The sequence below is a fragment of the Erwinia sp. GW821-FHT03D09 genome (assembly GCF_059420805.1).
This window is the reverse complement of record NZ_JBWKUK010000006.1, coordinates 23,771-81,441: the sequence shown is the minus strand read 5'-3', so window position 1 is coordinate 81,441 and position 57,671 is coordinate 23,771. Positions and strand designations below refer to the sequence as shown.

Genomic DNA, 57,671 nt, shown 5'->3' with positions numbered 1-57,671 from the left:
TACCTTTCAGATCCTCGAACGTTTTGATCGTCGTATTATCATCGCGCACAATCAGCGCCGCTTTCGAAGAGAGGTACGGCGTGGAGAAATCATATTTCGCCTGGCGCTCTGGGGTGATCGATACCTGATTGATCACCGCCTCATAGCGTTTGGCGTCCAGGCCGGCGATCAGGCCGTCCCATTTTCCCTCAACGAATTCAGCTTTCACCTTCAGGCGCTTCGCCACTTCGCGGCCAATATCAACGTCAAAACCGGTTAACGCGCCCGAAGCATCATGGAAGGTAAATGGAGGATAGGTGCCTTCGGTAGCGATTTTAAAGACGCCAGCCGACTGGATTTTTGCCAGATCGGTTTCCGCCAGCGCTGCGCCAGAAAAACCGATTTGTACCATGCCTGCCAGCAGCAGCGTTGCGATAGTTTTCATAGTCATAACTCCTGAATGGGTTGGGTGATGCTGTCTTAAGTTCAAATTTCCCATGAATCGGGCAGGGTTTCGGTCAGGGTGGAGATAAAGGCTTTGGTCCGGGCTTTTTGCGCTCGGGTAAAAATGTCCTGTGAGGTGCCGGTTTCAACAATTTCACCTGCTTCCAGGAATACCACCTGCTGGGCAATATTGGCCGCCAGCCGCAGGTCATGAGTGGCCATAAGCATGGTCATCCCTTCTTTGGCCAGCTGTCGTAATACCGCCACCACTTCAAGAGAGAGTTCCGGGTCCAGCGCGGAAGTCGGCTCGTCGCACAGCAGCACTTTCGGTGAGGGGGCCAGCGCGCGGGCAATTGCCACGCGCTGCTGCTGGCCACCGGAAAGATTGGCCGGCCAGGCATCGCGCTTGTGCAGCAGCCCCACTTTGGCGAGCAGCTCTTCGGCTCGCTCACGCGCCTGTTTGGCCGGCTGTTTATGCACGGTAATCAGCCCTTCGGTAATGTTTTCAATCACACGCAGATGGGGGAACAGCTGAAAGCTTTGAAATACCATGCCGGTCTGCTGGCAGATGCGATAAACATCTTTTCTGCTGGCGCGTCCGCTGCCGTTAAATACGACTTTTTCATTTCCGAGCGTTAACTCCCCGGCCTGAGGAACCTCCAGCAGATTAACGCAGCGCAGTAGCGTACTTTTCCCACTGCCCGACGGACCAATTAACGCCGTCACGCTGCCTTCTTTTATCGTCAGGTTAATATTTTTTAATACGGGGTTGTCGTCGAATTTTTTTTCAATTCCGGACAGCGTTATCATTATCTTTCTCCTTCACTGCGCCTGTATTTTCCAGTTTTTTCTCCAGACGGGTCTGTAGAGAAGAGAGCACTGAACTGATAATTAAATAAACGATCGCTGCTTCGGTATATAATATTAACGGCTGATAGGTTACTGCCGCAATTCGCTGTGCGGCAAGGAACAGTTCAGGCACGGTAATCACCGAAGCCAGAGACGTATCCTTGACCAGTGAAATAAAAGTGTTCGACAGCGGTGGGACGGCAATGCGTGCAGCCTGAGGAATAATCACCCGGCGCAGTGCCTGTGCCCAGTTCATGCCGATCGAGTGCGCCGCCTCCCACTGGCCTTTCGGCACGGAAAGCAGCGTGGCGCGTATCACCTCTGACGTATAGGCGCCAATATTCATCGTAAAGCCAATTATCGCTGCGGGAAACGCGTCCAGCGTAATACCGGCGCTGGGCAGGGCATAAAAAATCAGGAACAGCTGCACCAGTAGAGGCGTACCGCGAATAAGCCAAACGTATAAGCGAACAATCTTTTTTAACGGCTCTGGTCCATATAAACGGGCCAGTGAAGCAATAAAGCCAAGGGATAATCCAAGAATAAATGAAATTAAGGTTAATGGGATGGTAAATGTCAGTCCGGCATAAAGCATCGGCCAGAATGAATCGATTGCTAAATTAAGCCATGCGGGCACGTGACACCTTCTCTTAATAAGTTATTATTATTGATCTGAACTTATGGCGAGAGACTATCACGAACTAAAAAAACGACTATATATCGTGATTTGCTATTATATATTCGATAAGAATATATAAATTTATATAAAGCTATGCAGGATTTCGCATAAGAAAGTATGGTTGATTTTTAAGGCTTATTTACGGTTTAACCAGACGTATTAGAGGGAAGACAGTGAGAGCGAGACTTATTGGGATGAGGCCAGTCTGAGGTAACCGGACGTCATGCGGCAGGGAAGCCGCGTGCCGAGGCCCGTAGTGAGCGTCTTTTGCCGTGCCGATGTGCTCAGACTGGCCTCGTTCCAGACACCAACTATCAGGTAACGGAATGAGATCGCTCTGCGCGTAGCCAGCGGTTACCGGCAGTGGAGCCGATTAACCGCGATAAACACAGCCGGCGGTGCAGGTTTCTTTCACCATTACCGCGCTCAGCAGCGGCAGTACCGGCTTCATCTGCTGCCAGATCCAGGCCGCCAGCACTTCACTGGTCGGATTTTCGAGGCCAGGAATATCGTTCAGGTTGTAATGGTCCAGTCGATCGTAAACCGGTTTAAAAGCCGCTTTGATCTCGGAAAAGTCCATTACCCAGCCAGTATGTGCATCCACCTCGCCGGTGATCTCCAGGCGCACCATAAAAGAGTGCCCGTGCAGCCGGCCGCATTTATGCCCGGCAGGTACATTTGGCAGATGGTGTGCGGCTTCGAATTGAAAATCTTTAAACAGCGTGGTCGCCATGGTTACAGTCTCAGTCTTGATGGTGAAAACCGCCGCAGGATACCGGAAAACAGCTTTTTTCGCACCCGTTTCCAGGTAACAACGCTCGGTCAAAGTGTAAACCAAATGCCTGTGGTTTTAACTTTCTGATAAATATAAATATTATCAACCTGTTTTGCCAATAAGCCTTACCTGAAAAACCATTTAGTCATTTTGGTTATTAATTATTGCCAACCCTTATTTAAGGGTTAGTCTGCTTGCCCTTACCCTGTCAGTAATCAGATCTCCGACACTGGAATTATCGACGCAATGACGACTCAGGCACCTTTAAATATGCTTCCATTGAATCCCGATCAGCTTGCCCGCTTACAGGCAGCAACCGGGGATTATACCCCTACCCAGCTTGCGTGGCTGTCCGGTTACTTCTGGGGCATGGTTAATCAGGCTCCGGGGGCGGTGGTCGCAGCAGCACCGGCTCAGGTTGAGGTGCCAACTATCACTATCCTTTCTGCTTCGCAGACCGGCAACGCCCGCCGTCTGTCAGAGCAGCTGCGTGATGACCTGCTTGCCGCGAAGCTTAATGTCAACCTGGTCAATGCCGGTGACTTTAAGTTTAAGCAGATTGCCCAGGAGAAACTGCTGGTGGTGGTGACCTCCACGCAGGGTGAGGGTGAACCGCCGGAAGAGGGCGTGGCGCTGCATAAATTCCTGATGTCGAAGAAAGCGCCTAAAATGGACGGCAGCGCATTTGCGGTGTTTGGCCTTGGCGATACCTCTTATGAATTCTTCAGCCAGGCGGGGAAAGATTTCGACAATCGGCTGGCCGAGCTGGGTGCAACACGCCTGCTGGATCGCGTGGATGCCGACGTTGAGTACGCCGCAGCGGCCGAAGCCTGGCGTAAACAGCTGGTGGAAGTTTTACAGGCGCGCGTTCCGAAAGAAACCCCTGCCGCTGCGGTCGCAACGGCAGCAGGCAGCGTCAACGAGATCCACAGCAGCCCTTACACCAAAGAAGCGCCGCTGACTGCCAGCTTCGCGGTAAATCAGAAAGTCACCGGGCGCGATTCTGATAAAGATGTGCGTCACATCGAAATCGATTTGGGTGACTCAGGGCTGCGCTATCAGCCCGGCGATGCGCTGGGCGTGTGGTTTGAGAACGATCCCGCGCTGGTGAAAGAGCTGCTGGAGTTGCTGTGGCTGAAGGGCGATGAGCCGGTGAGCGTTCACGGAGAAACCCTGCCGCTGTCGGAAGCGCTGCAAAAACATTATGAACTGACGGTGAATACCCCACAGATCGTCGAACAGTATGCCAGACTTTCTCATAATGAAGCGCTGCTGGCGCAGATTACCGACAAAGCCAGCCTGCAGCAGTATGCGCAGAACACGCCGATCGTCGATATGGCCCGCTTCGCGCCGACTGAATTAAACGCTGAACAGCTGACCGGGCTGCTGCGTCCGCTGACGCCGCGCCTCTATTCAATTGCTTCTTCTCAGGCTGAGAACGAAACGGAAGTGCATATCACCGTTGGCGTGGTGCGCTATGAAATTGAAGGCCGTGCCCGCGCCGGCGGCGCCTCCAGCTATCTGGGCGACCGCCTGGCGGAAGACGATGAAATCCGCGTGTTTATCGAGCACAACGACAATTTCCGCCTGCCTGCCAACCCGGAAACGCCGGTGATTATGATTGGCCCGGGCACCGGTATTGCGCCTTTCCGCGCCTTTATGCAGCAGCGTGACAGCGAAGGCGCTGGCGGAAAAAACTGGCTGTTCTTTGGTAACCCGCACTTTACCGAAGACTTCCTGTATCAGGTGGAGTGGCAGCGCTACGTCAAAGACGGCCTGCTGACCAATATTGATTTAGCCTGGTCCCGTGACCAGAAACATAAAATATACGTACAAGATAAAATCCGCGCGAAAGGGGCGGAAGTGTGGAACTGGATTCAGGAAGGCGCACACATTTATGTCTGCGGCGATGCCAATCGCATGGCTAAAGACGTTGAGCAAGCATTACTGGAAGTGGTGGCCGAATACGGTGGCATGGACATCGAAACGGCAGATGAATTCTTAAGCGATCTGCGCATTGAGCGCCGCTATCAGCGAGATGTGTACTAATGAGCAATGAAAGATACCCGGGTCCGCTGGTCGTCGAAGGTAAACTGGTTGACGCCGAGCGGATGAAAAAACAGAGCAACTTCCTGCGTGGGAGTATTGCTGCTGACCTGCACGATGGCCTGACCGGCGGCTTTAACGGCGACAACTTCCTGATGATCCGTTTCCACGGGATGTATCAGCAGGATGACCGCGATATTCGCGCCGAACGCGTTGAGCAGAAGCTGGACGCGCGCCATGCGATGATGCTGCGCTGCCGTCTGCCGGGCGGCATCATGACGCCGCAGCAGTGGCTGGCCATTGATAAATTCGCCACGAATAACACCATTTATGGCAGCATTCGTCTGACTAACCGCCAGACTTTCCAGTTCCACGGCATTCTGAAGAGCAACGTGAAGCCCGCTCACCAGATGCTGCATGAAGTGGGGCTGGACGCACTGGCCACCGCCAATGACGTTAACCGTAACGTGCTGTGTAGCTCTAACCCGATTGAGTCTGAACTGCATCAGGAAGCGTATGAATGGGCGAAGAAGCTGTCCGAGCACCTGCTGCCGCAGACTCGTGCCTATGCGGAGATCTGGCTGGATCAGGAGAAGGTGGCCACCACCGATGTTGAGCCGATCCTGGGTGAAACCTACCTGCCACGTAAGTTTAAAACGACCGTGGTCGTGCCGCCGCACAATGACGTGGATCTGCACGCCAACGATCTGAACTTCATTGCGATTGCTGAAAACGGCAAGCTGATCGGCTTTAACCTGCTGGTGGGGGGCGGCCTGTCCATCGATCACGGTAACAAAGCCACCTATGCGCGTACCGCCAGCGAGTTTGGTTATTTCCCGGTGGATAAAATCCTCGATGTCGCGGCAGCGGTCGTAACAACCCAGCGTGACTGGGGCAACCGTACCGATCGTAAAAATGCCAAAACTAAATATACGCTGGAGCGCGTGGGGCCGGACGTCTTCAAAGCCGAGGTTGAGCGCCGTGCAGGCGTCACTTTCGAGCCAATCCGCCCGTATGAATTTACCACCCGTGGCGATCGCTTCGGCTGGGTAAAAGGTATCGATAACAAATGGCACCTGACGCTGTTTGTGGAAAACGGCCGCCTGCTGGATTATCCGGGCCGCCCGCTGAAGACTGGCCTGGTGGAGATAGCTAAGATTCACCAAGGCGATTTCCGCTTAACCGCTAACCAGAATCTGATTGTGGCCGGTGTGCCGGAATCGGAAAAAGAGAAAATCGAGCAGATTGCGAAGCAGCATGGCCTGATGGAGAACGTCAGCCACCAGCGCGAAAACTCAATGGCCTGCGTGGCGTTCCCGACCTGCCCACTGGCGATGGCGGAGGCCGAGCGTTTCCTGCCGGAGTTTGTCACCCGCGTGGAGGGGATCATGACCTCCCACGGCGTGGGCGATGAGCATATCGTGCTGCGCGTTACCGGCTGCCCGAACGGCTGCGGCCGTGCGCTGCTGGCGGAGATCGGCCTGGTAGGCAAGGCGCCGGGGCGCTATAACCTGCATCTGGGCGGTAACCGCGTGGGAACGCGTATTCCGCGCATGTATCGCGAGAACATTAATGAAACGGAAATCCTGGCTACGCTTGATGAGCTGATCGGCCGCTGGTCGAAAGAGCGCGAAGCGGACGAAGGCTTCGGTGACTTTACGATCCGTACCGGCATCGTCAGACCGGTGCTCGATCCGGCTCGTGATTTCTGGGAATAATGATGGAGGTGTAAGGTGGCGGTACTCGATCTCTCCGAACTGAATGCACTACCGAAGGTTGAGCACGTGATGGCGCTCGCCGAGATCAATAACCGGCTGGATAAGCTTTCAGCCGAAGATCGGGTGAGCTGGGGGCTGGAGAATTTACCGGGTGAAGCGGTGCTGACCTCCAGCTTCGGCATTCAGGCGGCGGTGAGCCTGCATCTGGTCACCCGGCAGAAGGCGGATATCCCGGTGATCCTGACCGATACCGGCTACCTGTTCCCGGAAACCTATCAGTTTATTGATAAACTGACCGGGCAGCTGGATCTCAATCTTAAAGTCTTCCGCGCTGAACACAGCGCAGCCTGGCAGGAAGCACGCTACGGCAAGCTGTGGGAGCAGGGCGTGGAGGGAATTGAACGCTACAACCAGATTAATAAGGTTGAGCCGATGAACCGTGCGCTGGAAAGCCTGAATGCACAAACCTGGTTTGCCGGCCTGCGCCGCGATCAGTCCGGCAGCCGGGCGCATCTGCCGGTGCTGGCGATCAAGAAAGGTGTATTCAAACTGCTGCCGATTATCGACTGGGATAACCGCCAGGTTTATCAGTACCTGCAGCAGAACGGCCTGGACTACCATCCGCTTTGGGAGCAGGGCTACCTCTCCGTTGGTGATACCCATACCACCCGTAAATGGGAATCGGGTATGGCTGAGGAAGAGACGCGCTTCTTTGGTTTGAAGCGCGAGTGCGGCCTGCACGAGTAACGCGTTGGCCGGCCCTCACCGCTTAGCAGGATTACTGCTATCCGGCTGCTATTCAGAAACGATGCCGTATACAGAGACTGCATCTTACAGGCCGCTCGGCTTGGCAAGGTGCAGTTTTTTTATGCGCGCCGCCTGCCCGAGAGCAGCAGCATAAATACCGGTACCCCCAGCAGCGCGGTGAGAATACCTACCGGCAGCTCTCGTGGAGCAAACAGCGTGCGCGCCAGCGTATCCGCCAACACCGTAAAAATTGCCCCGCACAGTATGGCAACCGTCAGCAGGCTGCGGTGACGATAACCGATCAGCATGCGTGCAATATGCGGAACCGTTAGTCCGATAAATCCGATAGCCCCGCAGCAGGAAACAATCACCGCCGTCAGCAGGGCGAGCAGGCCGTACATCAGCAGCTTAACGGCTGCCACATTCACGCCCAGCGACTGTGCCGTATCCGGGCCGAGGGTCAGGACGTCCAGGTCCACCGCACGCCAGTAGCAAAGCATAAAAACCGGAACCAGTACTGTGCCGCACAGCGCCACCTGCAGCCAGTCGGCCTGAGCGAAGGATCCTAGCAGCCAGAACATCACTCCCCGGGTGGTGTCCGCATCGGTTTTCCACAGGGTGAGCAGCGAGGTCAGCGCCGAAAGCAGCTGCGTGACCGCCACTCCGGTTAACACGAAATAGCTCGATGGCCCGGAAAGAGCGCGCCGCGCCAGCACCAGCACCAGCGCAAAAGCGAACATGGCACCGCAGAAGGCACCTGCCGGAACCGCCGCCCAGCCAATGCTCCACCCGGCGACTATCACCAGTACGGCCCCGGCTCCTGCTCCAGAGGAAATCCCAAGAACCCATGGATCGGCCAGCGCGTTGCGCGTCAGCGACTGTAAAACCGTACCGGCAAGAGCCAGCGCTGCTCCGGCGAGAGCGGCCAGCAGGGCTCTCGGTAGCCGCAGAGACCAGACAATCCGTTGATGTAGCGTACCGTCTTCGCCAGCGTGCCAGTATCCGGCCAGGATCGATTTCACTACCTCTTCGGCACTGAAGGTGACCGGCCCCTGCATAATCGCGAAGCCTATCGCCAGCAGCAGGCAGGCGGTGAGGGAAGCAAGGCGCAGGGCGGGCGACTTCGGCGAGGATGCAATCATCTTACTTCCAGCCGGCAATCACATAATCATCCAGGAACTGCCATACCGGCCCCTGCTCGCTGAAGCCCGCCTGCTGCAGCATAGCCAGCTGCCAGTTGAGCGTGGTCGGTAGCGGAACCGGGCGACCGGCAAATACCCTGCTGCGCTCAGCCTCCAGTTCCTGCAGCGGGGCGTACTTCAGCGTATCGTTAAACCAGGTATCCCAGTCCTGTGCACCCTGTTTCCACGCACACTGCTGGGTATGCCGATCGTGCTGTTCAGCCAGCGCTCTCTGGCGGGGGTGGGCGGCATCAAACCGCTGATGGTCGGCATTCATAAAGATACCGCCGCTGTCCAGCTGCTCGGCAATCTGGCGGAACAGCACAACCTGCTGTTCCGGCATCAGCCAGTGGATAGCGGTGCTGGACACCACGGCCTGAGGTTTGTCCTTAAGGAAGGCAAAGCAGTCCGTTGAGGCAATATCCGCCCGTACAAACTCAATGCGCTGCTGATGTTCGCTCAGCGCCTCTTTTGCCAGGGCCAGCAGCAGAGGATCGAGATCGACCGCCGTGACGCGGATACGGTCAAAGCGGTTGAGCAGTCGCATGCTGAAGGATCCCGGCCCGCAGCCGATATCCATAACGTGGAAGCCGTCGCCGTACATCATGGCAAGCACCTCCAGCACGGCGTCAAAACGTGCTTCGCGGTGGGCGATATAGGCGCTTTGCTGGATATCCCAGTTGTTCAGTAATTCATGAGCCGGAAACGTCATGTTTGTTTTTCCTGAGAGTTAAAGATTTCATCTGTGAGACAACTCTTTTGAGAGCCAGAACAGTGCGTGCTGAGGGATCCATATCGTAACCCGGTAAAATAATGTACTGCCGCAGCCGTACCGCCTTTATACCGGCGGTAAGGGGGTGAGTTTCCAGAAAGGCGATTTTCTCAGCAGCGCTGTCGCCCGGCCCACCGCGGCGCAAATCGCCCAGCACCAGAATATCGGGGTCCCGTTCGGCGATAACCTCCCACGACATCGCGGGCCACAGCTCGTGGCTGTCGGCGAAGATATTTACGCTACCGATAGTACGGGTTAGCAGCCCGGGAGCGCCGTAGCCGCCGGCCATATAGGGCGTGGCCAGCCCGGAATACCACCAGGCGATACGCCTGGTGGGGATCTGTCGGGCTATTGTGGTCTGCCGATCGAGTTCCTGCTGCAACTGGTGGATCAAACTTTCAGCGCGGGGATAAACCCGGTAGATGCGGGCGATATTGCCCACTTCGGTGAAGATATCGGCAAAGGTCAGCGGCGTTTGCGTTTGGCTCTGCAGGCCGTGGCAGACGCTTTCGCTTAGCCAGGTGGCTATCCCCCAGCGCTTCAGACGCTCGCGGCCTGGGGTTTCCGGGCTGTTAAACCAGTAGAAGCTGCCGGAGTAGATAAAATCCGGCTGTGCGGCCAGCAGCGCTTCTCCCGACCAGGGGGCGTTGTCAAACTTTGCGTCCAGTCTGGCGGCCAGCGTCCAGGGGGAAGGCGCACTGTCCTGCTGCGGACGGTAGCCCACCACGCCAACAATGCCGGAAGCCAGCCCGAGGGCGAGCATATTTTCCAGCGACGAGTGCATATAGACGAGCGCCCTTTGAGGCGAGCGGTCAAAGCGCCACGGCTGACCACAGTTGGTCAGCGTCAGCGGTTGGGTATTACCGGCGGCGCTGGCCGCCAGAAATCCGAGAGAAAATAGCAGGGCTTTGAACATCAGAAGCGCATATTAACGAAGGCTTCCCAACTGCGGCCGGGGGCAATCAGCTGTTGGGTAGCATAGGTACGCTGCCAGCTGTAGATGCGATCGGTCAGGTTGCGCACGCGGCTACCCACGGTAATCCCCGGCAGCAGCTCATAGTCCGCGCTGAGATCGACGGTGATATAGTCCGCCATTTTGGTCTGGTTAGTATCGTCGTTATAGCTGCTGCCAACATAGTGCAGCTGCGTGCCGAGGCCGAGATGCTGTACCGGCTCGTAGCGGCCGGACAGGTTCGCCGTCCACTCCGGTACGTAGCGCGGGGTATTACCCGAGTAGTCCTGGCTGCCCGAGCGGTAAGCGTCAAAGCGGGCGTGCGTCCAGGCGATATTACCGGCCAGCGTGACGCTTTCCTGTGGCTGCAGCACGCCGCTTAGCTCAATCCCTTTCGAGGTTTGCTTGCCGACGGCATTCCAGACCTCCGACTGCAGCGGATCCTGCTGGAAAAGGTTCTTTTTCTGCAAATGATAGACCGCCAGTTTCACCTCGCCGCGATTATCCCACCAGCTGCCTTTTACCCCGGTTTCATACTGCTGCACTTTGGTCAGCGGCAGCGAGGTCTGCGACGGGCTGATAAAAAACATATCGTTGCCGGGTTCGCTGCCGGTTGAGTAGTTGGCATACAGCGTAAGATTATCGGTGACGGCCCACGTTGGCCCCACGCCGACGTTAATAAAGCTGTAGCTGTGGTCGATGGTCTGATTAAGCTGTTGGTAGTTCCACGTTGAATTCAATTTGTTGTAGCGTGCCTGCGCCAGCAGCGCAACGCTTTCGCTTACTGCCAGCCGATCCTCGATGAAGAACGCGTAGTTGTTCTGCGTGATATGACGAACGGCGGAGCGCCCCGGCGCATTACTGCTGCTGAAGGCGGTTTTCGGCGGGTCAATCAGCGGAACGCTATCCTCACCGCCAAAGCCATTAGAGTAGTACTGGAACTCGCGCTTGCTGATATCCACACCCGCGATGATGCGGTTATCTAGCGAGCCGAGGGGGCTATCCCAACTGACCGTGGTGCGGTTGCCGGTCAGCCGATCGTCGTGAGCAACATCACCGAAGGAGTCGCGGGTGATATAGCCGGGGTGAGAGGCATCAGGATAATAGCGCTCCGCGTTATGCCATTCGCGGAAACCCTTGTAGTAATAGAATTTGTTCTCGAAGGAGATCTCGGGCGTCGCAAACCAGGACTGAGTGGCCTGAAATGAGGTGGCCTGACCGCGGATCCACGCATCCTGCAGGTTGTTGTAGTTAGTGAAGCGCTGGCTTTTATCTACCTTGCCATCGATAACCGGTGTACCGAAGTAGGGGTTATGCGTATCGCTCAGCATACGGTCGAAATTAAACGTCAGCATGGTGTTATCGGTGGGCGTCAGGAGCAGCGATGTTGTTACGCGCTGCGGTCGCTGGCGCTCACCTTCAACCTGGCTACCGGTGCTGGACGCGCTGACGTCCACGCGCCCGGCGGCGAGGTTATCCATCAGCGTGCCGCCGGCACCCAGATGGGCGCGGTGGCTGGCAAAGCTGGACCAGGCATAATCCAACTCAACGGGCTGCGGGCTGAAGGAGGCGCGGCGGGGGATCAAATTGATACTGCCTCCTGCAGAACTGAGGCCGTTAATCACCGAGCCGGTTCCGTACAGCACATCAATACTCTCATAGTGTGTAGGATCGCTGCCCTGGATGGTGCTGCCCGGTACTGCTACACCGTCATACAGCCACGAAACGGGGGTAAAGCCGCGCAGGGAGACGCTATTTGACAGGGTTGGCGAGGTCGTACCGGAGATACCCGGCGCGGTTTCGACAATTTCCGTCAGCGTACGTTTGCCTTTGGCGGTAATCGTTTTCTGGCTGAAGGTTTCGGTATGGCGCGGCGTCTCTTTATCGCTTAATCCCAGCCTGGAACCGCTCCCGGCGGAGAGAAGGGGGGAATCGGAGGCGGCAGGATAGCCGCTGTTTTTATTGCTGGTGACGACAAGTGTATCCCCGGAGGCTGCGGCGAACGCAGTCGATGCCAGGCCGGCCGCAATGGCCGCTGGTAAAAAATGGATAATAGCTTTCATGGTTGATAACGATCGATTTATGATTTAATTGATATGTTATATCATAACAATTGTAAGTTAATATATCAAAGATTAAAAACGAAGGAGCGAGGCAATAGAGGGGAGTGGGTTAACGGCCAGCGACAGCTAACCCACTGGGCGCTCAGATACCATTCAGCGCGAAGAATGCGTCGGCGGAGCGGGTGATATTCACTTTCGTCACTTCATAGCTGGCTACAGCCTGGAATGGATCTTCCGCCAGAATGGCATCCAGCCGCGCCCGATCGATATTCTTCACCATGATCATCCCGCCGGTGCGTGGATCTTTGCGCCCTGCGCTGATAAACACGCCTTCGGCAAAGTACCGATTAATCCACGCCACGTGAGGTTCCAGTATGGCTTCAACGTCTTCCATTGGGCGGGTATAGCTGAGAAAGACAATATACATTACGGCTCCAGCAGGGTCAGGGATTGGCCAGCTCGCGGATCAGCGGCAGCAGCACGGCCACGGTACTGTGGGTTCGGCTGGTGATGCGGCCCGGAAGCCAGCGGTCGATATAGGCAAGATTATCACGTTGCGCCTGGTTACGAAGCTCCATTGGAAAATGCCGTTTCAGCACCGCGGGTATTTTGGCTGACGGGCCGTCGCTGGTACTGACCGTCATCAGCGGAAAACCGGCGCGGTCGAAGGGGCTGCCGTTAGCATTTTTTTCTTTTTTACCGACGGCATAAATTCCGCTGCGCCTGGCCAGCGTTAGCGCCCGGTCACGCGTCTGGCGCATCACTGCCTGCGGCGTGTTATTCCCGCTGCTGAAAGTCAGATGATTGCCGACGATCAGGCTGTTGAGGTTAATCACCAACAGGGTATTTTGTTTCTCTTCCGGCTTCATTCGCGCCAGGTAATCCTCGCTACCGCGCTGACCGATTTCTTCTCCACTGAGCGCGACAAAGCGCAGGCTGTAGTGCAGGTGCTCCTTGCTCAAACGCTCCGCCAGTTCCAGCATTACGCCCAGGCCGGAGGCGTTATTGTCCGCCGCCTGCGCGCTCAGCCCGCCGAGGTTTTTCTGCACGTCGGCATCGCTCTGCGGCGATGTGCTGTCGCTGTGGGCAATTATCAGGATCTGCTGTGGGACTTCGCCTTCGCGGGCGGCAATCACCGAGGTTGCATTGATATTGCGCCACGTGTCCTTGCCGTCCTGATGGTGCCAGGGATAGCGGGTATTAAACCGGCGCGTATCGCTTTTGTAGCCCAGCTGGTTGAACTGTTGTTGCAGGTAGTCGGCTGTAAGCATCTCAGCCGGGTTGCCCGCCATACGCCCGGGAAAATAGGTGGCAATATGGCGCAGCTGCTGTTCGGCAATGCTGCCCACTTCTCCCGTTGTTGCGCCTGCCGGCAAACTTATCCCGCAGCCGATTAACGCTGCCAGCGCCCCCAGACGCAGTAAGGTGAACATTCGAAATTCCTTAGTCATAATCCCGAGTAAAATCGAGCGAAAAATTTTGCCCCGCTAGTATGAAATTGTGACGCAGGTTGCACAATTTCATTCGCTCTGAAATTTTTGAAATATCATTTGTTAAGCACATTTTGTTCGTAGCTTTACCAGTGCGTTATTCCATTAGGTAACTACTCATTCCAATTAGTAATTTCATAAGCCTTAATGCGGGGACGTATAGTCCTGTTAACTTTATGTGATAAGCGACAGGGTTTACGTGGATTACCTTCCTCTATTTGCTGATATCAGACACAAACCGGTGCTGGTAGTGGGCGGCGGCGATGTGGCCGCGCGCAAAATCGAACTGCTGCGGCGCGCCGGTGCGCGGGTACTGGTGGTATCACGCGAACTCTGCGACGAACTGGCCGAACTGGAAACACGGGGCGAAATCGAATGGCTGGCGAAGGCCTACGATGCCAGCCAGCTTGACCACGTATTTTTTGTGGTCGCCGCCACCGACGATAGCGACCTCAACGGCCAGGTGTTTCAGGACGCCACCGATCGTTTCCTGCTGGCGAACGTGGTGGATGACCAGCCGAAATGTTCCTTTATTTTCCCTTCCATCGTCGATCGCTCGCCGCTGGTGGTGGCTATTTCGTCCGGCGGAACTGCGCCGGTACTGGCGCGCCTGCTGCGTGAAAAAATTGAAACCCTGCTGCCTGCCACGCTGGGCCAGATGGCAGAAATTGCCGGTCAGTGGCGCGGAAAGGTCAAAGCCCGCTTCAGTAAAATGTCCGATCGCCGCCGCTTTTGGGAGAAAGCCTTTAACGGGCTGTTTGCCAGCCAGGTGGGTTCGGGCAACGTTGACGGCGCTCGCCGCACGCTGGATAAGCAGCTGGATGAACCGGAAGCCGCGCAGGGAGAGATTATCCTTGTGGGTGCGGGGCCGGGCGACAGCGGTCTGCTGACGCTGCGCGGGCTGCAGGTGATGCAGCTTGCCGATGTAGTGCTGTATGACTATCTGGTCAGCGATGAAATTCTGGATTTAGTTCGCCGGGATGCCGACCGCATCTGCGTCGGCAAGCGTGCCAACGCCCACAGCGTGCCGCAGGAAGAAACCAATCGTCTGCTTGTGGAGCTGGCCAAACAGGGTAAACGCGTGGTGCGCCTGAAAGGTGGCGATCCGTTTATCTTCGGTCGTGGAGGCGAAGAACTTCAGGCGGCAGTGGAAGCGGGGATTCCCTTCCAGGTGGTGCCGGGCGTGACCGCAGCCGCAGGCGCAACCGCCTATGCCGGGATACCGCTGACTCATCGCGATCATGCCCAAAGCGTACTGTTTGTCACCGGACAGTGCCGCGCAGATAGCAGCGGTACCGACTGGCCGTCGCTGGCGCGTGCGCGGCAGACGCTGGCAATTTATATGGGATCGGCAAACGCAGGCGACATCGCCAGCCAGCTTATCGTCCACGGGCGCGACCCCAAAACTCCGGCGGCGGTGATTGGCCGCGGCACCCGGCAGGATCAAAAGGTGCTGACCGGCACGCTGGATCAGCTGCACGAACTGGCACGCAACGCCCCAACCCCGGCGCTGTTGGTGATTGGCGAAGTGGTCAATCTGCATCAGCAGCTGGCGTGGTATCAACATTCTGCGCAGCAGGACGGACGCGAGTCCGCCGTTGTGAATTTGGCTTGAGGAAAAGTTATGGATCAAAAACGTCTGACTCATCTGCGTCAACTGGAGGCGGAGAGTATCCATATTATCCGCGAAGTGGCGGCAGAGTTCGCCAATCCGGTGATGATGTACTCCATCGGTAAAGACTCATCGGTGATGCTGCACCTGGCGCGTAAGGCCTTCTACCCGGGAACGCTGCCGTTCCCTCTGCTGCATGTTGATACCGGTTGGAAATTCCGCGAAATGTACGAATTCCGCGACCGTACGGTAAAAAACATCGGCGCCGAGCTGCTGGTCCACCGTAACCCGGAAGGCGTGGCAATGGGCATCAGCCCGTTTGTCCACGGCAGCGCCAAGCATACCGATATTATGAAAACCGAAGGGCTGAAGCAGGCGTTGAACAAATACGGTTTTGATGCGGCCTTTGGCGGCGCACGTCGTGACGAGGAGAAATCCCGCGCGAAAGAGCGTATCTACTCCTTCCGCGACCGCTTCCACCGCTGGGACCCGAAAAACCAGCGCCCGGAGCTGTGGCACAACTACAACGGCCAGATTAACAAAGGCGAAAGCATTCGCGTGTTCCCGCTCTCTAACTGGACCGAGCTGGATATCTGGCAGTATATCTTTCTGGAAAATATCGAAATTGTTCCGCTATATCTGGCTGCTGAGCGCCCGGTTCTGGAGCGTGATGGTATGCTGATGATGATTGATGACGAGCGAATTAACCTGCAGCCCGGCGAGAAGATCGAGCAACGCATGGTGCGCTTCCGCACTCTCGGCTGCTGGCCGCTGACCGGCGCGGTAGAGTCCGAAGCGCAGACCCTGCCGGAGATTATTGAGGAGATGCTGGTGTCCACCACCAGCGAGCGTCAGGGGCGGGTGATTGACCGCGATCAGTCTGGCTCGATGGAGCTGAAGAAACGCCAGGGTTATTTCTAAGGAGCCGCCATGAATACCATTATTGCACAACAGATCGCCGATCAGGGCGGGGTGGAAGCCTGGCTGCACGCTCAGCAGCATAAAAGCCTGCTGCGTTTTCTGACCTGCGGCAGCGTTGACGACGGCAAAAGTACGCTGATTGGCCGCCTGCTGCACGATACCCGACAGATTTATGAAGACCAGCTCTCCACGCTGCACAACGACAGCAAGCGTCACGGTACCCAGGGTGAGAAGCTGGACCTTGCGCTGCTGGTGGATGGCCTGCAGGCCGAGCGCGAGCAGGGCATTACCATCGATGTCGCCTACCGCTATTTCTCTACCGAGAAGCGTAAATTCATTATCGCCGATACCCCGGGGCACGAGCAGTATACCCGTAATATGGCGACCGGTGCGTCAACCTGCGATCTGGCGATTTTGCTGATCGATGCCCGTAAAGGTGTGCTCGATCAAACCCGCCGTCACAGCTTTATCTCCACCCTGCTGGGCATTAAACATCTGGTGGTGGCGATCAATAAAATGGATCTGGTGGATTACAGCCAGCAGACCTTTGAAGAGATCAAACAGAACTACCTGGACTTTGCCGAACAGCTGCCGGGCGATCTGGATATCCGTTTTGTGCCGCTTTCCGCGCTGGAAGGTGAGAACGTGGCGGCACCGAGCGCGGCGATGAACTGGTACAGCGGCCCGACGCTGCTTGACGTGCTGGAAACCGTTGAGGTGCAGCGCGTAGTGGAGCAGCAGCCGATGCGTTTCCCGGTGCAGTATGTTAACCGCCCGAACCTCGACTTCCGCGGCTACGCCGGTACGCTGGCGTCTGGCGTGGTGCAGGTGGGCCAGCGGGTGAAAGTCCTGCCGTCTGGCGTGGAGTCTGCGATTGCCCGTATCGTCACCTTTGATGGCGACCTGCAGCAGGCCGGCGCGGGTGAAACAATTACCCTGGTGCTGAAAGATGAAATCGACATAAGCCGTGGCGATCTGCTGGTGGCCGTTGATGCCGATCTCAAGCCGGTACAGGGCGCGTCGGTCAACGTGGTGTGGATGGCCGAGCAGCCGCTGGTGCCGGGACAGAGCTTTGACGTGAAAATCGCCGGTAAGAAGACCCGCGCGCGCGTAGAGAAAATTCAGTATCAGGTTGAGATCAATACCCTGACTCGTCACGAGGCGCAGGAGCTGCCGCTGAACGGGATTGGCCTGGTGGATCTGACCTTCGATGAGCCAATGGTGCTTGACCCTTATCAGCAAAACCCGGTAACCGGTGGGATGATCTTTATCGATCGCCTGAGCAACGTCACCGTTGGGGCCGGTATGATCCTTGAAGCGCTGGCGGAAACGCAGCAAGTCGCAGGTAACTACAGCGCCTTTGAGCTGGAGCTGAACGCGCTGGTGCGCCGTCACTTCCCGCACTGGAATGCGCGCGATCTGCTGGGCGGTAACTGATATGGCCCTGCATGATGAGAATGTCGTCTGGCACGATCATCCGGTGAGCCGGGAGGGGCGTGAAGAGCAGCACGGTCATCAGGGCGCGGTACTGTGGTTTACCGGGCTTTCCGGCTCCGGTAAATCCACCGTAGCCGGTGCGCTGGAACAGGTACTGCATCGCCTGGGCGTCAGCACCTATCTGCTGGATGGGGATAATGTGCGCCACGGCCTGTGCCGCGATCTTGGCTTCAGCGACGACGACCGCCGGGAGAATATTCGCCGGGTGGGAGAAGTGGCGAAGCTGATGGTGGACGCGGGCCTGCTGGTACTCACTGCCTTTATTTCGCCCCACCGCGCCGAGCGCGATATGGTGCGCGAGATGCTGGGAGAAGGGCGTTTTATTGAGGTGTTTGTCGATACGCCGTTGGCCATTTGCGAAGCGCGCGATCCGAAAGGATTGTACAAAAAAGCCAGGGCCGGTGAGCTACGTAATTTCACGGGGATCGACTCGGTTTACGAGGCGCCGGAACGTGCGGATATCCACCTGGACGGCGAACAATTGGTAACATATTTAACCGCTCAGATATTAGACCTGCTGCGCCAGCGCGATATTATCAAACCCTGATACAGCGACTGTTAACGCCCTCGCTGGCGTTACTCAGGTGGGGCATCGTTTCGATGTTCCGCTCAAGCGTTAATGGGATATCTATGCAAAACGTCACCCCACTGCTGGCAAGAAAAGACAAAAGCGATCAAGATGAGGCTTCCTGGCCATTTCCCGGCGGGGTGGTTGGCTTCGCTTCATGGTGGGTAGCTCTCGCTACAACGTTTGTACTGTATGGTTCAAACACCCTGTTTTTCTTCCTTTACACCTGGCCGTTCTTCCTTGCACTGCTGCCGGTTTCCGTACTGGTAGGTATTGCGATCAGCGTGCTGCTGCGAGGGCATCTGATCTGGACTACGCTTGCAACGGTGATACTGGTTATTTGCCTGTTCTGGTTGCTGTTTAGTCAGTTAACCGGTTGGTGACCCTTACGTCTGATGTGGAAACGCATCGCAGCGTTACAAAACTTTTCGTTAACCCGAGCCAGAAATTACCTCTCTTTTGGTGTTTTTTGCCGTGTTTGCGCGGCTTAGTCTGAGAAAACAGCTTTATTTCACTGGCAGAGTGGAGTCGTAGTAAAAGTTATGGGATGATTGAGCGGTTTTTCAGGGGGCGGGGATGGGAAAACTTACGCTGCTGTTACTTGTTCTGTTGGGCTGGCTGCAATATTCGCTCTGGCTGGGCAAGAATGGCATACATGACTATACGCGCGTTAATGAGGATGTTGCGGTGCAGCAGACCAATAACGCCAAGCTTAAAGCGCGCAACGATCAGCTTTTTGCCGAAATCGACGATCTTAACGGCGGTTCGGAAGCGATCGAGGAACGCGCACGTAACGAGCTGGGGATGATCAAACCCGGTGAGATTTTTTATCGCCTTGTGCCGGATCAAAGCAAACGAAACGCGCAGCAAAGCCAACCAGCCAATTAGTAACGATAACCATGAACATCGCAGACTCCTGTCCGCACGTGATCGCCGTTGTGCCCGCAGCGGGGATCGGCAGCCGCATGCTGTCTGAGTGCCCCAAACAGTATCTTTCCATCGGTAACAAAACGATTCTTGAACACAGCCTGGATGCGCTGCTGGCGCACCCTGCGGTGACTAAAGCGATTGTGGCGCTTAGCCCTGATGATGTCCATTTTTCACGGCTGCCGGTGGCGAACGACCCGCGGATTATTCAGGTGGTAGGAGGAAGCCAGCGTGCCGACTCGGTACTGGCTGGCCTGAAGGCGGCTGAAAACGCGCAGTGGGTGCTGGTGCATGATGCTGCCCGCCCCTGCCTGCACCTCAACGACCTGACCCGCCTGCTGGAGCTGACCCAGCGCAGTGAGGTCGGCGGTATTCTTGCCGCACCGGTACGCGATACCATGAAGCGGGCAACCGGCGGTGCCGAAACCATTGCCCATACGGTTGAGCGAGAGGCCCTGTGGCACGCATTGACGCCCCAGCTGTTCCCGCTGGCTCTGCTGCGAAATTGTCTGGAGCGCGCCCTGCGTGAAGGTGCCAGCATCACCGATGAGGCTTCTGCCCTGGAGTATTGCGGCTATCATCCTGAACTTGTCAGCGGACGCAGTGATAATCTTAAAGTCACCCGGCCGGAAGATCTGGCGCTGGCCGAGTTTTATCTGACCCAAATTTATAATAAGGAGAACGCATAATGCGTATTGGTCACGGTTTTGATGTACACGCTTTTGGCGGCGAAGGCCCACTGATTATTGGCGGCGTGCGTATCCCTTATGAGAAAGGATTACTGGCCCATTCAGACGGCGACGTGGCGCTGCATGCGCTGACCGACGCGCTGCTGGGGGCGGCGGCGCTGGGTGATATCGGTAAACTGTTCCCGGACACCGACGCCGCCTATAAAGGTGCGGATAGCCGTGAACTGCTGCGCGAAGCGTGGCGTCAGATCGAGAAGAAAGGCTATCGTGTGGGCAACGTTGATGTCACGATTATTGCGCAGGCACCTAAAATGCTGCCGCACACGCCGCAGATGCGCATCAATATCGCCGAAGATCTGGGCATCCACATGGATGAGGTCAACGTGAAGGCCACCACCACCGAAAAGCTGGGTTTTACCGGTCGCGGTGAAGGCATCGCCTGTGAAGCCGTTGCGCTGCTGATTAAGGTCTGAAGATGGATTTAGCGAAGCAGAACTGGCTGTACGGTAAGCCGACCGCGGAGGGCGTGCTGAAAGCCACGGCGGAAGATTTCGTTGTGGTTGAGGATCTCGGCTACGTACCTGACGGCGATGGCGAACAGCTGCTGGTGCGCATCCGTAAAACCGGCTGTAACACCCGTTTCGTGGCCGAGGCGCTGGCGAAATTTGTCGGTATCCATCCGCGCGACGCCAGCTTTGCCGGCATGAAGGACCGCCACGCCGTCACCGAACAGTGGTTCTGCCTGAGGCTGCCGGGTAAAGATACGCCGGATATGCGCAAATTCGTGCTGGACGGTGTGGAGGTGCTGGAAAGCGCCCGCCATCGTCGCAAACTGCGTACAGGTGCGCTGCAGGGCAATGCCTTCCAACTGGTGCTGCGCCAGATTTCCGACCGTGATGCGGTAGAGCAGCGCCTGCAGCGGGTGGCTGTCGGCGGTGTACCCAACTATTTCGGCAGCCAGCGTTTTGGCCATAACGGTAACAACCTGCTTATGGCGCAGCGCTGGGCAGCAGATGAGATCCGCGTGCGTGAGCGTAACAAACGCAGTTTCCTGCTCTCGGCGGCGCGTAGCGCAATGTTTAATCAGGTGGTCAGCGATCGTCTGGCACAGCAGGGTACGCTGACGAAGGTGTTGAACGGCGATGCGCTGCAGCTGACCGGTCGCGGCAGTTGGTTTGTTGCCGGGAGTGAAGAACTCCCTGAACTACAGCAGCGAGTAAAAAACAACGCGTTGCGCATTACTGCCCCATTACCGGGTAAGGGGGAATGGGGGACGCGTGATGATGCGCTGGCTCTGGAGCAGGCTTTTCTCATGTCTGACAGTGCGTTAATTGCGCTGATCATACGTGAGAACGTTGATGCTGCCCGCCGTGCAATGCTGGTGATCCCACGTGATATGCGCTGGGGTTGGCAGGATGATGCCACGTTGGAAATGCAGTTCTGGCTTCCGACAGGTAGTTTTGCGACCAGTGTCGTGCGCGAAATATTGCTGCCACAGGGCAGTAACGAAGAGATTGACGAATAGTTATTCAAATCGCTCCAGTGACGGCTGCCCTTGTGGCAGCTTTTTTAGTTTTTTACGGCCCTGCTCCCTCCTAATCTGAATAAATTAGCTCTGGTTTGATATTTATTTCTAAATGACACGCATGATGGAAGTCATTCTGTGTGTTGTAATGTACCCGTTTTAGTTCCACCCACTTTTTGAGATAAACTATTAGCCGTGGTTTCTTCCTGTGTCGGGTTATTCAGGAATTCATGGGGCCGATCACTGCAATATTCCGTCAGCTAGCATTCTGTAATTTCCTGAGCTTCATTCAGCGTTCTGAACAGGTAAAATCTAATATCTCTGTTCGGTTAAAATATTCGATAAACGAATTCTGTGTGGCTTGTCCGGCTTGATAAATTCCAGCGGTCCGCCATAGTCTTCAATCTATTTTACCAGAGCCAGTGAGATCAGCTTCGGGCCATTATCCATCCGACTACTACCCACGATTTGCCCCTACTCTGTCCAGGACCCGAACGACACGCTGTGCGGAATGTCTCTATCGCCAGAACTTCTCAGTTAAAATCATCCATGACGTTGAAGGCCCGGGATTATCTGCTGCATACTGGCATATCATGCATAAAATCAATAATCTACCAGCTCTTGTTCAGGGCTTCTGGTATCGTCAACGAGACCGGATTGAGCACCGGCAGACGTAGCTCTCTCTTGTGACGAAAATTTCAGTTTCAGCAGACAATAAATCCGGTGTACTCGCTTATGGTTCCAGGTGTTTCCCTGCAGGTGCAGCACCTGAAACAGCTTTTTAAATTCGTATCGCGGATAGCGTTCAGCCGTATTGGTCAGCGCCAGTATTATCGGTTCATCACGTCGTGTATCGGGATGGTAAAAGTACACAGTCCTGCTCAGAATAACGTTGCGGACGACCACGTGAAGATGTTTTTGGTTCGTCGTACCCGCACCTGTCCCGGATAACCTGTTCATCCAGTCAGAATGTCAGTGAGCCTCGATGGATAGGCACATTGTTGTCGGTTTTCTAGTTGATAATTTTGAACTTTTTTTGCTGCGAAGTGCCAGGAATGTGGTTATTCTGATCCTGATTACGACCAACAGTTCGATCGATTCAACAACGCCACTGAGATTGGCAAATATCTGTTTGAGACGACGATTGTCGTCCTCAAGATCTTTCATCTTTTTGATATCAGAGGCCTTCATTCCGCCGTATTTTGCTTTCCAGTTGTAGTAGCTGGCTTCGGAAATACCGACTTCGCGGCAGATATCTTTGACGGTACATCCGGCTTCGACGGGCTTCAGAATTGCGATGATCTGGTGTTCGGTGAGTCGGGTTTTACGCATGGCGATCTCCTCAGGGAACATAATCAGTATGTCGGAAGATCTCTAAAAGTGAATGGTTCGATTTACCGGAATACTTACATATTTTATAGGGGAATTTATATTTACTCAGTTCGTACATTTATTTATCTGAAAAATAAAATTGTTATGTTTTGTTGTATTGTTTAATAGTTTTTTATTCTTAAGATATTAATTTTAAAACCTCACCGTTAGAGATATATTTTTAATTTTCTGTTTTTTATTATTTTACTTTATTGGATAAATTACTAGTGGTATATTTTTAATCGTGACAAAAAATGTCAATTGATGTCAATATGCTTATGGGGTTTACTCTCAAAAACTGAGTGGATAGTCCAGATTAAGTCGTTTCCACAATAAAAGGAATTTTGAAAAAAATGAACGTTAAAATTATTAATGCATTCATTGCAGCATCTCTTCTTTCAGCAGGATCAATGGCAATGGCTGATACGGTGTCAGCGCCAGGTGGCACCGTGCATTTCAAAGGACAGATTGTCAATGCAGCATGTGCAGTAAGTGCTGATTCGACCAATCAGACCGTAGATTTAGGTCAGTATCGTAGTGCCAGTTTTAAAGCAGTGGGTGATCGCTCAGGTATGGTTCCTTTTACTATCAAACTTCAGGATTGCGATACAACGGTATCAACAACTGCTGCTGTAGCATTTAACGGTGTTGCTGATGGAAAAGACAACACTGTGCTGGCTATTTCTAACCTCGGTGGAGGAAGTTCAGGCTCTGCGTCAGGTGTGGGTATTGAAATTTCTGATAGTAAAGGCAAGGTACTGTCACCAGATGGTGCAATGTACTCTACTGTTCAGACGCTGAATGATGGCAGCAACGTGCTTTCTTTTAATGCGCGTTATAAGTCAACATTAGCCACAGTGGCTCCTGGCCGTGCTGATGCGGATGCAACTTTTACAATGCAATATGAGTAACATGTTTTTTGTGATTTAACTTATTTTTTAGCTGTCATGGATGGTAGCTATTTCACAATTTTAGTGAGGTTATTTTGAAAACTACAGCGCTATTCTGTGCCGTTAGTTTTCTGGCATGCTCCAGCTCTTTTGCTGGTAGGCAGCATCCTGCTTTCATTGACCAGGGAATAGTTCATCTTCGTGGAGCCATAACGGATCAAGCCTGCAGCGTATCCTCAGGAAACGATGATTTTATCGTAAACATGGGCGAATTTCGTAGCAGTCAATTTAATGGCTTGGGTTCATATGCTCCCCCTGTGCTATTTGAAATAATTCTAAATGATTGTAGAAATGAGGTTAAGGAACAAGTCACTATTAATTTCCTCGGTGTTTCTGATGATAAGGATCCGCTGGTTTTTCAGGCTGGAAATAGGATAAATACGTCATCTGGTGCGGGTATGGCTATTTTTGACTCTGATGGAAAGATCATTCCTCCAAACGCATTACCGCGCCTATTCGCCTACAGAAATAGAGAGGATAAAAGGCTACGATTTGTTGTCCGTTACCGTGCTACATCTTATCAGGTCACCGCAGGTAATGCTGACTCATGGATCTGGCTGACATTATCTTATCAGTAAAACCGAAAAAAATTCGTTTTAACTCTGTCAGGTTAAATAATAATTTTCGATATTAATTGTTTCAGGAGCACTATTGTGTTGAGTGTTTTACATTTTCTTTGTCGTGTGCCCGTCAGTTTTACTTTGTTATTTTCAGCATTTTTTTCCATAAATGGATATGCCGGAGGAATTGCACTTGGCGCAACGCGTGTTATCTATCCTGCTGACTCGAAACAGGTTTCTTTGGCTATTACAAATAGTGACGAAAAGAATAAATTTCTTATCCAGTCTTGGATTGAGGATGATAATAACAAGAAAACAACTAGTTTTATTGTTACACCACCACTATTTTTAAGTAAGCCTAAGAATGAGAATACACTACGTATTATGTACGTTGGCCCGGCATTGCCTAAAGATCGTGAAACCGTTTTTTGGATAAATAGTAAAGCTATCCCTTCCTTAAATCGAGAAGAGATAGAAAATAAAAATGTATTACAGATTGCAATTATGTCACGTATTAAACTGTTTGTACGACCAGCAGGGTTGCCGTCTACACCTGCAGAAGCACCTTCGCAGTTAAAGTTTTCAAGGAAAGGCGATAGGATAAATATTGATAATCCATCACCTTATTACGTAACTATGATCAACATCCATATTGGGAGCGAAAAATTACCCAATATAATGGTTGAACCCAAAAGTAAAAAAGGGATAAAGATTCCTGCGTCTGCAAATGGTCCATTACGTTATCAAGCAATCAATGACTATGGTGCAAATACTGAATCAATTGTAGTTCCATTGTAATTAATCACGTTTTTTGTGTTGTATGTGATATTTACAGGATGTAGGTAAAAGTATGGTGCTATATTTAAAATAGAATCAGAGAATTATTCTATGCAACCATGTAATGCCATTCTAACAGATTTTCTGAAAAAAAATCACATAAATAATAGTATGTTATCTCTTGCAGTATATTCTGTTTTGGGAATTTTCATTTTATTGAGCCTTAATAATTTCGTAAAGGCAGAAGAATTTTTTAATCCATCTTTTCTGTCTGAAGATCATGATGCAGTAGCAGATCTGTCGCGTTTTGAAAAGGATGGTGGACAAGCTCCTGGAAACTATCGTGTTGATATTTATATTAATGAGAACTACGTATCAACACGAGATGTTACTTTTATCTCTCAACCAAAAAGAATATCTTCTGGAAAGATGCAGGAAAAAAATGTATCTGATGATACAGGATTGCAAGCTTGTTTTACTCTGGCGCAACTTGAAAAGTTAGGTTTTAATGGAAAAAGCATACCTTCATTGAAAGATATGCCGGCGACAGATTGCTATGATTTCGTGGACTCCATTCCACTGGCGACCAGCAAGTTTGATTTCGAAAAATTACGTCTTTATATTAGTATTCCACAGGCTAATATGAAAAGTAATATGCGTGGTTACATACCTCCTGAAGAGTGGGAAGAAGGTATCCCAGCATTGCTCGTCAACTATAATTTTACAGGAAGTAATGCTCGGAGTGATAAAGTACGTGGAACACCATCCAGTTATTTTCTTGGCCTTAATTTGGGTGGGAATCTGGGAGCATGGCGTTTGCGAAACTATTCTACCTGGAACTATAACAAACAAGGATATCGTACTACAACTGAATGGCAGAATATCAGTAAATTTATACAGCGGGCAATTATTCCACTTAAAAGTACGTTGAAAATTGGTGACGCTAATACTCCAGGCGATATATTCAATAGCCTTGGTTTTAGAGGTGTTCAGCTGGCATCTGATGATAATATGATGCCAGACAGCATGCGTGGTTTTGCTCCAATTGTCCGGGGAGTAGCTAACAGTAATGCTCAGGTTACGATAAAACAAAATGGTTATACTATCTATCAATCCTATGTATCTCCTGGTGCATTTGAAATTACTGATCTTTATGCAACCTCAAGCAGTGGTAACTTGCAGGTCTTTGTAAAAGAGGCGAATGGGACAGAAAATATATTTACCGTACCTTATTCAGCAGTGCCTATACTACAAAGGGAAGGGCGGCTTAAATATTCCCTGACGATGGGGAAGTATAGAAGCAATAATATATACCAGGAAAAGTTTTTTTTCGGGGAAGGTACATCTATTTGGGGCGGGCCGGGTGGAGTAACACTTTTTGGTGGAATGCAGATTGCTAATCGTTACCGTTCTTTTGTCGTTGGTTCAGGAGTGAATTTAGGGCAATGGGGTGCTGTTTCTGCAGACGTCACTCAAGCGAACAGTACGCTGGTCGATGATAGCCGCCATCAGGGGCAATCTTTACGTTTTCTGTATGCTAAATCACTGAATAAATTTGGTACTAACTTCCAGTTACTGGGATATCGTTATTCTACAGAAGGGTTTTATACACTGGATGAAACCAGTTACCGAGCAAAGAATGGTTATAATGCTAATTATTATGGTGGTCAAAAAGAAATAAATGAGCCATATTATGAAAGTTATTACAACCTCAGATATGCCAAAAAAGGTCGTGTCCAGGTAAACATCTCTCAGCAGGTGGGTGATTCGGGATCCATTTTTTTGACAGGGAGTCGGCAATCTTATTGGCATAATAATCGAACTAATGACTTGCTACAGGTCGGCTATAATGGCTTCTGGAACGACATCAGCTATAACCTGAGTTTAAGTTATAATAGAGAACCTGGTTTTGAGAATGCGGATAAACGCATGGCATTCACTATATCATTACCTCTCAGTAAGTGGATTTCCGGGGGAGGAAAAGGTTCGGATATTACCAAATCAAACAACAGTGCTTACGCTACTTACTCAGTTAACGCAGATTCTCATGGATATGCGACACAACAGGCAGGGATTAGTGGAACGTTATTGGATAGTAATAATCTGAATTATAACGTTCAGCAAGGCTATGGTAATCGCGGCAATAAGGCGAGTAGCAGTGCCGGAATGAACTATCAGGGACGCTATGGGAACAGTAATATAAGTTATAACTATAACCGGGATTACAGACAGATAAATTATGGTCTGAGTGGTGGTGTGGTAGCGCATGCCAATGGTATTACTCTGAGCCAGCCATTAGGGGATACAAACGTATTAATTAAGGCACCTGGCGCGAGCAATGTTGAACTGGAAAACACAACTGGGGTTAGCACTGACTGGCGGGGTTATGCCGTCATGCCTTACGCCACCGATTACCGTCTTAACAGAATTGCCCTGAATACCACTACGTTAAAAGATGATGCTGATTTGGATGATGCTGTTGTGAATGTTGTGCCAACCTGGGGGGCGCTATCCCTTGCAGAATTTACTGCCCGAGTTGGGAAAAAAAGTCTGATCACCCTTTCTCAGCCCAACGGAAAATTTGTACCATTTGGTGCCATAGCAATAGCAGATAATGGTAAGGGGCAAGGTATTGTAGGAGAGAACGGTCAGGTTTACTTATCTGGTCTTTTGCCTGAGGGTGATTTACAGGTCAAGTGGGGAAATGGAGAGAACCAAATATGCCAGGCGAAATATTATCTGCCGAAAGAAACTGATAGTAAACCAGTCGTTTTTATAAAATCAGTATGTAAATAGCTATTGATAACGTTTATTGGTAAATAAAATGAAAAATTATTTTTTATTTCTATTGCTGTTGATGAGTGGAGGGGTTAAAGCAATTTCGTGTAGTCAATATTGTGGGGGTACGATTACGACGACTATTTCAAAAAATTTTTCACAAGGGGAAAACAACGTTAATTACGAGGTGGGATTATCTGTTGTTTCTATCAATAATACGAAGGTGAATATGGATAGGGGAACAGCAAGTGAAGTATTCCAATATTTTTATGAATCCATGCCTGGATCAAATGAAATGGCGACTCAATGGTCATTTAGAAAAGCTGATGATTATATTTCTGTTGCGTTGCGGATTAAGGATCCTTGCTACCCCACTCCGATTTATGCACCTTTTAATATTGTTTCTCTTGTTGAGAATAGAAGCTGTAAACCTTATAGCTATGCGCAAAATATGACAGTGACAATGTCGCAAAGTTTTGAAAGTAGGATCCGTATTGATAAAAAATTGGTAAGTGGGAGTTATACAAAAAACATTCCAATAGGATATTGGAAACTCTGTCAGTTAACCGGCTGTGTAACATTAAAAAATGTGTATTTAAACTTAAATATTATCGTGAAAGAAAGTTGTGTGCTGAATGCTGGTCAAATCGTTGATATTGATTTTGGAAAAATACCTGTATCTGCATTCAGAAGGGCAGGGGAAAAGGCTGTGGGTGTCTCCCCAGCAGTTCGTACAATAAAAATTGTCTGTACGAGTATTGATCCCAGAACCCGGCTTTCCTTACGCGTACAAGCAGACAAAACATCCGGAAATGCCATTGTTTCTAATGATAATAATGTCGGATTTGTTGTTTCGGGCTCGGATGAGAAAGAATTAAAACCTAATGATATGTATAGCATTATTCCTTTTCCTCTTGGTGATAATAAAGAATCTGATGTGATTATTAAAGTGTTTCCGGTTAGTGTTACTGGCAACCTTCCAAAGGAAGGCGTTGTGACTTCAGCTGGATATTTGAGATTAGACTTTGATTAACAGGGGGGGCGATGAAAATTAATTTGCTAGCGTGTGGAACTGTTATTCCTATTCTGTTTTTTGTGTTTTTTATATCAAACACCAGGGCTGAACTGGGGGTAATCAATATAAAAATTAAAGCGACACTAGTTGCCGGTGGTTGTACTGTCAGTAGCGGTTCCCGGGAAGTGACGGTCAATATGGGAGAATGGGAGAAAAAATATTTTTCTGTCAAGCCTGAACGCGTACTCCCCGTGCCTTTTAGTATCCTTCTCACTAATTGCGGTACTATGAAGGAAGTGACAGTTACCTTTCGGGGCCTCGCAGATGCTATCGACCCTTCACTTCTGGCAATCAGCGGAGGAAATGCGGCAAAAAATATCGGCATTGCTATTCTCGATAAAAATAAGAAACGCATACCTCTCGGTCGCCCTACTGACATTTACAACGTTGCTGCTAATACTGAATCTATCACACTCAATTTTTATGGTCAGTATGTAGCAAATGGAAAGGGTAACGTGACTCCGGGCACGGCGAACGCGGATACAACCTTTACCATCGAGTATCCCTAACCTTAACGGTGCACAAGTGATGAAGTGAAATACAACCCCACATTCTGGCATTCTTTCATGTGCAGATTGGGGGAGGAGAAGCGATGATGGTTGTTGACCTTTTTGTGGCGCGCCTATCTACAAATACTGGAAGATGGTGCTTTTTCTCCACATTTTTATATTTAAATCAGGAGTATGACAATCCTGTTTTGAGTGGATTAAAGGCTTTGTTGAATAAATCAGAACTTTTTCTGACCCACAGGATCAGATCACTCTCGTTCTGACAGAACAGCGACATACCGTGGCAAATCAAAAGTTCAGGATTGCCAACTGGAAGGCTTACAAAAAGGCCCTTATCACTTTGAGGTGCTCTCACTTTCTGGGGGGATGAAACAGCAATCCCTGCCTGGTACTGCGAGGCAACATTGTCAGTGCGGGGTCGCCCGCACCATCATTCCGATATGACCATCACCACGGTAGTGATGCTGAAGCGTGTTTTCGGTATGGCCCTTCGGGGCTTCGTCGACGCCATTTTCGCACTGATGAAAGTGCCGTTAAATTGTCCTGATTACACCTGCATCAGCAGACGGGTAAAATCCGTGAATATCTCGTTTAAAACCCCAACGCGAGGTGAAATTGCGCACCCCGTTATCGATTCCATCGGCCTCAAAGCCTTTAGTGAAAGGGAGTGGAAGGTGAAAAAACACGGTCAGGAGAAACGGCGAATCTGGAAAAGTCTGCATCTGGCGGTAGACGCGAAAGCGCATGAAGTCATCTGTGCAGATCTGTCATTGAGCATTATCACCGATATGAAAGCCTTGCCAGGCCTTATTGGACCGACGCACCGTAAAGTCAAGGTGTTACCCTCCCTTCCCCCAAAAAAACGAAGCCCGCTACTGATCCGCAGACTACACAGACCGAAATCAAGCCGTGGTGAACCCGTGCCTTACGGGGGACAACACACGATGGAAAGACATGACTGGCTACCACCGATGTTCGGTAGCAGAAACAGCGATGTACCGGATAAAACAGTTGTTTAGTGGTTACATGACCTTGCGTAATTACGATGCGCAAGTGGCAGAGGCTATGGCGATGCTCCGTGCCCTGAACAAGATGACGCTCGCGGGTTTGCCAAAAAGTGTGCGTGTTGCCTGAGGTATATGCACATTCAAGGAGGGTTTATTGTCCAAATCTGCTTTGTTCAACAAAGCCTGGATTAATAGCAAAATTTAAGACAAATTTCAGATTTGGTTAGGCGGTATATCACCCCGTTAACATTTGGCTTTATTACTTCAATACATAATCGTTACAATACTTGCCTTGCTGCACGAACTTCATCACAATAAAGAAAATGTCACTTAGGCTTTTTGCTTAAAAAACATTAAAAATCAAATAACTAAATTTTAGTGTGACGATATGCAGTTTATTTTTATCATGAACAAAGTTTCTTAAAATTAAAAATGAAAATATTATTGAGTAACGATGACGGTATCCACGCGCCTGGCATTCAGGCACTGGCAAAGGCGCTGCGCCAGTTTGCTGAGGTTCAGGTTGTTGCTCCCGATCGTAATCGCAGCGGGGCGTCAAACTCGCTGACGCTGGAAACACCGCTGCGCACGTTTGACTATCCCAACGGCGATATTGCCGTGCAGATGGGAACGCCTACCGACTGTGTTTATCTGGGGGTAAATACCCTGATGCGCCCAAAGCCGGATATCGTGGTCTCCGGAATCAACGCCGGGCCAAACCTCGGTGACGATGTGATCTATTCCGGGACCGTTGCGGCGGCGATGGAAGGGCGTCATCTGGGGCTTCCCGCTTTGGCTGTGTCGCTGGACGGGCATCAGCATTATGAAACGGCGGCGGCGGTGACCTGCTCGATTCTGCGCGCACTGATGCAAGAACCGCTGCGGACCGGGCGCATTCTCAATATCAATGTTCCTGATTTGCCGCTGGAGCAGATAAAAGGTATCCGCGTGACGCGCTGCGGCAGTCGCCACCCCAGCGACAGGGCGATTCAGCAGCAGGACCCGCGCGGCAACACGATGTACTGGATTGGGCCTCCGGGTAACAAGCTTGACGCAGGCCCGGGTACCGACTTTGCAGCGGTTGATGAGGGATATGTGTCGGTGACTGCTCTTCATGTGGACTTAACCGCCCATGCGGCACAGGAGGTTGTATCTTCCTGGCTGTCACGCGTTGAGGTTGATCAACAATGGTAAGCGGCGGCCGGATCGATACGCTGCTTACACTACTGCGTAAGCAGGGCATTACCGATGAGCGATTGCTGCAGGCTATTGAAGATGTGCCGCGCGAACGCTTCGTTGATGAAGCCTTCGAACATAAAGCCTGGGACAATATGGCGCTGCCTATTGGTTCCGGGCAGACGATTTCGCAGCCGTATATGGTGGCCAGAATGACCGCGCTGCTGGAGCTGACTCCGCAGTCGCGCGTGCTGGAAATCGGTACCGGCTCCGGCTATCAGACGGCCATTCTGGCGCACCTGGTCGAGCATGTTTGCTCGGTAGAACGTATTAAAGGGTTGCAGTGGCAGGCCAAGCGCCGACTGAAGCAGCTCGACCTGCACAATGTTTCAACCCGCCACGGTGACGGCTGGCTTGGCTGGCGTTCCCGTGGGCCATTCGATGCCATTATCGTGACGGCCGCCCCGCCGGAAATACCGGATGCTTTACTGGCGCAGCTGGATGAGGGGGGTATTATGGTGCTGCCGGTTGGGGAAGAGCAGCAGGTTTTGCAGCGCATTCGCCGCCGGGGAGAGGAGTTTGTGGTTGAAACCATTGAGCCGGTTCGCTTTGTTCCCCTGGTGCAGGGCGATCTGGCCTGAAGTGAGCCGCTAATAAAGATTAATACAACTGGCATGGCACGTTGTGGTTGATATTGCTAGTATCTGAATAATTCGCGCGGGCTGACAGAAGATGCTGTAAACCATCAGCCCAGCCGCAGTTCTGTCTTTAATAAGCATTGCCGTAATGGGGGAAGAATGAGCACTGGAAGCCCGGTTTTTAAGTTGCGCCGTATTGCGGCCGTTTCATTGATAGGTTTTTGGCTGGCAGGTTGTTCCAGCGATAATACGCAGGCTCCCATCAGTTCAGTTGGCGGTAATGATTCAGGCATGCTGAGTAATTCAGGCGGCGGTGGCTTTACTCCCGCACGCCCGCAGTCGTCTTCAAATGGTGGAATGATTTCGTCCCCCTCACCGAACGTAGTGACGGAAAACGGGCGTATTGTTTATAACCGCAGTTATGGGAACATTCCGAAAGGTAGCTACAGCGGTGACAGCTATACCGTTAAGCGTGGCGATACTCTGTTCTATATTGCATGGATTACCGGCAATGATTTCCGAGATTTGGCGCAGCGCAATAATATCCCTGCCCCTTACGGGCTCAACGTTGGCCAGCAGATTCAGGTTGGAAACGGCGGCGGTACGCCGATCACCGGTGGCAATGCCATCACGGTTGCCGATGCGACTGCAGGTGGCGTAACGACTCCTCCTTCCAGTACACAAATGAAGCCAACACCTGTTGCACGGCAACCGGTTATTACGTATTCTGAGGATTCAGGTACTCCAAGTGGAGGCAAAATGCTGCCTTCATCCGGTACAACTGTTGCAACGACGACAGCGCCGGTTACCGCCCCGACCGTCAGCAGTACAACGGACAGCGCTACCCCAGTGGGAAGCTGGCGTTGGCCGACAGACGGTAAGATTATCGATAACTTCTCTGCTTCCGAAGGCGGCAATAAAGGTATTGACATCGCGGGTTCACGTGGTCAGTCCGTTGTATCCACCGCTTCAGGTAGGGTGGTCTATGCCGGGAATGCGCTGCGCGGTTACGGTAATCTGATAATCATCAAACATAATGATGACTACCTGAGTGCTTATGCCCATAACGACACTATGCTGGTCCGCGAACAACAAGAGGTTAAAGCTGGTCAGAAAATAGCCACCATGGGCAGTACTGGCACGAGTTCGGTTAGATTGCACTTTGAAATTCGTTACAAGGGGAAATCCGTAAACCCGTTGCGTTATTTACCGCAGCGATAACCGGCAGAACCTTGGTGTTCTGCCCTGGAATCACGGGTAGGAGCCGCTTATGAGCCAGAATACGCTGAAAGTTAATGAGTTAAATGAAGATGCGGAATTCGACGAAAACGGAGCTGAGGTTTTTGATGAGAAGGCTCTTGTCGGAAATGAACCTGGTGATAACGATTTAGCAGAAGAAGAACTGCTGTCGCAGGGAGCCACACAGCGTGTGCTCGACGCGACGCAGCTCTATCTTGGGGAGATCGGTTATTCCCCACTGTTAACGGCGGAAGAAGAAGTCTTCTTTGCCCGTCGGGCGCTTCGTGGCGACATTCCTTCACGTCGCCGAATGATTGAAAGCAACCTGCGTCTGGTGGTAAAAATCGCCCGTCGTTACAGCAATCGTGGTCTGGCGCTGCTGGATCTGATTGAAGAAGGTAACCTCGGTCTGATCCGTGCCGTAGAGAAGTTTGACCCGGAAAGAGGGTTCCGTTTCTCCACGTACGCCACCTGGTGGATTCGTCAGACGATTGAACGGGCGATCATGAATCAAACCCGTACCATCCGCTTGCCGATTCACATCGTGAAAGAGCTGAACGTTTATCTGCGCACCGCGCGAGAACTTTCCCATAAGCTCGATCATGAGCCGAGTGCGGAAGAGATTGCCGAGCAGTTAGATAAACCTGTTGATGACGTAAGCCGGATGCTGCGCCTCAACGAACGCATTACCTCAGTTGATACGCCGCTGGGCGGAGATTCTGAGAAAGCGCTGCTGGATATTCTGGCCGACGAGAAAGATAACGGTCCGGAAGACACCACGCAGGACGATGATATGAAGCAAAGCATCGTCAAATGGTTGTTCGAACTGAACGCCAAGCAGCGTGAAGTGCTGGCACGTCGTTTCGGCCTGTTGGGCTATGAAGCGGCGACGCTGGAAGATGTGGGTCGCGAAATTGGTCTGACCCGCGAGCGTGTACGTCAGATTCAGGTTGAAGGTCTGCGTCGTCTGCGTGAGATTCTGCAGGCACAGGGACTGAATATCGAAGCACTGTTCCGCGAATAATCGCGAAACTGCCTGACTGAGTTAATGCGAAAAGCGACGATCCTGGATCGTCGCTTTTTTATTGCCATTTTTTCAGCTATAACCGTTTTGCAACGACCAGACTGCCGCCTCAACCCGCGATTTCATCTGTAGTTTCTTCAGCAAATGTTTGACGTGTACCTTCACCGTACTTTCACTGATGCACAGGCGACGCGCGATCAATTTATTACTCATTCCCATTGCAATCAGTTTGAGGATATCGCGCTCGCGCGCGGTAAGCTGTTCAATATCCGGCAATTCTTTTGGCCGCTGCTGGCGCAGACTGGCGGCAAGAAGCGGTGGAAGCGTTTCGCTCAGCACCATCTCTCCTGCAGCGGCGCGATGGAGTGAATTCAACAATGCTTCAGGCTCCATGTCCTTCAGCAGATAGCCATCGGCACCCCGCTTGAGCGCGCGCACCACATCATCTTCATAATCCGAAACGCTAAATACCACGATGCGGCCGCGGGCGTCTATCGCACGCAGTTGTTCCAGCGTTTCCAGACCATTCATTCCTGGCATATGCAGATCCAGCAGGATCAGATCGTAGTCATTTTTTTCCGCCAGCAGCACACCTTCCGCACCATTACCCGCTTCGCCAATCACCTTCAGACGATCGTCCATGCCGATCAGTTGTTTCAGTCCGGTACGAATCATAGGGTGATCGTCAATCAGCAGAACGGTCGCGGGAGCAGGGTTTTTAGTCATCCATTATTCCGGGGGGTTAGTTGCGTAAAACAACTGAATATACAGTAGTTGGTACTATTGTCTTTCATTGAAGAAAGAATACCCATACCTCTTTTGGGGTAATACTTAATATCTTGATTATATGATAACTATAGTTAATTACTTCAAATTTTTAATAACCATATGATTTTATTATTTTTATTTTTTATCAATCCTACCCCTCTTTGGAGGTAAGGCTACGTCTTAGCGAGTAGCCACCTGCAGGCTCGTTGATATACGTCAATTCGATCAGAGGCATTACTACTCAGGATGGTGCCATCATTAACAACACCACTGAGAAGAATATGTCCCAATCATCCCCTTCACCAGGAAAGAAAAATAGCGCAGTTATCGAGAACTGGCAGCCTGAAGACGCCCAATTTTGGGCCGCTACGGGAAAGCGGATTGCCAGCCGGAATCTGTGGATCTCAGTTTTTTGTCTGATGCTGGCCTTCTGCGTCTGGATGCTGTTTAGCGCCGTTGCAGTGAACCTCAACAAAGTTGGCTTCAACTTCACCACTGACCAGCTTTTTCTGCTGACCGCATTGCCTTCAGTCTCTGGCGCTATTCTGCGCGTGCCGTACTCTTTTGTTATCCCTATTTTTGGTGGTCGTCGCTGGACAACGTTTAGCACCTGTTTTTTGCTGCTCCCCTGCATCTGGCTGGGTTTTGCGGTACAGAATCCCGAAACGCCGTTTGCCATTTTTGTGATCATTTCTCTGCTCTGCGGTTTTGCCGGCGCTAACTTTGCGTCAAGCATGGGAAACATCAGCTTCTTCTTCCCGAAATCAATGCAGGGCGGTGCACTGGGTATCAACGGTGGGCTGGGTAATCTCGGCGTCAGTGTTATGCAACTGCTGGCCCCGCTGGCCATTTCACTGGCTATCTTTGGTTTTTTCAACGGCGGTGGCTCAACTGGTAACAGCGGTATCTGGCTGGAGAACGCGGCGTGGATTTGGGTGCCGTTGCTGATTATTGCCACGGTTGCGGCATGGTTCGGTATGAACGACCTGGCAGCAGCGAAATCATCGCTGAGCGAGCAACTGCCGGTATTGAAACGCGGCCATTTGTGGATGCTCTCGCTGCTCTATCTGGCCGCATTCGGTTCTTTCATCGGTTTTTCTGCTGGTTTTGCCATGTTATCCAAAACCCAGTTCCCCGATGTCGCCATCATGAAATATGCCTTCTTCGGCCCGTTTATCGGCGCACTGGCGCGTTCCGCGGGTGGGATTATCTCTGACCGTCTGGGCGGCGTTCGCGTCTCGCTGTTTACCTTCATCCTGATGGCGATATTCACCGGCCTGTTGTTCCTGACGTTGCCAACTGCAACCAGTTCAGGATCGTTTATCGCCTTCTACGGCGTCTTTATGGTGCTGTTCTTCGCCGCCGGATTAGGTAGCGGATCGACCTTCCAGATGATCGCCGTGGTCTTCCGCAAACTGACTGTCGATCGTGTCAAAGCCGCAGGTGGTAGCGATGAAACCGCGCAGCGCGAAGCGGTGACCGAGACCAGCGCCGCGTTGGGCTTTATCTCTGCCATTGGGGCACTGGGTGGATTCTTTATCCCACAAACCTTCGGCATTTCGCTGAGTATGAGCGGATCGCCAGCGGGTGCAATGAAAGTATTTTTAGTGTTTTACCTGGTGTGTATCGCGATTACCTGGCTGGTTTACGGCCGTAAAAAAAATAACTAAGCGCGATAAAAAATAATTCCTTCTTGGAGCATGTCGTATGAGCAAATTTCTGGATCGTTTACGCTATTTCAAACAGCTGGGGGAACCCTTCTCCGGCGATCACGGGCAAACCCTGAACACTAACCGTGACTGGGAGGATGGCTATCGCAGCCGCTGGCAGCATGACAAAATCGTTCGCTCTACCCACGGTGTGAACTGTACCGGTTCGTGCAGCTGGAAAATCTATGTAAAAAATGGCCTGGTCACCTGGGAAACCCAACAAACTGACTATCCGCGCACCCGTCCGGACTTGCCAAACCATGAGCCTCGCGGCTGTCCCCGCGGAGCCAGTTATTCCTGGTACTTATACAGCGCTAACCGCCTGAAGTACCCCCTGATGCGCAAGAGTCTGATTACGCTATGGCGCAAAGCGAAAGCCCGCCATACCGATCCGGTACTGGCGTGGCAATCGATCGTGGAAGATGCCGAACAGGCCACCAGCTATAAAGCAGCGCGCGGTCGCGGTGGTTTCGTGCGTTCAAGCTGGCAGGAGGTCAATGAGCTGATTGCTGCGGCTAACGTCTATACCGCGAAAACCTTCGGGCCTGACCGTATTATTGGCTTCTCCCCGATTCCGGCAATGTCGATGGTTTCCTACGCCTCGGGTTCGCGCTACCTGTCGTTAATTGGTGGTACCTGCCTGAGCTTCTATGACTGGTACTGCGATCTGCCGCCAGCATCGCCAATGACCTGGGGCGAGCAAACCGACGTTCCCGAGTCCGCTGACTGGTATAACTCTTCTTATATTATGGCGTGGGGCAGCAACGTTCCGCAGACCCGTACCCCGGATGCGCACTTCTTTACTGAAGTTCGATACAAAGGTACCAAAACCGTCGCCATAACGCCGGACTATGCCGAAATCGCCAAGCTCTGCGATCAGTGGCTGGCACCTAAACAGGGCACAGACAGCGCACTGGCGATGGCGATGGGCCACGTGATGCTGACCGAATTCCACCAGCAGCGCCAGGTGGAATACTTCCGTAACTACGTGCGTACCTACACCGATATGCCGATGCTGGTGATGTTGGAGCCGCGCGACGGAGGCTACTACGCTGCCGGACGCATGCTGCGAGCCAGCGATCTGGTTGATGGTCTGGGGCAAGAAAACAACCCACAGTGGAAAACCATCGCCATCAACGAAACCAACGGTGAACTGGTAGCACCGCAGGGTTCCATTGGCTATCGCTGGGGCGAGAAGGGGAAATGGAACCTTGAACAGCGCGAAGGTAAGGATCAGCATGAAGTTGAGCTGCAGCTGAGCCTGCTGGACAAGCACGATGAAATTGTGGACGTTGGCTTCCCTTACTTTGGCGGTACCGAAGTTCAGGACTTCAACACCGTCGCGCTGGATGAAATCCTGCTGCATAAACTGCCGGTAAAACGTCTGCAGCTGGCGGATGGCAGCACCGCGCTGGTGACCAGCGTCTACGACCTGACGCTGGCGAACTACGGCGTTGAGCGCGGCATGAATGATGTTAACTGCGCTGCAAATTATGATGAGGTGAAAGCCTACAGCCCGGCATGGGCTGAGCAGATCACCGGCGTGCCGCGTCAGAATACGATTCGCATTGCGCGTGAGTTTGCCGAAACCGCTGAAAAAACGCGTGGACGCTCCATGATTATCGTCGGTGCCGGTCTGAACCACTGGTATCACATGGATATGAACTATCGCGGCCTGATCAATATGCTGATCTTCTGCGGCTGCGTAGGTCAGAGCGGCGGCGGCTGGGCACACTATGTCGGCCAGGAAAAACTTCGCCCACAAACTGGCTGGCTGCCGCTGGCCTTTGGCCTGGACTGGCAGCGTCCACCGCGTCATATGAACGGCACCTCGTTTTTCTACAATCACTCAAGCCAGTGGCGCTATGAGAGCCTGCAAACCGACGAACTGCTGTCACCGCTGGCGGATAAATCTCGCTACACCGGCAGCCTGATCGACTTTAACGTGCGTTCTGAACGTATGGGCTGGCTGCCGTCGGCACCGCAGCTGAACGTTAACCCGCTGCATCTGGCGGCAAAAGCAAAAGCGGCAGGCGTTTCCCCGGTAGATTACACCGTAGCCGGTTTGAAAGACGGTTCCGTGCGTTTTGCAGCCGAGCAGCCTGACGATCCGCAGAACTTCCCGCGTAACCTGTTCGTCTGGCGTTCTAACCTGCTGGGCTCATCCGGTAAGGGCCATGAGTATCTGCTGAAATACCTGCTGGGTACCGACAGCGGCGTGCTGGGTGAAGACCTGGGGGAAATGGGTGCGGCCAAGCCGGAAGAAGTGGAATGGCGCGACAATCCTGGCAAGGGCAAGCTTGACCTGGTTGTGACCCTCGATTTCCGTATGTCGAGCACCTGCCTCTACTCCGATATCGTGCTGCCAACCGCAACCTGGTATGAAAAAGACGATATGAATACCTCGGACATGCATCCGTTTATTCATCCGCTGTCTGCCGCCGTCGATCCGGCCTGGGAATCCCGTAGCGACTGGGAAATCTACAAGGGTATTGCGAAGTGCTTCTCGGAGCTTTGCGTCGGCCATTTGGGGGTTGAAACCGATGTGGTCACGCTGCCGATGCAGCATGACTCCGCTGCCGAGCTGGCACAGCCGTTGGGCGTGCAGGACTGGCATAAAGGCGAATGCGATCTGATTCCGGGTAAAACTGCGCCGCATCTGATGGTGGTGGAGCGTGACTATCCATCAACCTATGAGCGCTTTACCTCACTGGGACCTCTGCTCGATAAGCTGGGCAACGGCGGTAAGGGCATCAGCTGGAATACTCAGACCGAGGTCGATTTCCTCAAAAAGCTTAACTACGTTAAGGCCGATGGTCCGGCAGCGGGTCGTCCTAATATCGATAGCGCCATTGATGCAGCCGAGGTCATTCTGTCGCTGGCACCGGAAACTAACGGTCAGGTTGCGGTCAAGGCCTGGCAGGCGCTGGGTGAATTCACCGGGCGCGATCATACCCATCTGGCGCTGAATAAAGAGGATGAAAAAATCCGCTTCCGCGATATTCAGGCACAGCCGCGCAAAATTATCTCCAGCCCGACCTGGTCCGGACTGGAAGATGAGCATGTGTCCTATAACGCTGGTTATACCAACGTTCACGAACTGATCCCATGGCGTACGCTGACCGGTCGTCAGCAGCTGTATCAGGATCACCAGTGGATGCGTGATTTTGGTGAAAGCCTGCTGGTCTACCGTCCGCCGATTGATACGCGCAGCGTGCAGCCGCTGATGAACCGCAAGCCTAACGGCAACCCGGAGCTGGCGCTGAACTTCATCACGCCGCACCAGAAGTGGGGTATTCACTCAACCTACAGTGAAAACCTGCTGATGCTGACGCTGTCGCGCGGTGGCCCGATTGTCTGGCTAAGCGAGGACGATGCGAAGCAGTTAGGCATTGAAGATAACGACTGGATTGAGGCCTTTAACGCCAACGGTGCGCTGACGGCCAGAGCCGTGGTCAGCCAGCGTGTGCCTGCGGGTATGACCATGATGTACCACGCTCAGGAACGTCTTGTGAATATTCCCGGTGCGGAAACCACCCAGCAGCGCGGGGGAATTCATAACTCGGTAACGCGCGTCTGCCCGAAACCGACGCATATGATTGGCGGTTATGCACAGCAGTCCTACGGCTTTAACTATTACGGCACCGTCGGTTCCAACCGCGATGAGTTCGTTATTGTAAGAAAAATGAATAATATTAACTGGTTAGATGGTGAAGGCAACGACGATCGCCAGGGAAGCCAGCAGGAGGTCGCTAAATGAAAATTCGCTCACAGGTTGGGATGGTATTGAATCTCGACAAATGCATTGGCTGCCACACCTGCTCAGTGACCTGTAAAAGCGTCTGGACCAGCCGCGAAGGGATGGAGTACGCCTGGTTCAACAACGTAGAAAGCAAACCGGGCGTGGGCTTCCCTCATGCCTGGGAAGATCAGGAAAAGTGGAAGGGCGGCTGGATACGCAAAATTAACGGCAAGCTGGAACCGCGCATGGGCAGTCGCGTTGGCGTGCTGTCGAAAATCTTTGCCAACCCGCACGTACCTGAGCTGGATGACTACTACGAGCCGTTTGATTTCGACTATCAGCATTTGCATAACGCACCGGCCGGTAAACACCAGCCGATCGCCCGTCCGCGCTCGCTGATTACCGGCGAGCGGATGAAAAAAATTGAGAATGGCCCTAACTGGGAAGAAATTCTCGGCGGCGAATTCAGCAAACGTTCGAAAGATGCCAACTTTGCGCATATCCAGAAGGAGATGTACGGCCAGTTCGAAAACACCTTCATGATGTATCTGCCGCGCCTCTGCGAACACTGCCTGAATCCGGCGTGCGTGGCGACCTGTCCAAGCGGTGCTATCTACAAGCGCGGCGAAGATGGCATCGTGCTGATCGATCAGGATAAGTGTCGCGGCTGGCGCATGTGCCTGACCGGTTGTCCTTACAAGAAAATCTACTTTAACTGGAAAAGCGGCAAGTCGGAAAAATGTATTTTCTGCTATCCGCGCATCGAGTCCGGTGCGCCGACTGTGTGTTCAGAAACCTGCGTGGGCCGTATCCGTTATCTCGGCGTACTGCTGTATGACGCCGATCGTATTGAGCAGGCCGCCTCGGTGGAGAATGAAAAAGATCTCTATCAGAGTCAGCTGGATGTTTTCCTCGATCCGAACGATCCGGCGGTCATTGAACAGGCACTGAAAGATGGTGTACCGCAGAGTGTGATCGACGCGGCACAGCGTTCACCGGTGTACAAAATGGCGATGGACTGGAAGCTGGCGCTGCCGCTGCACCCTGAATATCGCACGTTGCCGATGGTATGGTACGTGCCGCCGCTGTCGCCAATTCAGTCAGTTGCTGATGCGGGACAGCTGGGCCATAACGGCGTACTGCCGGATGTGGAAAGCCTGCGTATTCCTGTGCAGTACCTCGCTAACCTGTTAACGGCTGGCGATACTGCACCGGTACTGCTGGCGTTGAAACGCATGCTGGCGATGCGTCACTACAAGCGTGCCGAAACCGTTGACGGCGTTCATGACATCAGCGCGCTGGAGCAGGTGGGACTGACCGAGGCACAGGCGCAGGAGATGTATCGCTATCTGGCGATCGCCAACTACGAAGATCGCTTCGTGATCCCATCCAGCCATCGCGAGCAGGCGCGTGAAGCCTTCCCTGAAAGTAAGGGCTGTGGCTTTAGCTTCGGCGACGGCTGCCACGGCAGTGACGTGAAATTTAATTTGTTTAACAGTCGCCGCATCGATGCGATTGACGTGTCGATCAAAACTAAGCGGGAGGAAGATGCATCATGATTGCGATACGTCTTATCGCCCGCCTGCTGGATTATCCGGAGCAGGAACTCTTCGAGCATCAGGAAGAGCTGCTGGCAGCCCTACAGGAAGCGGACGAACTCAGCGACGAGCAAAAAGCGATGCTGGCGGAATTTATCCGGCACAGTGCAAAGCGGCCGTTATTGGATCTGCAATCCGACTACTGTGAGCTGTTCGATCGCGGCCGTGCGACCTCGCTGCTGCTGTTTGAACATGTACACGGTGAATCACGCGATCGCGGACAGGCTATGGTCGATCTGTTGGATCAGTACCGTGCCGACGGCCTGGAGTTGGATGCCCGCGAACTGCCGGATCATCTGCCGCTTTATCTGGAATATCTTGCGCAGGGTGGGCTTGCCCGCGTTCGTCGGGGTTTACAGGATGTTGCGCCTATTCTTGCCCTGCTGGGTGCGCGTCTGGAACAGCGTGGCAGTCCTTATGCTGAGCTATTCCCTCTGTTGCTGGACCTGTCCGGCAGCATCGCCAGTCCTGAGTTGCTGCAGTCGCAGGTTGCGGGTGAAACACGGGACGATACACCACAGGCGCTTGATGCGGTGTGGGAAGAGGAACAGGTGTCCTTTATTGCCCGTATGAATCCGCAGGGGGAAGGCTGTACGGCCACACATCAGCGCCGTTTCGCGGGGGCCGTAACTCCGCAGTATCTCGACGTTTCGACACTCAGCCAGGTAAGGGGAGAGTAGGTTATGCAATTTTTGAATATGTTCTTTTTTGATATCTACCCCTATCTGGCCGGTACGGTATTTCTGGTAGGAAGTTGGCTGCGTTACGATTACGGCCAGTACAGCTGGCGGGCAGGTTCCAGTCAGATGTTGAGTAAGAAGGGAATGCGGTTTGCCTCTAACCTGTTCCATATTGGGATACTCGGCATCTTTTTTGGTCATATCGTTGGTCTGCTGACCCCGCACTGGGTCTATCAGTCCTTCCTGCCGATTGCCGCCAAGCAGCAGCTGGCGATGATTGCCGGCGGCATCTGCGGCGCAATGACGCTGATCGGTGGCGGTCTGCTGCTGAAGCGCCGCCTGACTAACGTGCGCGTGCGGGCAACCAGCAGCTTTGCTGACATTATGATCCTGACGCTGTTGGTGGTTCAGGCGGCACTGGGACTGTTAACTATTCCATTCTCGGCGCAGCATGCGGATGGGTTAGAAATGATGAAGCTGGTGGGCTGGGCGCAGGCGGTGGTAACCTTCCACGGTGGCGCATCGCAGCACCTGGAGGGCGTGGCCTTTATCTACCGCGTGCATATGGTACTGGGTATGACATTGTTCCTGCTTTTCCCGTTCTGCCGCCTGGTGCATATCTGGAGCGCGCCGGTCGAGTACCTCACCCGTCGCTATCAGCTGGTGCGTAACCGCCGCTGAAAATAAACGGTGAAATATAAAACGGGCAGGTATCTACCAGCCCATTTTTTATACGTTGCTACCCCTGCCATCAGGCTTATCGCTGTGAGCAGGCGCTTAAAGCCCCTTTTGATTTCTGCCCGAACCCGCTGCGAACCGGGTCTTTCAGAGGGTTATCAACCAGCGCCTGTTAATGCCGGATTAAACCAGTGATTTCAGACGATAAATCCATTCCAGCGCCTGGCGCGGCGACAGCGAGTCGGGATCGAGCGCTTCCAGTGCTTCAACGGCGGGGGATGTCTCTTCCACCAGCAGCGGCAGCTGCGAGCCATCGGCTTTAGTGGCGACGGCACTGCCGGAAAGGGCTTCAAGCTCTTTCAGCTTCTGCCGCGCGCGCTTAATCACGTCCTTCGGCACACCCGCCAGCGCAGCGACCGCCAGCCCGTAGCTTTTGCTGGCTGCGCCATCCTGCACGCTGTGCATAAAGGCGATGGTATCGCCGTGCTCAACGGCATCAAGATGAACGTTAGCTACACCTTCAATCTGGTCCGGCAGCGTGGTCAGCTCGAAATAGTGGGTGGCAAACAGCGTCATCGCTTTAATACGGGTAGCCAGGCTTTCCGCGCAGGCCCAGGCCAGCGACAGGCCGTCGTAGGTGGAGGTTCCACGGCCAATTTCATCCATCAGCACCAGGCTGTACTCGGTGGCATTGTGCAGGATATTGGCGGTTTCGGTCATTTCCACCATAAAGGTGGAGCGGCCAGATGCCAGATCGTCCGACGCGCCGACGCGGGTAAAGATTCGGTCTACCGGGCCGATGACCGCCTGCTCTGCCGGAACGAAGCTGCCGATACAGGCCATCAGCGTGATCAGCGCGGCCTGGCGCATATAGGTACTTTTACCGCCCATATTCGGGCCGGTAACGATCAGCATGCGGCGCTGCGGTGAAAGCGACAGCGGGTTGGCGATAAACGGCTCTTTCAGTACCTGTTCAACCACCGGATGGCGCCCCCCGGTCAGCTTAATTCCCGCTTTATCGCTCAGCGTTGGGCAGCTGTAGTTTAGCGTCCATGCACGTTCGGCCAGGTTGCTCAGCACGTCCAGCTCGGCCAGTGCAGCGGCGCTCACCTGTAACGCTTCCAGGTGCGGCAGCAGCATATCGAACAGCTGCTCATACAGCGCTTTTTCCAGCGTCAGCGCTTTGCCTTTTGAAGTCAGAACTTTATCTTCATATTCCTTCAGCTCGGGAATGATATAGCGCTCGGCATTTTTCAGCGTCTGGCGACGTACATAGTGAATCGGCACCTGATGGCTCTGGCCACGACTGACCTGAATGTAGTAACCGTGGATGGCATTGAACCCGACCTTCAGCGTGTCCAGACCCAGCTTTTCACGCTCGCGGACTTCCAGTCGGTCTAAATAGTCGGTCGCACCGTCAGCCAGCGCCCGCCATTCATCCAGCTCTTCGTTATAGCCCGGAGCGATAACGCCACCGTCGCGCACCAGCACCGGCGGGGTTTCGATAATCGCGCGCTCAAGCAGTTCACGCAGTTCAGCGAACTCACCCATCTGGCTGCGCAGGGTTTGCAAGTGGCCGGTTTGATTATTTTCCAGCACCTGGTTCAGCAGCGGTAGCTGCTGGAAGGAATGTCGCATACGGGACAGATCGCGCGGGCGCGCGGTACGCAGCGCCAGACGTGCCAGAATTCGCTCAAGATCGCCGACCTGACGCAGCAACGGCGACAGTTCATCATTGAGATCCTGCAGGGCAGAAATACTTTGCTGACGCTGGGTAATCACCTGAGTATTGCGCACCGGGCTGTGCAGCCAGCGCTTCAGCATGCGGCTACCCATTGGCGTCACGGTTTTATCCAGTACCGAAGCCAGCGTGTTTTCAATGCCGCCGGAAAGGTTCTGCGTGATTTCAAGATTTCGGCGGGTGGCCGCATCCATAATGATGCTGTCCTGCTGGCGCTCCATGGTCAGCGAACGGATATGCGGCAGCGAAGTGCGCTGGGTATCTTTCACGTACTGCAGCAGACAGCCTGCGGCACGCAGCGCCTGATGTGCCTGCTCCACCCCGAAACCGCTGAGATCGCGAGTGGCGAACTGCAGGTTAAGCTGCTGGCGGGCGGTATCCAGCTCAAACTCCCACAGCGGACGGCGGCGCAGTCCGCGGCGGTTTTCAATCAGCGCCATCGACGGGAAGTCTTCCGGGTACAGCAGCTCGGCCGGGTTGGAGCGCTGCAGCTCAGCGGCCATTGTTTCCTGGTCTTCCGGCTCTGCTACACGGAAACGGCCGGAGCTGATATCCAACGTGGCGTAACCAAATCCGCGCGCGCTCTGCCAGATGGCCGCCAGCAGGTTATCCTGGCGCTCCTGCAGCAGCGCTTCATCGCTGATCGTTCCTGGGGTGACAATGCGCACCACTTTACGCTCAACCGGGCCTTTGCTCAGTGCCGGATCGCCGACCTGCTCACAAATCGCCACGGATTCGCCCAGCTGTACCAGCTTCGCCAGATAGTTTTCTACAGCGTGATAGGGCACGCCCGCCATCGGGATTGGCTCTCCGGCGGAGGCGCCGCGTTTGGTCAGCGAAATTTCCAGCAGCTGAGATGCACGTTTGGCATCGTCATAAAACAGTTCGTAGAAGTCACCCATGCGGTAGAACATCAGGATTTCCGGGTGTTCAGCTTTCAGTCGCAGGTACTGCTGCATCATTGGGGTGTGTGAGTCTAAATTTTCTATTGTACTCATCGGTTTGTGATATCCATTTTCTTAATTTTTAATAAGTTAGTGATTGTTGTGGTTATCATTAGGTTTCACGTTGTCTCATCGAATATCATGAAATCCTGCATTTAAATGTAGGTTAAAGTGTAGCTTGCCAACCTATGGCCTGGTAAAATATGGGCACATACAGCGCAACCTACATTTATGTTCATGACTGCATAAGGTGCATGATAACGGAGTCTTTATGGCAGGAAAACAAGAGGGAAAGCCACTTTCGTTTAAAGCGGTAGAAATGATGAAGCCTGGCGACAAAGATAAGGCTGATGTAGGCGAAAATCGAGGCTTACGTGTCTCCTGTGGTGCAACTGGGGTTAAGTCTTTTTTCTACCGTTACACAAGCTCTCTGACTGGCAACGGTTCTGCCGGGCGAATAATCTGGCACCCAGTATGAGCCGGCGTGGCAACTGCCGGGATAATGCGGTAGCCGAATCGTTCTTCAGTTCACTGAAAAAAGAACGCATCAGGAAAAGAATATACAAAACCCGGGAGCTGACCCGGGCCGATATCTTCGATTACATTGAAGTCTTCTATAACCGGGCCCGGCGCCACAGTCATCTCGGCGGCGTCAGTCCGGAGGCCTTCGAACAGGCCTCGTCGTGAGGACAGAATTTGTCTACTGTCGTGGGGGCAGTCCATTTATGGCTCTGAGGTGTCTGTTAAACCCATAGCGATTAAGTATTAAGAAATAATGAACCTTAAAACCTCTTTACGATATGGCGAATCATTCAATTCTTCGCTTAATTTCCCTCTTTATTCATTTGGATGAATGAATACTTCTTGTTGTTCTTAAGCATCATTAATCTTTAAGCAGGTGAACTTGTGCAGCCTGAGCGACAGGGCTATTCTTCCAGAATCATCCGCGCTCTCAAATACCAGACTATGAAAAAATATCGAATAGACAACCAGTTACTCTACGATCCTGCGGACCGCTCTTTGGTGAGAATTGATGACGATCTCTCCTGGATGGTTCTTACCCATATAAGTAACCGGCTATTCCGTCTTTTCCTGGAAAGTGACGGTAGTACTATCCCACGTGACATCATTTTACAAAAAGTCTGGGATGAACACAGTCTGACCGCTTCTGGTAGCAACCTAAATAATTATATCAGTAGGTTAAGGAAGCAGCTTGTCGCACTTGGTCTGGAAATACCGTTGCTCATCACGGAACCCAAAATTGGCTTCAGAATAGATGCCGATCGGGTGAGCGTTGAGCTTTATCCTGATGAGAAACAAATGGAAAATCTCCCGGATACTGTTGCCCACATCGATAAAAAGCCGCTACATTTTGCCGATAAGACGTGTGGTTTCAGAAGCCCTGCGTATTCGTTAAAAAGGAGCTGGTTTTGGCTCGCCACCACCGTCACGGCTGGAACGCTGAGTGTACTTTTATGAGAAGGGATCGCTGCTTTTAATGCTCCTGGTCCTCGTATGATAAGTGGTGTTAAATATTATTTCACAGAGAGTGGCTGCTCATTCTACACGCCTGAAATAGCTATAGCAGTATCGATGCCGAAAATTCTCGCAGGGTCATTTTATCACTGGCAAATAAATATTCTGCATCCTGTTATGATAATAACGTTGTCATTTATGATTTTTTTGGAGTGTTTAATAATAATGTTTATAACGGAAGGGCACTCATCTCAAATTGTAAAGCGGAAGGTGGATAAATAGTAAGTTGCGAAAGCCATTTCATATACTCAGTGAGTGATTATGATGAATAAAATTATTATTTTTGTTTTGCTGGCTGTTTTTTACTGATTTCTTTTAGCGTGTTTTTTTATAAAAAGTCCTCTGAAAAGAATATGCTCAATTTCGAATGTTTAAGTCAGTTTACTTTTCTGCTGGGTGAAAAAGAATCACTGCAGAAAGAAAGTGCGATGCTGCGTTATCATGCAAAGCCTGAGGGTACTGGTTTGTACAGCGTTGATGGCATCTTTGATAACGTACGGAAAAATATCGCGTTGCCCGTACCGTTCATTTCACCTATAAACCTTATGGCAATGAGACCTATCATTTTACCGTCACCGCCGTTGAGATTAACCAGCGAGAAACTGTGCCGCAGGAACTTTACTGGCGCTATTTATCGGATAAAGTGGGCACCACCCGCGTATCCAAAATCAGTAAACTTGGCCGCAATGCTTATATCCTCGGTACAGCGACAACGCCGATGGTGATTTGCACCCGAGCCAGATGATCAAGGGTTTTGTCTGCCGAATGCTTTCAGTACCGCGATCATTTTTCTTAACAAATATTCGCGGTCGGATAGGACGGCATAGCATTATCATCGCAGACCGGACAGGCTGGAACTCCTGTGAGGTTGCGATATCTAATGCTGCAACTGAGTAAACATCAGCCTGACTGAGTTAGCCAACCTGATATCTGTGGCGACAGCATGTTGGCGTGTCGCTCGTTGTCGTTAAAAGTGGAGACGTTATGCGTAAGTTGCAAGTGATATTATGTTCAGCGGTATTCTCAACGTTGGCTCTCACCAGCGTGTCTGCTGCCTGGGCAGAAGATGAGCAGGGTGCGGTACTGCAGGCCCCTGAGTCGGTTGCTCAGCAGACGGATTCAGCCGCGCCGGAAAGCCAGGCCACGGAAGCGCCAGCTGAAACCGCTACCGCTGAGCAGCCATCCGATCAGACCGTACAGGCACTGGCAAATTCTGCCGATCCCTATAGCGTAAAAAGCTTCTTCGCTGACTTTACGCATTTTGCCATTGGCGACACGGTGCCTGAACTTTATCGTACGAAAAAATATGAAGTGACTCAGTGGACGGTACGTCATCTCCCTGCGCCTGTTGCAGAAAGCCACTGGACCTATATGGGCGGCAATTATGTCATGATCGCCAATGCTGACGGGAAAATCCTCAAGGCAGAATCCGGCGAGATCTATTATAAACACTGATTGAAACCCTGCGGCGGGGCGTTTTTTCTACCCGCTGCGCAGTTTTATCGCCTGACAGGTAAATCCACTTTAATTCTATCCCGACTCTGTTTTACCATCTGCTTTCTGATTTTTCATGCACGGCAAAATGGATACCCCATGCGTTTTCTGGCAACTCTTCTTCCCGCAGTCGTATTACTCTCCGCCTGTAGCAGTCAGCCGCATCAGGCTCCGGCTGAACCGCACGGTAATCCGTTTAAGGGAAACGGCGGTTTTCTGTTAAGTCCCGATTACTCGGCCGCTCCGTTCGGCGGTGATTTTTCCGATAACCAGGCGGCGAATGCCTTTATCGATAAGATGGTGCGTGAGCACGGTTTCGAACGCCAGCAGCTCCATGATGTGCTGGGGCAGGCGAAGAATCTGGACTGGGTAATCCGCCTGATGGATCGCCAGGCTCCGACAACCGCGCAGGGGCCAACCAGACCTAACGGTGCCTGGATGCGCTACCGCAGCAAGTTTATTACGTCGGACAACGTGCAGAACGGTGTCGCCTTCTGGAATCAGTATCAGGATGCGCTGCAGCGTGCGCAGCAGGTTTACGGCGTTCCGCCGGAAATCATCGTCGGGATTATCGGGGTGGAAACGCGCTGGGGCAGGGTGATGGGTAAGACGCGTATTCTTGATGCTCTGGCGACGCTGTCCTTTAACTATCCGCGCCGTGCCGCCTACTTCAGCGGCGAGCTGAAAACCTTCCTGCTGATGGCGCGTGAAGAAGGCAATGACCCGCTGAATCTGCGCGGTTCTTTTGCCGGTGCGATGGGCTACGGTCAGTTTATGCCATCGGCATTTAAGCAGTATGCGGTGGACTTCAACGGCGACGGTCATATCAACCTCTGGGACCCGGTGGATGCAATCGGTAGCGTCGCGCACTATTTCCAGGCTCACGGCTGGCTGACCAACGGTACGGTTGCCGTACAGGCTAACGGCCAGGCTCCGGGGATGGAAAGCGGATTCAAAACGCGTTATTCGGTAGCGACCCTTGCTGCAGTCGGGCTGTCGCCACAGATCCCCCTGGATAATAACCAGCAGGTTAGCCTGCTTAAGTTCGATATGGGTACCTACTATCAATACTGGTACGGCCTGCCGAACTTCTATGCAATTACCCGCTATAACCACAGCAACCATTACGCTATGGCCGTATGGCAGTTGGGCGAGGCAGTCGGGCGCGCCCGCCAGGGAATGTAGCTCCCGCCGGTTAAATTGTTGCGATTTCGTTATTTATCGCCAGCGCGGTCGGGCATACACTGTGTCCGGCCGCACTGACCAACTGAGCGAGGAATAATGAAAGACTGGAATCCCGATCTTTACCGACAGTTTGAAGCAGAACGTACCCGCCCGGCGCAGGAGCTACTGAGCCGAATCCCTTTGACACACGTCACCTTTGCCACCGATCTTGGCTGTGGGCCTGGTAACAGTACCGAGCTGCTGTGCAACGTCTGGCCCGATGCGCATATTACCGGGCTGGACAGCTCGCAGGCGATGCTTGATAAAGCACAACAACGGTTACCGGGGTGCACGTTTATTCGCGAGGATATTCGCCAGTGGCAGGCCGTTCAGCCACAGGATGTTATCTATGCTAACGCTTCGCTGCAGTGGCTGACTGAACATCAGACGCTTTTTCCTCATCTGATTGCCCAGCTGGCGCCGTCGGGCGTGCTGGCAGTACAAATGCCGGACAACCTTGAACAACCTACTCATCGTTTGATGCGGGAAGTGGCGCACCGTGCACCGTGGGTGGATATTATCGATCCGCAGTCCGCCGACAGGAAGAAGCTGTTGTCCACCGAGCAGTATTACGATCTGCTGTGTGGAGCGGGCTGCCGTGTGGATATCTGGCGTACCACCTACTATCACGTAATGCCTTCGCCACAGGCGATTGTTGACTGGCTGCGAGCGACTGGGTTACGGCCGTTTCTTGCCGCACTGGAGGAGCAGCAGCAGGGGGCGTTTCTGGCCGCTTATCAGTCGGAAATTTCACAGGCCTATCCTGCCCGCGCCGATGGTAACCTGCTGATGGCTTTCCCCCGTTTGTTTATGGTGGCGCAGAAAATTTAACGCCGGCCTGGAAGAGGGGCCGCAAAAATGGCTTCATCTGCTTCTCGTCCCCTGGAAAAATGTTAGGCTTTGCGGCAATAAAAACGGAAAAAGGTACGCACCATGACGGATGAGCAATTAACGCAGTTAAGTACGCGTGTCGGTCAGCAACTGCTAGCCCGTGGCGCAACGGTTACCACCGCTGAATCCTGCACCGGGGGCTGGATTGCAAAGGTTCTGACCGATATTGCGGGCAGTTCTGCCTGGTTTCATCGCGGCTTTGTGACTTACAGCAATGATGCCAAACAGCAAATGATCGGCGTAAGCGAACGTTCGCTGACGGAACACGGTGCTGTCAGCGAATCCGTCGTGCGTGAGATGGCACAGGGCGCGCTGCGCGAAGCCGCTGCTGATTTCGCGATCTCGGTGAGTGGTATTGCCGGGCCGGATGGCGGCAGTGAGGAAAAACCTGTGGGTACGGTATGGTTCGGTTTTGCCAGCGCAGGCGGTGAAGTGCTGGCAGATCGCTACTGTTTCAGCGGAGACCGTGAGGCCGTTCGCCGTCAGGCAACTGCCCGGGCATTACAAACCCTGCTCGATCGCTTTCTGAAAAATTAAACTTGATACTGTATGACCATACAGTATAATCACTGCATATTTTAGAGACAAAGCAGCGTCCGCGTGTGCTTTACCCGCATGACTAGGAGTAAAAATGGCTATTGACGAAAACAAGCAAAAAGCACTGGCAGCAGCGCTGGGCCAGATTGAAAAACAATTTGGTAAAGGCTCCATCATGCGCCTGGGTGAAGACCGTACTATGGATGTTGAAACCATCTCTACCGGTTCTTTATCGCTTGATATCGCGCTGGGCGCGGGCGGCCTGCCGATGGGCCGTATCGTCGAGATCTACGGACCAGAATCCTCAGGTAAAACCACGCTGACCCTGCAGGTGATTGCTGCCGCACAGCGTAAAGGTAAAACCTGTGCCTTTATTGACGCCGAGCACGCGCTGGACCCCGTTTATGCCAAGAAGCTGGGCGTGGATATCGATAATTTGCTGTGTTCTCAGCCGGATACCGGAGAGCAGGCGCTGGAAATCTGTGATGCACTGGCACGTTCCGGCGCAGTCGATGTCATCATCGTTGACTCCGTTGCGGCACTGACGCCAAAAGCGGAAATCGAGGGTGAAATTGGTGACTCTCATATGGGCCTTGCGGCACGTATGATGAGCCAGGCGATGCGTAAGCTGGCTGGTAACCTGAAAAACTCCAATACGCTGCTGATTTTTATCAACCAGATCCGTATGAAGATTGGTGTGATGTTTGGTAACCCCGAAACCACAACCGGTGGTAATGCGCTTAAATTCTATGCTTCCGTGCGTCTGGATATCCGCCGCATCGGCGCTATTAAAGAAGGCGACGAGGTTGTGGGCAGTGAAACCCGAGTTAAAGTGGTGAAGAACAAAATCGCTGCACCTTTCCGTCAGGCTGAATTCCAGATTATGTACGGCGAAGGCATCAACATCTTTGGTGAGCTGGTGGATCTGGGCGTGAAGCACAAGCTGATTGAAAAAGCGGGTGCATGGTACAGCTATAACGGCGACAAAATCGGTCAGGGTAAAGCGAATGCGTCTAACTTCCTGAAAGAGAACCCGGAAAAAGCTAACGAAATCGATGCAAAGCTGCGTGAGCTGCTGCTGAATAACCAGGATCAGAAAGCTGATTTTGTGCCAACGGCAGAAGAAGCGAATGAGGAAACTCACGAAGACTTCTGATTCGTCTGATGTTTTTGTATCAAGAAAAAGGAACGGTAACCCCGTTCCTTTTTTTATGGGTGATTTGTGCCTGGAAAAGGGCATCATAATCCGGCCAAACCTTCCTTCACCAATGTGTATTTTCCTCGTCAGTATCGCCGCCAGACGTTACCCTTATGGATGTATTTTTTGCATAAACATGGTGCTGCCTCTATGACAGAGCATTCAGAACGGACCCGGCATGCTCGCTTACTGGAGCGAGCAACGCGCATTCTTGCTATGCGTGACCACAGTGAGGCGGAGTTTCGCCGCAAGCTAACGTTAGCCACTGAACGCGCGGCGCAGTTTTCCCGTAGTGAAACCCCGCCGGAGCCGTTAACACCAGAAGAGATCGACCAGGTTGTAGAATGGTGTTACCAGCACAACTGGCTGGATGATGCTCGTTTTGCTGAACGCTATCTGGCAGGGCGCAGCAGGAAAGGCTATGGCCCACAGCGCATCAGGCTGGAACTGGGCCAGAAGGGAGTGGACAAAGCCTTAATTGATGAGGCAATGTCTAACACGGAAACGGACTGGCAAAGCCTCGCTTTCAATCTGGCCGAGCGCAAGTTTGGCTTGCCGTTGCCGACGGAATGGAAGGAAAAAGCGAAAGTGCAGCGTTATCTGATGACAAAAGGCTTTTTTATGGAAGATATCAGGTCTGTTTTTACAAATTTTGACGATTGAACGCCAATGGGATTTTACTTCCCTCCGAAGAAAATTTATCTTATTCACCACTTTTTGTTCGTGTGTCGCCGCAGGCAAGTGTAATTCCGGCGCAGCAAGACCCACGAAACGTTCGTTAGCGTGATTCCAGGACAAATATGAGCAAGAGCACTGCGGAGATTCGTCAAGCGTTTCTCGACTTTTTCCAGAGCAAGGGACATCAGGTTGTAGCCAGTAGCTCCCTCGTCCCCAACAACGATCCGACTTTGCTGTTTACCAACGCCGGGATGAACCAGTTCAAGGATGTCTTCCTTGGTCAGGATAAACGCAGCTACTCCCGTGCGACGACCTCGCAGCGCTGTGTACGCGCCGGTGGTAAACACAACGATCTTGAAAACGTTGGCTACACTGCCCGCCACCATACTTTCTTCGAGATGCTGGGCAACTTCAGCTTTGGTGACTATTTCAAGAAAGAGGCAATTTCCTTTGCCTGGGAACTGTTGACCGGACCGGAGTGGTTTGCACTGCCGAAAGAGAAACTGTGGGTGACCGTGTACGAAACCGATGACGAAGCTTTTGATATCTGGGCGAATGAAATCGGTGTACCTCGCGAGCGTATTATTCGCATCGGCGACAATAAAGGCGGCGCTTACGCTTCAGATAACTTCTGGCAGATGGGCGATACCGGCCCTTGTGGTCCGTGCTCTGAAATCTTCTTCGATCACGGCGACCACATCTGGGGCGGACCTCCGGGCAGCCCGGAAGAGGATGGCGATCGCTATATTGAAATCTGGAACATCGTATTTATGCAGTTCAACCGTCAGCCTGACGGTACTATGCTGCCGCTGCCAAAACCGTCCGTGGATACCGGTATGGGCCTGGAGCGTATTTCTGCGGTTCTGCAGCATGTGAACTCGAACTATGAAATCGATCTGTTTGCGAAACTGATTGCCTCTGTTGCTGAGGTGACCGGCGCCAGCGATCTCGGCAATAAATCACTGCGCGTGATTGCTGACCATATCCGTTCCTGTGCTTTCCTGATCGCCGATGGCGTTATTCCTTCTAATGAAAACCGTGGCTACGTTCTGCGCCGTATTATTCGTCGTGCGGTTCGTCACGGCAATATACTGGGCGCGAAGGGCACCTTCTTCTATAAACTGGTTGCGCCACTGATTGACGTGATGGGCGCGGCGGGAGAAGAGCTGCAGCGTCAGCAGGCTCAGGTTGAGCAGGTTCTGAAGTCAGAAGAAGAGCAGTTCGCAAAAACCCTGGAGCGCGGTCTGGCACTGCTGGATGACGAGCTGGAAAAACTTCAGGGTGATACCCTGGACGGTGAAACCGTCTTCCGTCTGTATGACACCTTTGGCTTCCCGGTGGATCTGACTGCCGATGTATGCCGTGAACGTAACCTGAAGATTGATGAAGAAGGTTTCGAGCGGGCGATGGAGCAGCAGCGGCAGCGCGCACGTGATGCCAGCGGTTTTGGTGCTGACTACAGCAGCGTGATCAGCATTGATAAAGCATCAGCGTTTAAAGGCTATGACCAGCTGGCGCTGAATGCGACCGTTACCGCCATCTTCGTGAATGGCCAGGCGGCTACTGAAATCACCGCCGGGCAGGAAGGGGTGATCGTTCTGGATGAAACGCCATTCTATGGCGAATCAGGCGGACAGGTTGGTGATACGGGCGAGCTAAAGGGCGAGAGCACCAGCTTCACCGTGACCGATACTCAAAAATATGGCCAGGCTATTGGCCATAGCGGCAAGCTGCTCGCAGGGACATTACGCATTGGCGATCGTCTGGCGGCTCAGGTTGATGAAGCGCGTCGCGCGCGTATCCGCCTTAACCATTCCGCGACGCACCTGCTGCATGCTGCGCTGCGCCAGGTTCTGGGCGATCACGTTGCTCAGAAAGGCTCACTGGTAAACGATAAATACCTGCGTTTTGACTTCTCGCATTTTGAAGCGATGAAGCAGCAGGAAATCCGCCAGGTTGAAGAGATCGTTAACGCACAGATCCGTCGCAACCTGGCGATTGATACCGATATCATGGAGCTGGAAGCGGCCAGAGCCAAAGGCGCCATGGCGCTGTTTGGCGAGAAGTATGACGATCATGTGCGCGTTGTCGGTATGGGCGACTTCTCAACCGAGCTGTGCGGGGGCGTTCACGCCAGCCGCACTGGTGATATCGGCCTGTTCCGTATCCTGTCTGAATCCGGTACGGCTGCGGGCGTGCGCCGTATTGAAGCCGTAACGGGTGAAGGTGCGCTGTCTCAGGTTTATAGCCAGAGCGAACAGCTGCTGGATATTGCTCAACTGGTGAAAGCAAATAGCAGTAACCTTAATGACAAAGTTCGTGCGTTGATCGACCACGCTCGCGGGCTGGAAAAAGAACTGCAGCAGCTGAAAGATCAGCAGGCCGCGCAGGAGAGCAACCTTCTGAGCAGTAAAGCGATTACCGTAAAGGGTACAAAGCTGCTGGTTAGTGAATTGAAAAACGTTGAGCCGAAAATGCTACGTACGATGGTAGACGATCTGAAGAATCAGCTCGGCTCCGCGGTTATCGTACTGGCAACCGTTGCAGATGGAAAAGTCTCTCTGATTAGTGGGGTGACTAAAGACCTGACCGATCGTGTGAAAGCGGGTGAGCTGGTTGGCGAACTTGCGCAGCAGGTTGGCGGGAAAGGTGGCGGTCGGCCAGACATGGCTCAGGCGGGCGGCACAGATGCACAGGCACTCCCTGCTGCACTGGCTGGCGTTGAGTCCTGGGTGGTTGCAAAACTGTAACACCGATAAAAATGTACCGCTGATGAGCGCCAGGAAGCGAAAACCTGGCGCTCTTCATATGCGGTGCGCACTGTAATCATAAAGTCAGGTTGATGAGCAGGTTTTCGGCTAAACTAAGTATCAGCAGAATGTATTAGTATGAGGATGCACTCTTGGTGTATTTGTCATAATCTACATTGCACGTTGTATGATGGATAATGCCGGGAACAGTTAACCCGACTCTTTTAATCTTTCAAGGAGCAAAGAATGCTTATTCTAACTCGTCGAGTTGGTGAAACCCTCATGATCGGTGATGAGGTTACTGTAACTGTGCTGGGTGTTAAAGGTAACCAGGTCCGTATTGGCGTGAACGCCCCTAAAGAAGTATCGGTGCATCGCGAAGAGATTTATCAGCGTATTCAGGCTGAAAAAACTCAGCAAACGAGCTACTAACGTATTCCGTGCCTCGCTCTCTGTAGCGAGGTCACTGCAGCTTTGCCCCTTTCGACCTCATTTTGCCTCGCGATCCTTACATTTCTTCTTTTCGTTTCTTGGTTTTTTATCAAATTAGCTGCTCTGGTGGATTTTTGCTGCTGCGCTTTTCCTAGCAGAACCCCATTTTTACTGTTGATAATTCACTCTTTTTGCCTTTAAAACCGCCTGATTGCATGGCTTTTGTGCAATTGAACGTAGAGGGTGAAAAAAGGGGGAGAAATTGTTTGACTTACAACGCCCAGAAAGTAATATGTGCGCCACGCAGTGCCGATGAGCAGTTAGAAAGTTCTGAAGCACAACTCGAAAGAGTGCTAGTGGTGAGGTGGCCGAGAGGCTGAAGGCGCTCCCCTGCTAAGGGAGTATGCGGTCAAAAGCTGCATCCGGGGTTCGAATCCCCGCCTCACCGCCATTTTGCATCCATAGCTCAGCTGGATAGAGTACTCGGCTACGAACCGAGCGGTCGGAGGTTCGAATCCTCCTGGATGCACCAT

Annotated in this window: 48 protein-coding genes, 2 tRNA genes and 5 pseudogenes (1 of these 55 cut by a window edge); 42 read left to right on the top strand and 13 right to left on the bottom strand. The window is 52.5% G+C overall.

All coding sequences use genetic code 11. The annotated features are described in order from the left end of the window. The 4 genes from AC07U6_RS07400 to queD all read right to left on the bottom strand — a co-directional run. Window positions 1-424: the 5' portion of an amino acid ABC transporter substrate-binding protein gene (locus tag AC07U6_RS07400; RefSeq protein ID WP_494763652.1), read on the bottom strand. Its footprint begins 350 nt before the window's first position; the window shows 424 of its 774 coding nt (coding positions 1-424); the start codon lies at window positions 422-424; its stop codon lies off the left edge, out of view. A 41-nt stretch (window positions 425-465) separates the two neighbouring features. Then, entirely contained in the window at window positions 466-1,233 is a 768-nt protein-coding gene (locus AC07U6_RS07395) for an amino acid ABC transporter ATP-binding protein (protein ID WP_494763651.1), read from the bottom strand. After that, entirely contained in the window at window positions 1,211-1,909 is a 699-nt protein-coding gene (locus AC07U6_RS07390; protein ID WP_494763650.1) for an amino acid ABC transporter permease, read from the bottom strand. Before AC07U6_RS07390 ends, AC07U6_RS07395 begins: the two co-directional genes overlap by 23 nt. A gap of 415 nt (window positions 1,910-2,324) precedes the next feature. Further along, on the bottom strand, window positions 2,325-2,684 hold the full coding sequence (gene queD / locus AC07U6_RS07385; RefSeq protein WP_048917133.1) for a 6-carboxytetrahydropterin synthase QueD: 360 nt from the start codon (window positions 2,682-2,684) through the stop codon (window positions 2,325-2,327). Between the two features lie 288 nt (window positions 2,685-2,972). Between queD and cysJ the strand changes: the two genes are divergently transcribed. From cysJ to AC07U6_RS07370, 3 genes are read left to right on the top strand one after another with little or no spacing between them, the layout of a single operon-like run. After that, complete coding sequence (gene cysJ, locus AC07U6_RS07380) at window positions 2,973-4,775, top strand: NADPH-dependent assimilatory sulfite reductase flavoprotein subunit (RefSeq protein WP_494763649.1); 1,803 nt, start codon at window positions 2,973-2,975, stop codon at window positions 4,773-4,775. Continuing rightward, window positions 4,775-6,490: an assimilatory sulfite reductase (NADPH) hemoprotein subunit gene (cysI, locus tag AC07U6_RS07375; protein WP_494763648.1), complete on the top strand. Its 1,716-nt coding sequence runs from the start codon at window positions 4,775-4,777 to the stop codon at window positions 6,488-6,490. Before cysJ ends, cysI begins: the two co-directional genes overlap by 1 nt. A 15-nt stretch (window positions 6,491-6,505) precedes the next feature. Continuing rightward, entirely contained in the window at window positions 6,506-7,237 is a 732-nt protein-coding gene (locus tag AC07U6_RS07370) for a phosphoadenylyl-sulfate reductase (RefSeq protein WP_494763647.1), read from the top strand. A 119-nt stretch (window positions 7,238-7,356) separates the two neighbouring features. Here AC07U6_RS07370 and AC07U6_RS07365 read toward each other — a convergent pair whose 3' ends face one another. From AC07U6_RS07365 to AC07U6_RS07340, 6 genes are all read right to left on the bottom strand, one after another. After that, on the bottom strand, window positions 7,357-8,379 hold the full coding sequence (locus tag AC07U6_RS07365) for a FecCD family ABC transporter permease (RefSeq protein ID WP_494763646.1): 1,023 nt from the start codon (window positions 8,377-8,379) through the stop codon (window positions 7,357-7,359). A 1-nt stretch (window position 8,380) separates the two neighbouring features. Beyond that, on the bottom strand, window positions 8,381-9,130 hold the full coding sequence (locus AC07U6_RS07360) for a class I SAM-dependent methyltransferase (protein WP_494763645.1): 750 nt from the start codon (window positions 9,128-9,130) through the stop codon (window positions 8,381-8,383). Continuing rightward, window positions 9,111-10,106: an ABC transporter substrate-binding protein gene (locus AC07U6_RS07355; protein ID WP_494763644.1), complete on the bottom strand. Its 996-nt coding sequence runs from the start codon at window positions 10,104-10,106 to the stop codon at window positions 9,111-9,113. The genes AC07U6_RS07360 and AC07U6_RS07355 overlap by 20 nt, the downstream gene beginning before the upstream one ends. Continuing rightward, window positions 10,106-12,205, bottom strand: coding sequence for a TonB-dependent receptor (locus tag AC07U6_RS07350; protein ID WP_494763643.1), 2,100 nt, complete (start codon window positions 12,203-12,205; stop codon window positions 10,106-10,108). Before AC07U6_RS07350 ends, AC07U6_RS07355 begins: the two co-directional genes overlap by 1 nt. Window positions 12,206-12,347: 142 nt before the next feature. Continuing rightward, complete coding sequence (locus AC07U6_RS07345) at window positions 12,348-12,632, bottom strand: YciI family protein (RefSeq protein ID WP_494763642.1); 285 nt, start codon at window positions 12,630-12,632, stop codon at window positions 12,348-12,350. Between the two features lie 16 nt (window positions 12,633-12,648). Beyond that, the gene (locus tag AC07U6_RS07340) at window positions 12,649-13,638 is read right to left on the bottom strand and encodes an aminopeptidase (protein WP_494763641.1); all 990 of its coding nucleotides are present in this window, start codon (window positions 13,636-13,638) and stop codon (window positions 12,649-12,651) included. 256 nt (window positions 13,639-13,894) lie between these two features. Between AC07U6_RS07340 and cysG the strand changes: the two genes are divergently transcribed. From cysG to truD, 9 genes are all read left to right on the top strand, one after another. Continuing rightward, complete coding sequence (gene cysG / locus AC07U6_RS07335) at window positions 13,895-15,310, top strand: siroheme synthase CysG (protein ID WP_494763640.1); 1,416 nt, start codon at window positions 13,895-13,897, stop codon at window positions 15,308-15,310. A gap of 9 nt (window positions 15,311-15,319) precedes the next feature. Continuing rightward, a complete protein-coding gene (gene cysD, locus AC07U6_RS07330) occupies window positions 15,320-16,228 on the top strand; it encodes a sulfate adenylyltransferase subunit CysD (protein ID WP_105593945.1) in 909 nt (302 codons plus the stop codon). A 9-nt stretch (window positions 16,229-16,237) separates the two neighbouring features. Further along, on the top strand, window positions 16,238-17,665 hold the full coding sequence (gene cysN, locus AC07U6_RS07325) for a sulfate adenylyltransferase subunit CysN (protein ID WP_494763639.1): 1,428 nt from the start codon (window positions 16,238-16,240) through the stop codon (window positions 17,663-17,665). 1 nt (window position 17,666) lies between these two features. Beyond that, window positions 17,667-18,272, top strand: a complete 606-nt coding sequence (cysC, locus tag AC07U6_RS07320; RefSeq protein ID WP_494763638.1) for an adenylyl-sulfate kinase — start codon at window positions 17,667-17,669, stop codon at window positions 18,270-18,272. An 83-nt stretch (window positions 18,273-18,355) separates the two neighbouring features. Beyond that, on the top strand, window positions 18,356-18,676 hold the full coding sequence (locus tag AC07U6_RS07315; protein WP_205066085.1) for a DUF3561 family protein: 321 nt from the start codon (window positions 18,356-18,358) through the stop codon (window positions 18,674-18,676). 193 nt (window positions 18,677-18,869) lie between these two features. Beyond that, window positions 18,870-19,181 carry a cell division protein FtsB gene (gene ftsB, locus AC07U6_RS07310; protein ID WP_494763637.1) on the top strand — a complete coding sequence of 104 codons (312 nt, stop codon included), beginning with the start codon at window positions 18,870-18,872 and terminating at the stop codon, window positions 19,179-19,181. Window positions 19,182-19,192: 11 nt separating this feature from the next. Continuing rightward, the gene (gene ispD, locus AC07U6_RS07305) at window positions 19,193-19,909 is read left to right on the top strand and encodes a 2-C-methyl-D-erythritol 4-phosphate cytidylyltransferase (protein ID WP_494763636.1); all 717 of its coding nucleotides are present in this window, start codon (window positions 19,193-19,195) and stop codon (window positions 19,907-19,909) included. Beyond that, the gene (gene ispF, locus AC07U6_RS07300) at window positions 19,909-20,382 is read left to right on the top strand and encodes a 2-C-methyl-D-erythritol 2,4-cyclodiphosphate synthase (protein WP_123330897.1); all 474 of its coding nucleotides are present in this window, start codon (window positions 19,909-19,911) and stop codon (window positions 20,380-20,382) included. The genes ispD and ispF overlap by 1 nt, the downstream gene beginning before the upstream one ends. 2 nt (window positions 20,383-20,384) lie before the next feature. Next, window positions 20,385-21,434 (top strand): tRNA pseudouridine(13) synthase TruD, encoded by a 1,050-nt coding sequence (gene truD / locus AC07U6_RS07295; protein WP_494763635.1) that lies wholly within the window; start codon window positions 20,385-20,387, stop codon window positions 21,432-21,434. Window positions 21,435-21,593: 159 nt separating this feature from the next. Here the strand turns inward: truD and AC07U6_RS07290 are convergent. After that, window positions 21,594-22,766 (bottom strand): annotated as a pseudogene (locus AC07U6_RS07290) (transposase). A gap of 392 nt (window positions 22,767-23,158) precedes the next feature. Here AC07U6_RS07290 and fimA point away from each other — a divergent pair. The 11 genes and pseudogenes from fimA (at window position 23,159) to rpoS (ending at window position 34,538) form a co-directional block, all read left to right on the top strand. Further along, window positions 23,159-23,716 (top strand): type 1 fimbrial major subunit FimA, encoded by a 558-nt coding sequence (fimA, locus tag AC07U6_RS07285; RefSeq protein ID WP_494763634.1) that lies wholly within the window; start codon window positions 23,159-23,161, stop codon window positions 23,714-23,716. 74 nt (window positions 23,717-23,790) lie between these two features. Further along, complete coding sequence (locus tag AC07U6_RS07280; protein ID WP_494763633.1) at window positions 23,791-24,333, top strand: fimbrial protein; 543 nt, start codon at window positions 23,791-23,793, stop codon at window positions 24,331-24,333. Between the two features lie 75 nt (window positions 24,334-24,408). Beyond that, on the top strand, window positions 24,409-25,113 hold the full coding sequence (locus tag AC07U6_RS07275; protein WP_494763632.1) for a fimbria/pilus periplasmic chaperone: 705 nt from the start codon (window positions 24,409-24,411) through the stop codon (window positions 25,111-25,113). 123 nt (window positions 25,114-25,236) lie between these two features. Beyond that, a complete protein-coding gene (locus tag AC07U6_RS07270; RefSeq protein WP_494764539.1) occupies window positions 25,237-27,888 on the top strand; it encodes a fimbrial biogenesis usher protein in 2,652 nt (883 codons plus the stop codon). Window positions 27,889-27,916: 28 nt separating this feature from the next. After that, window positions 27,917-28,903 (top strand): fimbrial protein, encoded by a 987-nt coding sequence (locus AC07U6_RS07265; RefSeq protein WP_494763631.1) that lies wholly within the window; start codon window positions 27,917-27,919, stop codon window positions 28,901-28,903. Window positions 28,904-28,914: 11 nt separating this feature from the next. Continuing rightward, window positions 28,915-29,454: a fimbrial protein gene (locus AC07U6_RS07260; RefSeq protein WP_494763630.1), complete on the top strand. Its 540-nt coding sequence runs from the start codon at window positions 28,915-28,917 to the stop codon at window positions 29,452-29,454. 280 nt (window positions 29,455-29,734) lie between these two features. After that, window positions 29,735-30,588 (top strand): annotated as a pseudogene (locus AC07U6_RS07255) (IS5 family transposase). A gap of 305 nt (window positions 30,589-30,893) precedes the next feature. After that, window positions 30,894-31,655 (top strand): 5'/3'-nucleotidase SurE, encoded by a 762-nt coding sequence (gene surE / locus AC07U6_RS07250; protein WP_494763629.1) that lies wholly within the window; start codon window positions 30,894-30,896, stop codon window positions 31,653-31,655. After that, window positions 31,649-32,278, top strand: coding sequence for a protein-L-isoaspartate(D-aspartate) O-methyltransferase (locus AC07U6_RS07245; RefSeq protein ID WP_494763628.1), 630 nt, complete (start codon window positions 31,649-31,651; stop codon window positions 32,276-32,278). Before surE ends, AC07U6_RS07245 begins: the two co-directional genes overlap by 7 nt. 156 nt (window positions 32,279-32,434) lie before the next feature. After that, on the top strand, window positions 32,435-33,496 hold the full coding sequence (nlpD, locus tag AC07U6_RS07240; RefSeq protein WP_494763627.1) for a murein hydrolase activator NlpD: 1,062 nt from the start codon (window positions 32,435-32,437) through the stop codon (window positions 33,494-33,496). A 49-nt stretch (window positions 33,497-33,545) separates the two neighbouring features. Continuing rightward, the gene (rpoS, locus tag AC07U6_RS07235; protein WP_105593956.1) at window positions 33,546-34,538 is read left to right on the top strand and encodes an RNA polymerase sigma factor RpoS; all 993 of its coding nucleotides are present in this window, start codon (window positions 33,546-33,548) and stop codon (window positions 34,536-34,538) included. Between the two features lie 72 nt (window positions 34,539-34,610). On the opposite strand, the gene narL is transcribed toward rpoS, so the two are convergent. Continuing rightward, on the bottom strand, window positions 34,611-35,264 hold the full coding sequence (gene narL / locus AC07U6_RS07230) for a two-component system response regulator NarL (protein WP_494763626.1): 654 nt from the start codon (window positions 35,262-35,264) through the stop codon (window positions 34,611-34,613). 323 nt (window positions 35,265-35,587) lie between these two features. Here narL and AC07U6_RS07225 point away from each other — a divergent pair, with 323 nt between their 5' ends. The 5 genes from AC07U6_RS07225 to narI are packed head-to-tail and all read left to right on the top strand — an operon-like array spanning window position 35,588 to window position 43,716. Continuing rightward, window positions 35,588-36,976, top strand: a complete 1,389-nt coding sequence (locus AC07U6_RS07225; protein WP_494763625.1) for a NarK family nitrate/nitrite MFS transporter — start codon at window positions 35,588-35,590, stop codon at window positions 36,974-36,976. Window positions 36,977-37,013: 37 nt separating this feature from the next. After that, window positions 37,014-40,775 carry a nitrate reductase subunit alpha gene (locus tag AC07U6_RS07220; RefSeq protein WP_494763624.1) on the top strand — a complete coding sequence of 1,254 codons (3,762 nt, stop codon included), beginning with the start codon at window positions 37,014-37,016 and terminating at the stop codon, window positions 40,773-40,775. Further along, on the top strand, window positions 40,772-42,316 hold the full coding sequence (gene narH, locus AC07U6_RS07215) for a nitrate reductase subunit beta (protein WP_494763623.1): 1,545 nt from the start codon (window positions 40,772-40,774) through the stop codon (window positions 42,314-42,316). Before AC07U6_RS07220 ends, narH begins: the two co-directional genes overlap by 4 nt. Then, the gene (gene narJ, locus AC07U6_RS07210; protein ID WP_494763622.1) at window positions 42,313-43,035 is read left to right on the top strand and encodes a nitrate reductase molybdenum cofactor assembly chaperone; all 723 of its coding nucleotides are present in this window, start codon (window positions 42,313-42,315) and stop codon (window positions 43,033-43,035) included. The genes narH and narJ overlap by 4 nt, the downstream gene beginning before the upstream one ends. 3 nt (window positions 43,036-43,038) lie before the next feature. Then, window positions 43,039-43,716 carry a respiratory nitrate reductase subunit gamma gene (gene narI / locus AC07U6_RS07205; protein WP_200563408.1) on the top strand — a complete coding sequence of 226 codons (678 nt, stop codon included), beginning with the start codon at window positions 43,039-43,041 and terminating at the stop codon, window positions 43,714-43,716. A 180-nt stretch (window positions 43,717-43,896) separates the two neighbouring features. Here narI and mutS read toward each other — a convergent pair whose 3' ends face one another. Continuing rightward, entirely contained in the window at window positions 43,897-46,452 is a 2,556-nt protein-coding gene (gene mutS, locus AC07U6_RS07200; RefSeq protein ID WP_494763621.1) for a DNA mismatch repair protein MutS, read from the bottom strand. 217 nt (window positions 46,453-46,669) lie between these two features. On the opposite strand from mutS, the pseudogene AC07U6_RS07195 reads away from it, so the two are divergent. The 14 genes and pseudogenes from AC07U6_RS07195 to AC07U6_RS07130 all read left to right on the top strand — a co-directional run. Next, window positions 46,670-46,837: pseudogene (locus AC07U6_RS07195) on the top strand (tyrosine-type recombinase/integrase); the annotation flags it as partial. Next, a pseudogene (locus AC07U6_RS07190) lies at window positions 46,831-47,085 on the top strand (IS3 family transposase); the annotation flags it as partial. The pseudogenes AC07U6_RS07195 and AC07U6_RS07190, both read left to right, overlap by 7 nt. 219 nt (window positions 47,086-47,304) lie before the next feature. After that, entirely contained in the window at window positions 47,305-47,877 is a 573-nt protein-coding gene (locus AC07U6_RS07185; protein ID WP_494763620.1) for a winged helix-turn-helix domain-containing protein, read from the top strand. 568 nt (window positions 47,878-48,445) lie between these two features. Next, window positions 48,446-48,679: pseudogene (locus AC07U6_RS07180) on the top strand (FidL-like protein); the annotation flags it as partial. A 239-nt stretch (window positions 48,680-48,918) separates the two neighbouring features. Next, the gene (locus AC07U6_RS07175) at window positions 48,919-49,389 is read left to right on the top strand and encodes an RcnB family protein (protein ID WP_494763619.1); all 471 of its coding nucleotides are present in this window, start codon (window positions 48,919-48,921) and stop codon (window positions 49,387-49,389) included. A gap of 138 nt (window positions 49,390-49,527) precedes the next feature. Next, window positions 49,528-50,613, top strand: a complete 1,086-nt coding sequence (gene mltB / locus AC07U6_RS07170; protein WP_494763618.1) for a lytic murein transglycosylase B — start codon at window positions 49,528-49,530, stop codon at window positions 50,611-50,613. Between the two features lie 96 nt (window positions 50,614-50,709). Continuing rightward, the gene (tam, locus tag AC07U6_RS07165) at window positions 50,710-51,483 is read left to right on the top strand and encodes a trans-aconitate 2-methyltransferase (protein ID WP_494763617.1); all 774 of its coding nucleotides are present in this window, start codon (window positions 50,710-50,712) and stop codon (window positions 51,481-51,483) included. Between the two features lie 102 nt (window positions 51,484-51,585). Then, window positions 51,586-52,080 carry a nicotinamide-nucleotide amidase gene (gene pncC, locus AC07U6_RS07160; RefSeq protein WP_494763616.1) on the top strand — a complete coding sequence of 165 codons (495 nt, stop codon included), beginning with the start codon at window positions 51,586-51,588 and terminating at the stop codon, window positions 52,078-52,080. Between the two features lie 94 nt (window positions 52,081-52,174). Further along, entirely contained in the window at window positions 52,175-53,236 is a 1,062-nt protein-coding gene (recA, locus tag AC07U6_RS07155; protein WP_494763615.1) for a recombinase RecA, read from the top strand. A 192-nt stretch (window positions 53,237-53,428) separates the two neighbouring features. Further along, window positions 53,429-53,941, top strand: a complete 513-nt coding sequence (locus AC07U6_RS07150; RefSeq protein ID WP_494764538.1) for a regulatory protein RecX — start codon at window positions 53,429-53,431, stop codon at window positions 53,939-53,941. 137 nt (window positions 53,942-54,078) lie between these two features. After that, entirely contained in the window at window positions 54,079-56,706 is a 2,628-nt protein-coding gene (gene alaS, locus AC07U6_RS07145) for an alanine--tRNA ligase (RefSeq protein WP_494763614.1), read from the top strand. 246 nt (window positions 56,707-56,952) lie between these two features. Beyond that, complete coding sequence (gene csrA / locus AC07U6_RS07140; protein ID WP_004155916.1) at window positions 56,953-57,138, top strand: carbon storage regulator CsrA; 186 nt, start codon at window positions 56,953-56,955, stop codon at window positions 57,136-57,138. Window positions 57,139-57,496: 358 nt separating this feature from the next. Further along, window positions 57,497-57,589 (top strand) — tRNA-Ser (locus AC07U6_RS07135). Window positions 57,590-57,593: 4 nt separating this feature from the next. Continuing rightward, window positions 57,594-57,670, top strand: a tRNA-Arg gene (locus AC07U6_RS07130). Window position 57,671: the final 1 nt, after the last annotated feature.

What these genes read in the sequence shown, in the direction of transcription:
- AC07U6_RS07395 (WP_494763651.1), bottom strand. Translation starts at nt 1,233, where the DNA reads ATGATAACGCTGTCCGGAATTGAAAAAAAATTCGACGACAACCCCGTA.
- queD (WP_048917133.1), bottom strand. Translation starts at nt 2,684, where the DNA reads ATGGCGACCACGCTGTTTAAAGATTTTCAATTCGAAGCCGCACACCAT.
- cysJ (WP_494763649.1), top strand. Translation starts at nt 2,973, where the DNA reads ATGACGACTCAGGCACCTTTAAATATGCTTCCATTGAATCCCGATCAG.
- cysI (WP_494763648.1), top strand. Translation starts at nt 4,775, where the DNA reads ATGAGCAATGAAAGATACCCGGGTCCGCTGGTCGTCGAAGGTAAACTG.
- AC07U6_RS07365 (WP_494763646.1), bottom strand. Translation starts at nt 8,379, where the DNA reads ATGATTGCATCCTCGCCGAAGTCGCCCGCCCTGCGCCTTGCTTCCCTC.
- AC07U6_RS07360 (WP_494763645.1), bottom strand. Translation starts at nt 9,130, where the DNA reads ATGACGTTTCCGGCTCATGAATTACTGAACAACTGGGATATCCAGCAA.
- AC07U6_RS07355 (WP_494763644.1), bottom strand. Translation starts at nt 10,106, where the DNA reads ATGTTCAAAGCCCTGCTATTTTCTCTCGGATTTCTGGCGGCCAGCGCC.
- AC07U6_RS07350 (WP_494763643.1), bottom strand. Translation starts at nt 12,205, where the DNA reads ATGAAAGCTATTATCCATTTTTTACCAGCGGCCATTGCGGCCGGCCTG.
- AC07U6_RS07345 (WP_494763642.1), bottom strand. Translation starts at nt 12,632, where the DNA reads ATGTATATTGTCTTTCTCAGCTATACCCGCCCAATGGAAGACGTTGAA.
- AC07U6_RS07340 (WP_494763641.1), bottom strand. Translation starts at nt 13,638, where the DNA reads ATGTTCACCTTACTGCGTCTGGGGGCGCTGGCAGCGTTAATCGGCTGC.
- cysD (WP_105593945.1), top strand. Translation starts at nt 15,320, where the DNA reads ATGGATCAAAAACGTCTGACTCATCTGCGTCAACTGGAGGCGGAGAGT.
- cysN (WP_494763639.1), top strand. Translation starts at nt 16,238, where the DNA reads ATGAATACCATTATTGCACAACAGATCGCCGATCAGGGCGGGGTGGAA.
- cysC (WP_494763638.1), top strand. Translation starts at nt 17,667, where the DNA reads ATGGCCCTGCATGATGAGAATGTCGTCTGGCACGATCATCCGGTGAGC.
- AC07U6_RS07315 (WP_205066085.1), top strand. Translation starts at nt 18,356, where the DNA reads ATGCAAAACGTCACCCCACTGCTGGCAAGAAAAGACAAAAGCGATCAA.
- ftsB (WP_494763637.1), top strand. Translation starts at nt 18,870, where the DNA reads ATGGGAAAACTTACGCTGCTGTTACTTGTTCTGTTGGGCTGGCTGCAA.
- ispD (WP_494763636.1), top strand. Translation starts at nt 19,193, where the DNA reads ATGAACATCGCAGACTCCTGTCCGCACGTGATCGCCGTTGTGCCCGCA.
- ispF (WP_123330897.1), top strand. Translation starts at nt 19,909, where the DNA reads ATGCGTATTGGTCACGGTTTTGATGTACACGCTTTTGGCGGCGAAGGC.
- truD (WP_494763635.1), top strand. Translation starts at nt 20,385, where the DNA reads ATGGATTTAGCGAAGCAGAACTGGCTGTACGGTAAGCCGACCGCGGAG.
- fimA (WP_494763634.1), top strand. Translation starts at nt 23,159, where the DNA reads ATGAACGTTAAAATTATTAATGCATTCATTGCAGCATCTCTTCTTTCA.
- AC07U6_RS07265 (WP_494763631.1), top strand. Translation starts at nt 27,917, where the DNA reads ATGAAAAATTATTTTTTATTTCTATTGCTGTTGATGAGTGGAGGGGTT.
- AC07U6_RS07260 (WP_494763630.1), top strand. Translation starts at nt 28,915, where the DNA reads ATGAAAATTAATTTGCTAGCGTGTGGAACTGTTATTCCTATTCTGTTT.
- surE (WP_494763629.1), top strand. Translation starts at nt 30,894, where the DNA reads ATGAAAATATTATTGAGTAACGATGACGGTATCCACGCGCCTGGCATT.
- AC07U6_RS07245 (WP_494763628.1), top strand. Translation starts at nt 31,649, where the DNA reads ATGGTAAGCGGCGGCCGGATCGATACGCTGCTTACACTACTGCGTAAG.
- nlpD (WP_494763627.1), top strand. Translation starts at nt 32,435, where the DNA reads ATGAGCACTGGAAGCCCGGTTTTTAAGTTGCGCCGTATTGCGGCCGTT.
- rpoS (WP_105593956.1), top strand. Translation starts at nt 33,546, where the DNA reads ATGAGCCAGAATACGCTGAAAGTTAATGAGTTAAATGAAGATGCGGAA.
- narL (WP_494763626.1), bottom strand. Translation starts at nt 35,264, where the DNA reads ATGACTAAAAACCCTGCTCCCGCGACCGTTCTGCTGATTGACGATCAC.
- AC07U6_RS07225 (WP_494763625.1), top strand. Translation starts at nt 35,588, where the DNA reads ATGTCCCAATCATCCCCTTCACCAGGAAAGAAAAATAGCGCAGTTATC.
- AC07U6_RS07220 (WP_494763624.1), top strand. Translation starts at nt 37,014, where the DNA reads ATGAGCAAATTTCTGGATCGTTTACGCTATTTCAAACAGCTGGGGGAA.
- narH (WP_494763623.1), top strand. Translation starts at nt 40,772, where the DNA reads ATGAAAATTCGCTCACAGGTTGGGATGGTATTGAATCTCGACAAATGC.
- narJ (WP_494763622.1), top strand. Translation starts at nt 42,313, where the DNA reads ATGATTGCGATACGTCTTATCGCCCGCCTGCTGGATTATCCGGAGCAG.
- narI (WP_200563408.1), top strand. Translation starts at nt 43,039, where the DNA reads ATGCAATTTTTGAATATGTTCTTTTTTGATATCTACCCCTATCTGGCC.
- mutS (WP_494763621.1), bottom strand. Translation starts at nt 46,452, where the DNA reads ATGAGTACAATAGAAAATTTAGACTCACACACCCCAATGATGCAGCAG.
- AC07U6_RS07175 (WP_494763619.1), top strand. Translation starts at nt 48,919, where the DNA reads ATGCGTAAGTTGCAAGTGATATTATGTTCAGCGGTATTCTCAACGTTG.
- mltB (WP_494763618.1), top strand. Translation starts at nt 49,528, where the DNA reads ATGCGTTTTCTGGCAACTCTTCTTCCCGCAGTCGTATTACTCTCCGCC.
- tam (WP_494763617.1), top strand. Translation starts at nt 50,710, where the DNA reads ATGAAAGACTGGAATCCCGATCTTTACCGACAGTTTGAAGCAGAACGT.
- pncC (WP_494763616.1), top strand. Translation starts at nt 51,586, where the DNA reads ATGACGGATGAGCAATTAACGCAGTTAAGTACGCGTGTCGGTCAGCAA.
- recA (WP_494763615.1), top strand. Translation starts at nt 52,175, where the DNA reads ATGGCTATTGACGAAAACAAGCAAAAAGCACTGGCAGCAGCGCTGGGC.
- AC07U6_RS07150 (WP_494764538.1), top strand. Translation starts at nt 53,429, where the DNA reads ATGACAGAGCATTCAGAACGGACCCGGCATGCTCGCTTACTGGAGCGA.
- alaS (WP_494763614.1), top strand. Translation starts at nt 54,079, where the DNA reads ATGAGCAAGAGCACTGCGGAGATTCGTCAAGCGTTTCTCGACTTTTTC.
- csrA (WP_004155916.1), top strand. Translation starts at nt 56,953, where the DNA reads ATGCTTATTCTAACTCGTCGAGTTGGTGAAACCCTCATGATCGGTGAT.